This is a genomic window from Streptomyces endophytica (assembly GCF_026153355.1).
Classification (GTDB): Bacteria; Actinomycetota; Actinomycetes; order Streptomycetales; family Streptomycetaceae; genus Streptomyces; species Streptomyces endophytica.
Genome location: NZ_CP110636.1, coordinates 1 through 57,671, shown reverse-complemented (window position 1 = coordinate 57,671; position 57,671 = coordinate 1). Strand labels below are relative to the sequence as shown.

Sequence of the window (57,671 nt, the reverse complement as noted above, 5' to 3'; positions counted from 1 at the left end):
GAGAGTTCGGTGGACAAGCACGACGGCCGCTCGGCCGGTGAGCCCGGGGCCGTACGGCTCGACGACCCCTGGTATGACGCCCTCGCCCCCGGGTGGGCAGAGCCTGCCGGTGCGGTCGAAGCGGCGGGCCACGAAGGGGATACCGAGGAGCCGCTGACCGTAGGAGGGCCGCGGGACAGCGGGATTCCCCCGGGCGAGATCTATCTGGCGGTGCACCGAAGTGGGGCGTTCCAGGAGGTGCGCCGCCGTTACCGGAGCTTCGTCGTCCCGGCCACCCTTGCCTTCCTGATCTGGTACCTCGCCTATGTGGTGGCGGCGATCGCCGCGCCGGGGCTCATGGCCCGTCCGCTCGTCGGCGCCTTCAACGTGGCGATGGCCGCCGGGCTCGGCCAGTTCGCCACAACGTTTCTCCTCGCCTGGGCCTACATGCGGCACGCACGGCTGCGGCGGGACCGCGCGGCGCTGGAGATCCGCTGGGAAACCCAGGAACTGACCGGGGGGAACGCACGGTGACCGGCGGCCACGAGACCCTCGCCCTGACTCTGGTCAGCGCCTTCATCGCGCTCACTCTGGCGATCACCCTCTGGGCGGGACGCCGCAGACGTGGCTCCGCGGAGGAGTTCTACGCCGGCGGGAGGCTCTTCTCCCCCATGGAGAATGGTTTCGCCATCGCGGGTGACTACATGTCCGCCGCGTCCTTCCTCGGCATCACCGGGCTGATCGCCCTCTTCGGCTACGACGGGCTGCTGTATTCGGTCGGCTTCCTCGTCGCCTGGCTGCTCGTGCTCTTCCTGGTGGCCGAACTCGTCCGGAACTGCGGGCGGTTCACCGTTGCCGACGTCGTCGCGGCACGGATGCGGGAGCGCCCCGTGCGGATCGCGGTCGGCGCGGCCTCTGTCACCGTGTCCGTGCTCTATCTGGTGGCGCAGATGGTCGGTGCCGGCAGTCTGGTGGCGCTGCTGCTCGGCGGCGCCGGACCGCAGGCCCGTACCTGGATGGTGATCGGCGTGGGCGCCCTTATGGTGGTCTACGTCGCCTTCGGCGGAATGCGGGCCACCACCTGGATCCAGGTGGTCAAAGCGGTGCTCCTCCTGGGCGGGGCCGTGGCCCTGACCGTCCTGGTGGTGATCCGGTTCCACGGGGACCTCGGCGCACTGCTGACCACCGCCGCCGAACGCAGCGGCCACGGAAGGGCGTTCCTCGCGCCGGGTCTCAAATACGGCGGTGACTGGACCGCGCGGCTGGACTTCCTCAGCCTCGGACTGGCGCTCGTCCTGGGGACGGCGGGGCTGCCGCACATCCTGTCGCGGTTCTACACCGTGCCCACGGCGCGGGCCGCCCGCCGTTCCGTCGGCTGGTCCATCGGGCTGATCGGCGGCTTCTACCTGATGACCGTCGTGCTCGGCTTCGGGGCCGCCGCCGTGGTGGGCAGCGATGCGGTCCGGGCCTCCAACCCGGCGGGCAACACTGCCGTTCCACTGCTCGCCGTCGACCTGGGAGGCGGGGCTGGCTCCACCGGAGGAACAGTTCTCTTCGCCGTGGTGGCCGCGGTCGCCTTCGCCACCATCCTGGCCGTGGTCGCCGGCATCACCCTCGCCTCGTCGGCCTCCGTGGCCCACGACCTGTACGCCTCGCTGCGCCGCCCGCGCGGCACGGTACGGGACGCACAGCGACGCGAGGTGGCCGTGGCACGGCTCGCCGCGGTCGCGGTCGGAGCCGTCGCCATCGCCCTGGCGCTGCTCGCCCAGGACCTGAACATCGCCTTCCTGGTGGGCCTGGCCTTCGCGGTCGCCGCCTCGGCCAATGTGCCGGCCCTGCTCTACGCCCTGTTCTGGCGCCGTTTCACGACACGGGGTGCCGTCTGGTCCGTCTACGGCGGGCTGGTCCCCGCGCTCACCCTGGTGGTCCTCTCACCTGTGGTCTCCGGAGGCCCGGAATCCCTCTTCCCCCACCTGGACTTCGCCGTCTTCCCGCTGTCCAATCCGGGGGCGGTCTCGATCCCCTTGGGATTCCTGATGGGCTGGCTGGGCACCCTGCTCTCCCCGGAGGCCGCCGATCCGGCCCGGCACGCGGAGACGGAGGTACGGGCGCTCACCGGGGCGGGCGCGGTCTAGGGCCTGTCCGATGGGTCAGGGTCGGAAAGGCCCTAGCCTCCGCCAGGGGTCAGACCCATTCGTAGCGGTGTTCCGGGCGGCCCGTCTCGCCGTACCGGAGGGTGAGGCGGATCCGGCCGGCGCGTTCCAGGAGCTTCAGATAGCGCTGGGCGGTCTGCCGGCTCAGTCCGGCCCGGTGTGCGACGTCCTGGGCCGAGAGTGGCGTGTCCGCGGAGCGCAGCACCGTGCGCACGCGGTCGGCGGTGGCGGTGGAGTGCCCCTTGGGCAGCTCGGCGGGCCCGGCGTTGGCGGCGCCCAACGCACCGAAGAGCCGGTCCACTTCGGACTGCTCGGCCTGTCCGCCGCCGGCGAAGGTGCGGTGCAGCGCCGCATAGCCCTCCAGCTTGGAGCGCAGGCCCGCGAAGGTGAACGGCTTGACCAGGTACTGGAGCGCGCCGTGCCGCATCGCGGCCTGTACGGTCGCGATGTCGCGGGCCGCCGTCACCATGATCACGTCGGTGAAGAGGCCACGACGCCGTAGTTCGCCGACCAGTTGGAGGCCGGTCCGGTCGGGCAGGTAGTGGTCCAGCAGGATCAGTTCGACGGGGTGCGTCTCCAGGGCGACCAGGGCCTCCGCCGCCGTATGTGCGACACAACTGACCCGGAAACCCTGCACCTTGGCGACGTACGCGGCGTTGATCCGCGCGACCTGTGCATCGTCGTCCACGATCAGTACGTCGATCACCGGCCGGCCTCCGTGGCGTCCTCGGCGCAGTGCGCGCCCCCGGGGCCACCGGCCGCCCCGGGAAGCTCCTCGGAGAGAGCATCGGGCACCGTGACGGTGAACACGGCGCCGCCTCCTGGTCGTTCGTCCACCACGGCGCCACCCCCGTAGCGCTCGGCGAGCCGACGGACGAGTGCGAGTCCGATGCCGCGCTGCCCGTGGGCGGGCGGCTCCTTGGTGGTCCAGCCCTCGGTGAAGATCTCGTCCCGGCGCTCCTCGGGCACGCCCGGCCCGTTGTCGGCGACCCGCACGACGGCGGTCCGTCCCTCGGCCCGTACCTCCACCTCCACCTGGGCATCGGGCGCGCCGGCGGTGGCGTCCAGGGCGTTGTCGACGAGATTGCCGAGGACGGTGACCAGGCTGTGCGGGTCGATCAGGCGGTCGGGCAGCCGGGTGCCGGACGCGATCCGCAGGGACACGCCCCGTTCGGTGGCGACGGTGGCCTTGCCCACCAGAAGGGCGGCCAGCAACGGGTCGTGGATGCGCTCGGTGACCTGCTCCGCGGTGGCCCGGTGGACGCCCACCACGCGGGTCACGAATTCCACGGCCTCCTCGTGCAGACCCAGTTCGAGCAGGCCCAGGAGGGTGTGCAGCCGGTTGGCGTGCTCGTGGTCCTGCGCCCGGAGGGCGTCGATGAGACCGCGGGTGCCGTCGAGTTCGCGGCCCAGCCGCTCCAGCTCCGTGCGGTCGCGCAGGGTGACCACCGCGCCGCCGTCGTCGGTCGGCATACGGTTCGCCACCAGCACCCGGTGTCCGCTGACCGCCAGCAGGTCGGCGCCCGAGACGCGGCCGGCCAGCACATCGGTCGTCCGGCCCGGAGGAAGGGCGGCCTCCAGGGGGCGGCCGGTGTCCTCGGCGCGCAGATCGAGGAGGCGCTGCGCCTCGTCGTTCATCAGGCGGATCCGGCCCTGCCCGTCGAGCGCGAGGAAGCCCTCCCGGATGCCGTGCAGCATCGCCTCCCGCTCGGCGAGCAGCGCGGAGATGTCGGAGAAGGCCAGGTCATGGGTGCGGCGCTGGAGACGGCGGGAGACGAGATAGGCGGCCAGTGCGCCGACGGCCAGCGCCCCGCCCGCGTACGCGAGCAGTTGGGGCACGGTGGACAGCAGCCGCTCCCGCACGCTCTCGTACGCGATGCCGACCGAGACCGCGCCGACGACCTTGCCGTGCTCGTCCCGCAACGGGACCTTGCCGCGCGCGGAGCGGCCGAGGGTGCCCTCGTCGATCTGCATGACCTCACGGCCGGAGAGCGCGGCGCTCGGATCGGTGGAGACGTGGCGCCCGATCTCGTCCGGATCGGTGTGGGACCAGCGCACCCCACGCTTGTCCATGATCACGACGTACTCGGCGCCGGTGGCCGCGCGGATCCGTTCCGCCTCGTTCTGGACGGGGCCGTGGGGGCTCGGGCGGGACGTCTCCAGCGCGTCGTCGAGGCGCGGTTCGGCGGCGGTGGTCTGGGCGATCGCGAGCGCGCGGCGCATCGCCTGGTCGTCCAGCTGGGCGCTGAGCGGGGCGAGGAACAGGCCGGTCGCCAGCGCGGTGACCCCCGTGGCGATGGCCAGCTGCATCATCAGCACCTGGGAGAAGACGCGCCGCGGCCAGCCCAGCCGGGGGCGCGTCAGGCGCGGTCCGGCCGTGGTGCGTGCCTTGGCAGCGCCGAGCGGGGCGGTCGCTCTGCGCGGGGCGGAGGCGCCGGCGGGAAACGGTGCGGGGCCCGAGGGCTCTGCGGCGCTCGGGCGCGGAACCGACGCTTCCTTCTCGCCCATACGGACGAACAGTAAGCGGGCCGACCGCCGGGCCGGTAATCCCTGCGGCGAGGAATTCGGAGGGTGTCCGGGTGGCCACGCGCGGCGTGCCGGCGGGGCCGCGACGGGAGCGGCGGCGCGGGCTGTGGACGGCGAAGGACGGGTTCGGGGGAGTTATCCACAGGCCTTTCGGTCGCGGAGCGTGAGCACCTACTCTCGCAGAGTCGTCACGGTCCGTGGCGGTGTCGGAGTCGCCGCAGCCATGTCGTGGGCCGTGTCGGCGTCGGTGAAGCCGTGAAGGAGTCAGGCCAGATCTGCGGCGGTGAGCGAGGTGACCGCCATCCGCGACGGGGGAAGGAGGGGTGCCCCGCAGCTGGCCGGCGCGGGAGCGCCGTCGGTGCGTTGTTCGACGGTCACCCGCCAGGTCCGGCCGTCCGTGTGCGCGACCGTGACGGCCCAGGACGGTCCCGCACTGCCGGCAGGCGTGGCGGCGGGTGCGGGCGGCAGGGTCTCGACCCGTACGACGTCGAGGGCATCCGCGCGGTCCTCGTGGATCCGGGCACGGATCGCGAGGTCGGCCGCCTGGGCGGGGCGGTCCCAGGCCGAACGGCCACGGCAGTGGTCCAAGGCGATCCGTCCACTGCGCGCCGCCTCCACGGCGGACTTGACCAGATGCGCCGAGGCACGGCCGTAGGCGTAACCGTAAGGAAGGAGAAAAAGGGTGGGGGAGAAGCGATGGCCGCCCAGGTGGGTGACCTCCCAGGTGTCGATTCCGGCGGCGGAGAGTTCCGCGGCCAGGGGTCGGCCGAGCAGGGCGCAACAACGGTCCCGCTTGCCGTTGGTGCAGACGAGGACCAGCGGGTCGCCGGAGTGTGGTTCCCAGGTGCCGTGGTGTTCGCCCGCGCCGAGGGCGGCGAAGTCCAGGCCGAGGGCGGCGCCGGGATCGGTGACGGTGGTTGTGCGCACCCAGGAGCGCCCCGGCGCGGTGTGCGCGAGGAAGAGCCGGCGGCGGGAGACACCGTGGCAGTCGGCATGGCGGCCCGGGCGCCGAATCAGGGCGATGCGTACGTCGGTCCCGTCCGCCGCGGCGTTCAGGGCCCGGCCGAGTCCTGGATCGAGGTGGCTGTCCGTGAGCGCCTTGGCTCCCCAGGGGCCGGTCTGCTCGATGAGCAGCCAGGTGCGGGCGGTGGCCGAGGTCCCGGCGAGCGGTTCGGCCGCGTTACGGGAGGCGGTGGCGCAGGTACTCACGAAGGCGAGCCTAACCTCATGGTTCGGGCGTCGGGCACGCCGGATCGCTCATGGGCCTGCGCGGAAGGCGCGGGAAACAGGAATTGGCTTCGCGTCATTGCGGCGACGCGGGATCGCTCACGGACCACCGGCGAGGGAACGACCGGCCACTCGCTCCCCATCGCCGCAGGAACGCCGGACCGCCCAGGCCCGCTCGGGGCGGGTGGGCGAGAGGGCTCGGACCCACTCACGGCCGACGCGCAGGCCCGCTTGTGCCCGCTCATGGACGGAGCTCAAGGCGGCTTGGGCTTGCTCACGGCAGACGCACACGATGGCTTGGACCCACTCACGGCCGACGCGCGGGCCCGCTTGTGCTCGCTCATGGAGGGCGCCCAAGGCGGCTTGGGCTCGCTCACGGCAGCGGCTGCGGGGGGCGTGGGCCGTGGTACTGGCCGCTGGGGCGCATGCGCAGCGGGCGCTCGTCGAATTCCTCCAGGGCGTGCGCGACCCAGCCGGCGGTGCGCGCGAGGGCGAAGACCGTTTCACCCGCCTCGGGAGGCATGCCCGCAGCGACGGTCAGCACGGAGAGTGCCAGGTCGACGTTGGCGTGCAGCTCCGTGTGGCGTGCGGTGGTGGTGACGACCTCGCGGGCGGCCTGCAGAGCGGGGGCGGCCTGCGGTACGTCCGCCAGCAGCCGGAAGAGGACGCCGGCGCGCGGGTCCTCACCCGGGTAGAGGGGGTGGCCCAGGCCTGGTACCCGGCGACCGGCCCGCAGATGGTCGGCCACGACGGCGGCCGCGCTGCCCCGGTCCAGGACCTCCAGCAGCATCCTGTGCACCAGCCCGCTAGCGGCGCCGTGCAGCGGACCGTCCAGCGCCCCCAGACCCGCCGAGACGATCGCGTACGGATGGGCGCGGGCGGAGGCCGCGACCCGGACCGCGAGCGTGGAGGCGGCGAGGTCGTGGTCGATGAGCAGGACCAGCGCGGCGTCCAGGACGCGCAGCGATGCAACGTCGGCCGGCTCCGCGGTCAGCCGGGACCAGAGCCGGGGGGCGAGCGGTCCGCCGGTGGAGGGTTCGTCACCCAGCGCCGGGAGGGCGTCGACCAGGGTCGGGATGAGGCTGCGGGCGGTGCCGAGGACGGCGTCCTCGGAGAGGTCGAACCGCAGCGGATCGGCGGCCGCGGCGGCGATCACCGCGACCCGCAGCTGGTCCATCGGCCCGCTGTGCGGCGGCAGCGCCCGTACGGCGCGGCGGGCCGCGGTCCGGGCGTCCTGCGGGGCGGTGAAGCGGATGCCGTGGCGCAGCACGCCGGTCCACAGCCACTCCGCGACCTCCTCGTAGCTGTAGTGGGCGGCGAGCTCCGCGGTGTCCACGCCACGGAAGTAGCAGTGGTCGCGGTCGATCAGTGTGATGCCGGTGCGGATCCCCAACTCGGCGCCGGCGGCGGGCGGTTCGCGGCGGCCGCTGCGGCGGGCCAGCATGTCGACCTCCTTCGGGTCGAAGGTGCTGCCGCGGCTGCCCGGTTCCCGGTGGCTGGTCAGCTGACCGCGGCTGACATACGCATAGACCGTCTCGGGCTTCACGCCGAGCCGGTCGGCCGCCTCCCGCGTGCTCAGCCGTCGCTCACCGGTGTCCTGCGCCGTGTCGTGATCCGCCATGGGATCACCGTATCCAGCCCGTCCGTACCCGGACTCATCCATGTCCAGGACCCTCCTGCATTGACCCATACATTGATTCAATCAATATTGACGAGTATTGAGTCAAGCATAGATAGTCGAATCAATATTGGGGGAGGAAGAACGAGGAGAGCTGTCATGCCGATCGCCGAGGCGAACGCACCCATCGAGGCACCCCGCGGGCTCGCGGGCGTCATCGTCACCGAGACCCAACTCGGCGACGTCCGGGGGCGCGAGGGCTTCTACCACTACCGCCAGTACTCCGCCGTCGAACTGGCCCGGACCCGCACGTTCGAGGACGTCTGGTACCTGATGTTCCACGGCGCGCTGCCCGACGCGGCCCAGCTGGCGGCCTTCAAGGCCGAGACGGCCGCGCTCCGCCCGCTGCCCGCGGCGGTACGCGAGGCACTGCCCGCCCTGGCCCGGGCCGGAGCGCTCGCGGGCCCGCTCGCCGGGCTGCGCACCGCGCTGTCGCTGCTCGGCGCGAGTGCCGGATTCCGGCCGCTGTACGACATCGACGCCGACCGCCGGCGGGCCGACGCGCTCGCCACCGTCGCCGCCGTACCGACCCTGCTGACCGCGCTGCACCGGCTCGGCCAGGGGCAGCAGCCCGTGGAGCCGCGGCCGGATCTGGGGCACGCCGCCAACTACCTCTACATGCTCACCGGCGAAGAGCCGGATCCGCGCCGGGTCCGGGCGATAGAGGCCTATCTGATCTCCACGATCGACCACGGCTTCAACGCCTCGACGTTCACCGCCCGCGTCATCACCTCCACCGGTGCCGACCTCGCGGCCTGCCTCGTCGGAGCCGTCGGCGCGCTCTCCGGGCCGTTGCACGGCGGAGCGCCCAGCCGGGCGCTGGACACGCTCGACGCGATCGGCGCGCCGGACCGGATCGACTCCTGGATCCGCGAACGGGTCCTGCGCGGTGAGCGGATCATGGGGTTCGGGCATCCCGTCTACCGCACCGAAGATCCGCGCTCACGGATGCTGCGGGGGATCGCCGAGGAGTTCGGCGGCCCGCTGGTGGAGTTCGCCGTCCAGGTGGAGGCGCGGGCCGAGGCGCTCCTCGCCGAGCTCAAGCCGGGCCGCGAGCTGCACATCAACGTGGAGTTCTACGCGGGCGTCGTGATGGAGCTGTGCGGGCTGCCGCGTGAGATGTTCACGCCCACCTTCTGCGCGGCCAGGGTGGTCGGCTGGAGCGCCAACATCCTGGAACAGGCGGAGGATTCGAAGATCATCCGGCCGGCGGCCCGGTACGTCGGCCCGCCCCCGCCGCAGCCGCTGCCGGAGGTGGTGGCCGGCTAGCCAGTACCCCAGCACCCCAGCACCATGGGGTCCTAGCCGGCGGCCCCGTTCCAGGCCGGCACCGCACCACAGGCCTGGAGCGGGGCCGCCGGCACCGGATCCCGCACGGTGCCTCGGCATCGGACGCCGCACGGCACGGCGGCCCCGGACCCTGCACGGCGCCTCGGCGCGGATACAGGCACTGTGCATAGGCACTGCGCGGCAGCACGTGCTTCGGTGCCGGGCGGCAGCACGTGCTTCGGCACCGGGTGGGAGTACGTGCTTCGGCATCAGGCCGCGGTGCCAGGCCGCGGCGCCGGGCCTGGCTCCGAACCAGGCTCCTGCCTGGCACGGGACCGGGCTCCCGCCTGGCGCCTGACCAGACCCTGACAGGGCGGCCGACCAGGCCCCGGCAGGCCCTGTTCAGGCACCTGACCGGCCCTGGCCCGGCGCCGGCCGGGTCGGCCTCGCCCCGTGGTCCCGGACCGCCCGTGGGCCCGCCCCCCCCGTACCGGACGAGGCGCTCGGCCCGAGCGGTGTGCAGCCGGTGGTCCGTTACGATCGACAGCTCGTCCGCCGCCGGCCGTGCGGCCCGCCACCCGCACCATGGAGGCGCCTTCTGGCCACGCAACAGATCCCGGTCGTCGTACTCGCGGGGTTCCTCGGTTCGGGCAAGACGACCCTGCTCAACCACCTGCTCCGGGCCGGCGACGGACTCGTATCGGCGCGATCGTCAATGACTTCGGCAGCATCGAGATCGACGCCATGACCGTTGCCGGGCAGGTGGACTCGATGGTCTCGCTCGGCAACGGCTGTCTGTGCTGCGCGGTCGACACCAGCGAACTGGACACGTATCTGGAGCGGCTGGCCCGTCCGTCCGCCCGTATCGACGTCATCGTCATCGAGGCGAGCGGCCTGGCCGAGCCGCAGGAACTCATCCGGATGATCCTCGCCAGCGACAACGACCGGATCGTCTACGGCGGGCTGATCGAGGTCGTGGACGCCGCCGAGTTCGAGTCCACCCGGGCCCGACATCCTGAGCTGGACCGGCACGTCGGTATCGCTGACATCGTGGTGCTCAACAAGGCCGACCGGATCGACGACGCGGCGCTCCGGGCGCTCCGGGACACCCTGGCGGAGCTGGCGCCGGGCCGGCCGGTGATCTGTACGGCGTACGGCCGGATCGACCCCGAGCTGTTCTTCGACCGCGGGCCGGGGGAGGACCACGACGCGGCCGTGCGCCAGTTGTCCTTCGAGGACCTGCTGCGTGAGGCCGCGGCCGGTGGCGAGCACCATCGAGCCCACCGCGACGAGCACCCCCGAAACCACCGCGAGAACGACTACCGCGACTCCAAGCACCCCAACGGCCACCCCGGCCCCAGCGACCCCAACGGCTACCCCGGCCCCAGCGACCCGAACGACCCCAACAACCACCACAACCACCACGACCCCAACGACCCCAACGACCGCTCCGCGAACGGTCGTTGCGACCACGACGACTGTGGTGCAGACAGTGGCCACGACCACTCGGGGCACCTTCACGCCGCCTACCAGAGCGTGGAGTTCAGCTCGGCCGAGTCGATGCACCCGCGCCGGCTCATGGACTTCCTCGACAGTCGGCCGGCCGGGCTCTACCGCATCAAGGGCTTCGTCCACTTCGACGTCCCCGAGAACCGGCAGAAGTTCACCGTGCACGCCGTCGGCGACTTCCTGCGTTTCTACCCCGAGCCCTGGCCGAGGGGCGAGGAGCGGAGCACCCAGCTCGTCCTCATCGGCAGCGGAATCGACGCCCCGGCGCTCCGCAAGGAGCTGGACAACTGCCGGGAGACCGGGCCGCCGGAGGCCGATGTGAACAGCATGTGGGGCGTGCTGCGGTACGTGGCCTCCCGCGACGGAGACGAGTCGGGGGACGAGTAGGCAAGTGGACAGGTAGGCAAGTAGACAGGTGGACGGGTAGGGAGATGCGTAACGCCGCCGGGCCGGTTCCGCACCGGCCCGACGGCGTTCATTCTTCAGAGAAGGCCAGGCCCGCTCAGAGGCCCGCTCAGGGCCCGCTCACAGAGGCAGACGCTTGCTCACAGAGACCCGCTCACAGAGACCCGCTCTGAGGCCCCCTCACAGAGGCCCGCTCACACCGGTCCCGCCAGCGCGGCCACCGGCTTCGTCAGGGCCACTCCCGAGCCGTCCCGGCGCGGGTCCGGCTCCGGCAGCGGTACCGGCGCGCCCTTGGCGTCCGCCGCCCGCACCGGCGCCGTGCCGGCCCACGCCTGGATCAGGCAGTCCTCGCCCTTCAGGAACCGCTGGCAGCGCACGCCACCGGTGGCCCGGCCCTTGCGCGGGTACTGGTCGAACGGGGTGATCTTGGCCGTGGCGACCGAGTCGTCCAGGGTGCCGTGCGAACCGGCGACGGTGAAGACCATGGCGTCGGCCGCCGGATCGACCGCAGAGAACGAGATCACCTTCGCGCCCTCGCCCAGCTTGACCCCGGCCATACCGCCGCGGGCCGGCCCTGCGGCCGTACCTGCGACGCCGGATAGCGCAGCAGCTGCGCCTCGCTGGTGATGAAGACCAGGTCCTCCTCACCGGTGCGCAGCTCGGCCGCGCCCACGATGCGGTCGCCCTCCCTGAGGGTGATGACCTCCAACTCCTCCTTGTGGGCGGGTAGTCGGGCACCACCCGCTTGACCACGCCCTGTTCCGTACCGAGCGCGAGGCCCGGCGAGGACTCGTCCAGGGTGGTGAGGCAGACCAGCTCCTCGCCGTCCTGGAGCGTCAGGAACTCCGCGAGCGGTGCGCCGCCCGCGAGGCTCGGCGCCGCCGCGGTCTCCGGGAGCTGCGGCAGATCGATCACCGCGAGCCGGAGCAGCCGGCCCAGGGACGTCACCACGCCCACCTCGCCGCGGGTGGTCGCCGGCACCGCCGAGACGATCACGTCGTGCTTGACCCGCTTGGCGTCGACGTCGAACGGCACCTCGCCGGTGACCGTACGCGCCAGCAGGCCCGTCGAGGACAGCAGCACCCGGCACGGGTCGTCGGCGACCTCCAGCGGCACCGCGCCGACCGTGGTGCCCGCCGACTCCAGCAGGACCGTGCGCCGGTCCGTGCCGTACTTCTTGGCGACCGAGGCCAGCTCGCCGGAGACCAGCTTGCGCAGCTCGGCGTCCGACTCCAGGATCCGGGTCAGCTTCTCGATCTCGTCCTGCAGCCGGTCCCGCTCCGACTCCAGCTCGATCCGGTCGAACTTGGTCAGCCGGCGCAGCGGGGTGTCGAGGATGTACTGGGTCTGGACGTCGCTCAGCGAGAAGCGCTCGATCAGCCGCTCCTTGGCCTGCGCGCTGTTCTCGCTGGAGCGGATCAGGCGGATCACCTCGTCGATGTCCACCAGGGCCGTCAGCAGGCCCTCGACCAGGTGCAGCCGGTCGCGGCGCTTGCTGCGGCGGAACTCGCTGCGGCGGCGCACCACGTCGAAGCGGTGGTCGACGTAGACCTCCAGCAGCTCCTTCAGGCCCAGCGTCAGCGGCTGGCCGTCCACCAGCGCGACGTTGTTGATGCCGAAGGACTCCTCCATCGGCGTCAGCTTGTAGAGCTGCTCCAGGACGGCTTCGGGATTGAAGCCGTTCTTGACCTCGATCACCAGACGCAGGCCGTGCTCGCGGTCGGTGAGGTCCTTGACGTCCGCGATGCCCTGGAGCCTCTTCGAACCGACCAGGTCCTTGATCTTGGAGATGACCTTTTCCGGGCCGACCGTGAAGGGGAGTTCGGTGACGACCAGCCCTTGCGGCGCGCGGTGACGTTCTCCACCGTGACCGTGGCACGGATCTTGAACGTGCCGCGGCCCTTCTCGTAGGCGTCGCGGATGCCGCCGAGGCCCACGATCCGGCCGCCGGTCGGCAGGTCCGGGCCCGGGACGAAGCGCATCAGGGTGTCGAGGTCGGCGTTCGGGTGCTTGATCAGGTGGCGGGCCGCGGCGATGACCTCGCCGAGGTTGTGCGGCGGCATGTTCGTCGCCATACCGACGGCGATGCCGGAGGTGCCGTTGACGAGGAGGTTCGGATAAGCGGCGGGGAGGGCGACCGGCTCCCGCTCCTGGCCGTCGTAGTTCGGCGAGAAGTCGACGGTGTCCTCGTCGATCGACTCGGTCATCAGGGACGTCGCGGACGCCATCCGGCATTCCGTGTACCGCATCGCGGCCGGCGGGTCGTCGTTGCCGAGCGAACCGAAGTTGCCGTGGCCGTCGACCAGCGGCAGCCGCATGGAGAACGGCTGCGCCATGCGGACCAGCGCGTCGTAGATGGACGCGTCGCCGTGCGGGTGGAGCTTACCCATCACCTCGCCGACGACCCGGGCGCACTTCACATAGCCGCGGTCGGGGCGCAGGCCCATCTCGTTCATCTGGTAGAGGATGCGGCGGTGCACGGGCTTGAGGCCGTCGCGGGCGTCCGGCAGGGCGCGCGAGTAGATGACCGAATACGCGTACTCGAGGAAGGAACCCTGCATCTCGTCGACGACGTCGATGTCGAGGATCCTCTCCTCGAAGTCGTCCGGCGGCGGGTCTTCGTGCTGCGGCGGGCCATCGCGGCTGCGGCTCCTTCTGCTGCGTCTACTGCCGAGGTCGGGGACGGCGCCGGAGCGTCGTCGGTCAATCAGCCGGGTCGATCAGCTGGGGGATCAACCGGCGAGTATCTCTGAGTCTGACGCGGACCATTGTGGACCGCCCCACTGACAACGCCGACCGCGACTCCCCCTTCCGCCCCCGCGGCGGCCCGCGGGCGGCCCCCACGACGGCCGGCGGCGGCCCCACGACGGCCCGGCGCGGGCCCTCGTTCGGGGGCGGTCCTGCGGGAACTTCGCCAGATGCCGACGCGGTTTGCATACAGTGACAGAACTTCCTCGCAAGCGATCGAAGGGACGTACATGCCCATGGTCACACGGCCACAGAACAAGCCGGCTCCGGCGGCCTGACAGCGACCGAGCACCGGCTGGCCAACGGCCTGCGCGTGGTGCTCTCCGAAGACCACCTGACCCCGGTCGCAGCGGTCTGCCTCTGGTACGACGTCGGCTCCCGCCACGAGGTCAAGGCCGTACGGGCCTGGCTCACCTCTTCGAGCACCTGATGTTCCAGGGTTCCGCGCAGGTGAAGGGGAACGGCCACTTCGAGCTGGTGCAGGGCGCCGGCGGTTCGCTCAACGGCACCACGAGCTTCGAGCGCACCAACTACTTCGAGACCATGCCCGCCCACGAGCTGGAGCTCGCGCTCTGGCTGGAGGCGGACCGCATGGGCTCGCTGCTGACCGCGCTCGACGAGGAATCCCTGGAGAACCAGCGCGACGTCGTCAAGAACGAGCGCCGCCAGCGCTACGACAACGTCCCCTACGGCACGGCCTTCGAGAAGCTGACGGCCATGGCGTACCCCGAGGGCCACCCGTACCACCACACCCCCATCGGGTCGATGGCCGATCTGGACGCCGCCTCCCTGGAGGACGCCCGGGCGTTCTTCCGTACGTACTACGCGCCCAACAACGCCGTCCTGTCGGTCGTCGGCGACATCGACCCGGCCCGGACGCTCGCCTGGATCGAGAAGTACTTCGGCTCGATCCCCTCCCACGACGGCAAGCAGCCGCCCCGGGACGGCACCCTGCCCGACGTGGTCGGCACCGAGCTGCGCGAGGTCGTCGAGGAGGAGGTGCCCTCCCGCGCCCTGATGGCGGCCTACCGCCTGCCGCACGACGGCACCCGTGAGGCGGACGCCGCCGACCTCGCGCTGACCGTCCTGGGCGGCGGCGAGTCCTCCCGCCTGTACAACCGGCTGGTGCGCCGCGACCGCAGCGCCGTGGCCGCCGGCTTCGGCCTGCTGCGGCTGGCCGGTGCGCCCTCCCTGGCTGGCTGGACGTGAAGACGTCCGCCGGGGTGGAGGTGCCCGCCATCGAGCGCGCGGTCGACGACGAGCTGGCGCGGTTCGCCGCCGAGGGCCCACCCCGGAGGAGATGGAACGGGCGCAGGCCCAGCTGGAGCGCGAATGGCTGGACCGCCTGGCGACGGTCAGCGGCCGCGCCGACGAACTGTGCCGCTTCGCCGTCCTGTTCGGCGACCCGCAGCTCGCGCTGACCGCCGTGCAGCGGGTCCTGGACATCACCCCCGAGGAGGTGCAGGCGGTCGCCAAGGGCCCGGTTGCGCCCCGACAACCGCGCGGTGCTCGTCTACGAGCCCACCGAGCCGGCCGGCAACGCCGCCGAGGAAGGGAGACGGAGCAGTGAGCGACGCCACCCGTCAGGATTCCGCAGGAGCACCATGCAGTTCCACCCGCAGCCCCAGAGCGGCGCGCCCAAGCCGTGGGCCTTCCCGCCCCCGAGCGCAGCCAACTGCCCAACGGCCTCACGCTCCTGACCAGCCACCGCCCCGGCCAGCAGGTCGTCGCGGTCGAGATCAAACCTCGTCGCCCCGCTGGACGCCGAGCCCGAGGCCTGGACGGCGTCGCCACGATCATGGCGCGCGCCCTGTCCGAGGGCACCGACAAGTACGACGCGGAGGGCTTCGCCGCCGAGCTGGAGCGCTGCGGCGCCACCCTGGACGCGCACGCCGACCACCCCGGCGTACGCGTCTCCCTGGAGGTCCCGGCGTCCCGGCTGACCCGCGCGCTCGGCCTGCTCGCCGACGCGCTGCGCGCCCCCGCGTTCCCGGAGAGTGAGATCGAGCGGCTGGTCCGCAACCGCCTCGACGAGATCCCGCACGAGCTCGCCAACCCGCCCGGCGCGCGGCGATGGCGCTCTCCAAGGAGCTGTTCCCGGCCACCGCGCGGATCTCCCGCCCCCGTCAGGGCACCGAGGAGACCGTCGCGCGGATCGACGCCGCGGCCGTGCGCGCCTTCTACGACGCGCACGTCCGGCCCGCCACGGCCACCGCCGTGATCGTCGGTGACTTCACCGGCGTCGACCTGGCCGCGGCGCTCGCCGACACCCTCGGCGCCTGGAGCGGTTCGGCCGCCGAGCCGGTCAAGGCCACCCCGATCGCCCGGACGACACCGGCCGCGTGGTGATCGTGGACCGCCCCGGCGCCGTCCAGACCCAGCTGCTCCTCGGCCGGATCGGCGCCGACCGGCACGACCGCGTGTGCCGCCCAGGTGCTCGGCACGTACTGCCTGGGCGGCACCCTCACCTCCCGGCTGGACCGCGTCCTGCGCGAGGAGAAGGGCTACACCTACGGCGTGCGCGCCTTCGGCCAGGTGCTGCGCTCCACGCGCCCCCACCTTCCCGAGGGCACCACCGGCGCGGCGCTGCTCGCCATCAGCGGCTCGGTGGACACCGCCTCCACCGGGCCCGCGCTGGAGGACCTCTGGAAGGTGCTGCGGACCCTCGCGGCGGAGGGGCTGACGGACGAGGAGCGGGACGTCGCGGTGCAGAACCTCGTCGGGTGGCGCCGCTCAAGTACGAGACCGCGGCGGCCGTCGCGGGCACCCTCGCCGACCAGGTGGAGCAGCAGCTCCCGGACGACTTCCAGGCGCAGTTGTACCTCCGGCTCGCGGAGACCGGCACGGTGGAGGCGACCGCCGCCGCCGTCAACGCCTTCCCGGTGGACCGCCTGGTGACCGTCCTGGTGGGCGACGCCGCGCAGATCACCGAGCCCGTCAAGGCGCTGGGCATCGGAGAGGTGAAGGTCGTCAGCGGCTGATTCCCGCAGGGCGCATGACGATGCGTCACGACCGATCGGCTCCCGCGGTGTTCGCTCACCGCGGGAGCCGTCGCATGTCCGCCGCTTGTCCGCCGCTTGTCGGTCGGAGTCCGTGCTTGTCCGCCCGAGTCCGTCGGATGTCCGTCGTATGTCCGGTTTGTAAGGGCTCGTTGGGCGGAACTTGTGGGATCCCGCACAAAATCGCGGTTCCGTTTGGCTCCGCAAAGCGGCCCCGATTAGCGTCGGTCCGGCTGTTCGTCACAACTCCGCCACAACAGTGGCACCGGACAGTCATCGCCGAGTCCCCGTACGGCGCGAGCCAGGGGAGCCGGGGACCCACGTCCCTGGGGTGAATCGGGCCCCTCTCCGGAGGAGCCCGTAGGAGACCTTCCTGCTCCGAACCCGTCAGCTAACCCGGTAGGCGAGAAGGAAGGAAAGGACAAGCCAGCACATGGCGTTCACCCGTGCCACCGGGAAGCACCGCCGGGCCAGCCGCAGCGCCCGGACGACCCGCAAGCTCGCCGGCATAGCCACCCTCGCCACCTCCGGCGTCGTCGGCACGCTGGCCTCGCCGGCGCTGGCCGCCACCGACGCGGCGCGCACGCAGGACACCGGCCTCACCCAGGCCGTGGTGCTCGGTGACGAACTCGCCCACCGCCTGGAGGTCCAGGCCGACGCCCAGCAGGCCGCCGCCGAGACCGCCGCCGTGCAGGCGAAGGCCGAGGCCGAGGCCAAGAAGCGCGTGGCGGAGGCCGAGCGGCACGCCGAGGCGGCCAGGAAGAAGGCCAAGGCCGAGCGCGCGGCCAAGGAGCGGGCCGCCCGGGACGCCGAGCGCATGCGCCTGAACGCCTTCGTCGCCCCCGTCGCCGACTCCTACGTCTCCACCGGCTACAAGGCGTCCAGCAGCCTGTGGTCCTCCGGAAGCCACACCGGTATCGACTTCCACGCCGCCACCGGGACCTCCGTCCACGCGGTCGGCGCGGGCACCGTCGTCGAGGCCGGCTGGGGCGGCTCGTACGGCAACAACATCGTGATCAAGATGCACGACGGCACGTACACCCAGTACGGCCACCTGTCGTCGATCGGCGTCTCGGTCGGCCAGACCGTCACCCCCGGCCAGCAGATCGGCCTCTCCGGGGCCACCGGCAACGTCACCGGCCCGCATCTGCACTTCGAGGCCCGCACCGGCCCGGACTACGGCTCCGACATCGACCCGATCGCGTATCTGCGGTCGCACGGCGTCAACGTCTGAGCCGGCGTCCGGCCGCCCCGCCCACACCCCCGGCGCACGCCTCCACATCACCCGCGCCCGCTGGCCAAAAAATATCGCCGAATACGCGGAGTCCGTCGGAAAAACCGTGCCGGTCGAATAGAGTCTCGGAAAAGCCGCCGACCGGCGGCGTTTTCCGGGGATTACGGCGGAGGCACGATCGATGCGAGGCCATATTTCCGCGCATGCGGTGTGCACGGCGATTCGCGAGGACATCATCTCCGGTGCGCTGGCGCCGGGGAGCCGGCTGATCGAGGAGATCCTGGCGGCGCGCTACGGCGTCTCCAGAGTGCCGGTCCGCGAAGCGCTGCGCACCCTGCAGTCGGAGGGCTTCGTCACCACCCGCCACCACGCGGGCGCCTGTGTCGCCGAGCCCACCGAGCAGGAGGCCGCCGACCTGCTCGACATCCGCGCCCTGCTGGAGCCGCTGGGTGCGGCCCGCGCGGCCGCCCGGCGCACCCCCGCCCATCTGAAGGTGCTGCGCGGCCTGGTACGGCTCGGCCGCGAGCGGGCCCGCCACGGCAACCCCGCCGACCTGCGCCAACTCGACGGCTGGTTCCACGAGACGCTGGCCCAGGCGGCCGGCAGTCCCAGCCTGACCGCACTGCTGACCCAGCTGCGCCGCAAGATCGAGTGGATGTATGCGGTGGAGCCGCCGCCGCGGGCCGGTGAGGCGTGGGACGACCACGGCGCGGTGCTGGACGCGGTGGCCCGGGGCGACGCGGAACGGGCCCGCGCCCTGATGGCGGCGCACATCGAGCGGTCGCTCCCGGTGTACCGGTTGCGGCGCCCCGCCACACCCGACGTGAGCGACACGAAACGGCCCGTCAACACAGCGCGCGCCCGTTCTTAACAATCGGGCCGTATACAAAGGGGTGCGGAAATTCCGGGGCGGCGATTGCGTCGCGTCCGGCTTTGATTTCGAATATCGGCGCGCTTTCGCATGTCCTTGCGCGCGTGCGTTCCGGTCCGCATATCCCACGGCGCGTTTCCCCGTGCCGGCCTCCCCGCATATTGGTCCCAGGCCGCGAAAATTCCGCGGCAGCGGGCGTGACATTTGCGCGGGGAGGGGGCGGTCATTCCCCCGGAACGGCATTTCTCCGGCACGCAAAACGGCCCCGCCGCGGCGCCTTTTCAGGTCACCGTTGCGGGGCCGCCGTGCGAAGGGGTGTCCGGGGGACTCAGACGGTCTCGGGCAGCTCTTCGAGACCCTCGGCGACGAGCTTGGCCAGACGGTCGAGGGCCACCTCGGCGCCCTCGGCGTCCGAGGCCAGCACGATCTCCTCGCCGCCCTGGGCGCCCAGGCCCAGGACCGCGAGCATGGAGGCCGCGTTGACCGGGTTGCCATCGGCCTTGGCGATCGTCATCGGGACACCGGAGGCGGTGGCCGCCCGGACGAAGATCGACGCGGGGCGGGCGTGCAGGCCCTCGGCCCAACCGACATTGACGCGGCGCTCAGCCATGGTGTTGCCCTTCAAAGTCGTGACTGTTGTCTAGACCATTCTCTCACGCTGCCGGGAGTGCTCCCAGCTGCTCCCCCTGACCCCGAGATTACGCGCGCCGGGCCGGTTGTCGGTGGCCGGTCGTACGCTGTCCGCATGCAGAAGCCGTCGGACCACGCATACCCGGCCCACTGGGAAGCCGACGTGGTGCTGCGCGACGGCGGCACGGCGCGGATCCGCCCCATCACCCCCGACGACGCCGAGCGGCTGGTCTCCTTCTACGAACAGGTCTCGGACGAGTCCAAGTACTACCGCTTCTTCGCGCCCTACCCGCGCCTGTCCGACCGCGATGTGCACCGCTTCACCCACCACGATTACGTCGACCGGGTCGGGCTCGCGGCCACGGTGGGCGGCGAGTTCATCGCCACCGTCCGCTACGACCGGATCAACGACCAGGGGCTGCCCGCCAAGAGCCCCGAGGACGACCAGGCCGAGGTCGCCTTCCTGGTGCAGGACGCCCATCAGGGGCGCGGAGTGGCCTCCGCCCTTCTGGAGCACGTCGCGGCCGTCGCCCGCGAGCGCGGCATCCGGCGGTTCGCCGCCGAGGTGCTGCCCGCCAACACCAAGATGATCAAGGTGTTCACGGACGCCGGGTACACCCAGAAGCGCACCTTCGAAGACGGCGTGGTGCGGCTGGAGTTCGACCTCGAACCGACCGAGCAGTCCATGGCCGTGATGCGCAGCCGCGAGCAGCGCGCCGAGGCCCGCTCCGTCCAGCGGCTGCTCGCCCCCGGCTCGGTCGCCGTCATCGGTACCGGCCGCGCCCCCGGTGGCATCGGCCGCACGGCCCTGCGCCACATCCTCGACGCCGGCTTCACCGGCCGGCTGCACGCCGTCAACCACGCCTTCCCCGACGACCTGCGGCGGCTCGACCCCGAAGGCGTACCGGCGGTCCGCGCGCTCCGGGAGATCCCCGACCCGGTCGACCTCGCGGTCGTCGCCGTCCCCGCGGAGCGCGTCCCCGAAGTGATCCGCGACTGCGGCGAACACGGCGTCCAGGGCGTGCTGATCCTCTCCTCCGGTTACGCCGAGGCGGGCCCCGAGGGCAGGGAGCGCCAGCGCGCCGTGCTCCACCAGGCCCGCTCGTACGGCATGCGGATCATCGGGCCGAACGCCTTCGGCCTGATCAACACCGCCGCCGACGTCCGGCTGAACGCCTCCCTCGCCCCGCAGATGCCCGGCACCGGCCACATCGGACTGTTCACCCAGTCCGGAGCCATCGGCATCGCCCTGCTCAGCGGACTGCACGCCCGCGGCCCGGGACGGCGGGATCGCCGGCATCTCCGCCTTCGTCTCGGCCGGCAACCGCGCCGACGTCTCCGGCAACGACCTCCTCCAGTACTGGTACGAGGACCCGGACACGGACGTCGTGATCCTCTACCTGGAGTCGATCGGCAACCCCCGCAAGTTCGCCCGCCTGGCCCGCCGCACCGCCGCCGTCAAACCGGTCGTGGTCGCCCGGGGCGCCCGGCACAACGGCACCGCCCCGCCGGGCCACGCCGTGCCCACCGTCCGCGTCCCCGACAGCACGGTCGCCGCCCTGATGCGCCAGGCCGGCGTGATCCGCGTCGACACCGTCACCGAGCTGATCGACGCCGGGCTGCTGCTGGCCTCCCAGCCGCTGCCGGCCGGCCCGCGCATCGCCATCCTCGGCAACTCCGAGTCCCTGGCCCTGCTCGCCTACGACGCCTGTCTGACCGAGCGGCTGCGGCCGCTGCGCCCCCGGGTGCTGCCCTCCGCCGCGACACCGGACGACTTCCGCGCCGCGCTCGACGAGACGCTCTCCGCCGACGGCTGCGACGCGGTGATCGTCACGGCCATCCCCTGGGTGGGGGAGGAGGACGGCGCCTCCCCGGGCGCGAGCGAGGGCGCCGCGCTCGCCGCGGCACTGCGCACGGCCGCGGCGGCCCACCCGGAGAAGCCGGTCACGGTCGTCCACCTCGCCATGGACGCCCTGGCCGAGACCCTCGCCGCCCCGTCGCCCACCCCCGACTCCCCGGCCGCGGATCGGCCCGTCCCGCCGGCCCCCGCCCAACCCGACCCGCCGGCCAGCGCCGCCCCCACCTCACCGACGGCGGCGGCCCCGCCCGCCACCCCGGCCCCCGTACCCGCCGCCCGTCCGCCGTTCCCGCCGGGCCCGCCCCGGGGGCCCGCGCCGCGGCCCAGACGCCCCCGCTCCGTGCCACCGAGGCCGCCGCCCGCCCCGCCGCGCCGCCCCGCTGCGCATCCCCGCCTACCCCGCCGCCGAGCGGGCCGTACGGGCGCTCGCCGAGGCCGTCCGCTACGCCGCCTGGCGCCGGGAGGCGGCCGACCCCGGCCGGGTGCCCGAGTACGACGACATCCAGGAGCCCGCGGCCGGTGCCGACATCGAGCGGCTCCTCGACCGGTTCGGCGCCGACGTCCCCGACGGCCGCTCGGTGCGGGTGCCGGACGACGACGCCGCGGCCCTGCTCGCCCGCTACGGCATCCACACCCGCCCCGTGCTGCCCGCCCCCGACCCCGACGCCGCCGTGCGCGCCGCCGCCCGCCTCGGCTACCCGGTGGCCCTCAAGACCACCGCGCCCCACCTCCGGCACCGCGCCGACCTCGGCGGAGTCCGCCTGGACATCGCCGGCGAGGCCGAACTCCGCCGGGTCTACGCCGAATTGACCGATTTCCTCGGCTCGCCCGAAGAACTCCGGCCGGTCGTCCAGTCCATGGTGCCGCGCGGTGTCGACACGGTCATCCGCGCCGCCATCGACCCGGCCGCCGGCGCCGTGCTCTCCTTCGGCCTGGCCGGTGCCCCCTCCCAGCTGCTCGGCGACGTCGCCCACCGTCTCATCCCCGCCACCGACCGTGAGGTCGCCGAGCAGATCCGGTCGATCCGCGCGGCCCCGCTGCTCTTCGGCTGGCGCGGCTCCCAGCCGGTGGACACCGCCGCCCTCGCCGAGCTGCTGCTCCGGGTCTCCCGGCTCGTCGACGACCACCCCGAGGTGGTGGGGTGGACCTCGAACCGGTCGTCGTCGCCCCGCGCGGTCTGTCCGTCCTGGGCGCCGCCGTCCGCCTGGCCCGGCCGCCGGCCACCACCGACCTGGGCCCCGCCGCCTGCCCTCCTACTGAGCCGCCCGGACCGCACGCACCCCGCCCCACGGGGGCTCTGGTGCCTGCTGCGCCCCGTAGGATGGACCCCATGGCTAAGACCGGTACGACGACCCAGGGGCTGCGCGCGGCGATCGAGCGCAGTGGCTATTACCCGACGCTCGTGGCCGAGGCGGTGCAGGCCGCGGTCGGTGGTGAGCCGGTGGTGTCGTACCTCGTCCACCAGGAGACGACCTTCGACGCCAACGAGGTCCGCCGCCACGTCACCGTCCTCGTCCTGACCGGCACCCGCTTCATCGTCAGCCACACCGACGAGCAGGCCGCCGACGCCACCTCCCCGTCGCCGTACGCCACCACCTCCACCGAGTCCGTCAAGCTCGGCCGGATCTCCTCCGTGGTGCTCAGCCGCGTGGTCGCCAACCCGGAGTCGTACACCCCCGGCCAGCTGCCCCGCGAGGTCGTCCTGACCATCGGATGGGGCGCGGTGGCCCGGCTGGACCTGGAGCCCGCCGCCTGCGGCGACCCCAACTGCGAGGCGGACCACGGCTACACCGGCTCCTCCACCGCCGACGACCTCTCGCTGCGGGTCAGTGAGGCCGGCGACGGCCCCGACTCGGTGCGCGAGACGCTCGCCTTCGCCCAGGCGCTCTCCGAGGCCACCGCGGCCACCACCACCCCCCGCTGATGTCGACGTCGCCCCCGCCTGGCCGGAACCCGAACCGCTCGACCCGCTGGGCGCCCCGGTCCCGCAGTACGGCACCGGCTCGCTCGCCGATCTGCTGCCGACCCTCCCGCCGGCCTCGGCATGACCGAGCTCGCCACCGGCATGGACCTCGCGCCCGCCGACGGGCCTGTGTCTTCCTGATCGACGGCCTCGGCTGGGACCTGCTCCGCGCGCACCCGGAGGAGCACCGTTCCTCACCTCCCTCCTGGGGACGTCGTTCAACGGCAGCGGCCGTCCGCTCACCGCCGTTTCCCCTCGACCACCGCGACCCTCGCTCGCCTCGGTGGGCACGGGCCTGCCGCCCGGCGTCCACGGCCTGCCGGGCTACACCTGCCAGGACCCGGCCACCGGTGAGCTGATGAACCAGCTGCGCTGGTACCCGTGGACCGACCCGTACACCTGGCAGCCGTACCCGACGGTCTTCCAGCTCGCGGACGCCGCGGGCATCCACACCTGCCAGGTCTCCGCGCCGGACTTCCAGCACACCCCGCTCACCAAGATCGCGCTCAGCGGCGGCTCCTTCCACGGCCGTTCTCCGGCGAGGAGCGGATGGACCTGGCCGCCGAGCAGCTGGCGCCGCCGACCGCTCGCTGGTCTACACGTACTACTCCGAGGTCGACGGCAAGGGCCACCGCTACGGCGTCAACTCCGACGCCTGGCGCGGGCAGTTGATGTACGTCGACCGGCTGGCCCAGCGACTGGCCGAGCAACTTCCGCCACGCAGCGCGCTCTACATCACCGCCGACCACGGCATGATCGACATCCCGTTCGGCCCGGAGTCCCGGATCGACTTCGACGAGGACTGGGAACTCCGCGCCGGTGTCCGCCTGTTGGCGGCGAGGGCCGGGCCCGGCACGTCTACGCCCATCCGGGCGCGGCCGCCGATGTGCTCGCCGTCTGGCGCGAGGTGGTCGGCGACCAGATGTGGTCGCCAGTCGCGAAGAGGCCATCGCCGCCGGGTGGTTCGGGCCGTACGTCGACGACCGGGTGCGCGACCGGATCGGCGACGTGGTCGCGCCGCGCACGCCGACATGGTGATCATCGCGACCGAACGGGAGCCCCGGGAGTCGGAGATGGTCGGATGCACGGTCGATGACCTCCATGGAGCAGCTGGTGCCGCTCCTGGAAGTCCGCACCTGACCGCAGCCCGCCCGCGACCCCGCCCGTCACCTCCCCCCTGCCCTCCGCCCGTTGGCCCCGCGCGGGCCGTGCCCTCCCCGGGCGGGCGACGACTCCGACCCGAAAGGCCCTCCCCCGACCCATGTCCGAATTGGTTTTTTTTCTCCGGAACGATGGATTGCGGGAAGAGCACCCTGGCGCTGCAGATCGGGCACAACCGCGCCGCGCGGGGCCTGGAAGGGGTCATCTTCACCCGTGACGACCGGCCGGCGAGGGTCGGCTCTCCTCGCGGCTGGGCCTGGTCACCGACGCCGTCGAGGTCGAAGAGGGCATGGACCTGTACGCCTACCTCGTCGCGCACATCTCCCGCGGCGCCGGCGGACTACGTGATCGTGGACGAGGCCCAGTCCTCGCCCCGGCCAGATCGACCAGTTGGCCCGGGTCGTCGACGACCTCGACCTGGACGTCTTCGCGTTCGGCATCACCACCGACTTCCGCACCCGGCTGTTCCCCGGCTCCCAGCGCTGATCGAACTCGCCGACCGCATCGAGGCGTTGCAGGTCGAGGCGCTGTGCTGGTGCGGCGCCCGGGCCACGCACAACGCCCGCACGGTGACGGCGCGATGGTCGTCGAGGGCGCCCAGGTCGTGGTCGGCGACGTCCGCCAGACGACCGCGGAAGTGGTTACGAGGTGCTCTGCCGCCGCCACCACCTGCGCCGGATGACCAGCGCCACGGCCCGTGCGGCGCGCTCTCCCCGGACGTCCTGCCGGTCGCCCCGACGCCCCAGGACGTGACGGGCTGATCCCTCGCCCGGGGCGGCCCCTGCCAGACTCCTCCCATGAACAGCGATCTTCTCTCGGGCAAACTTCTCTCCGGCAAAATCGTCCTGGTCACGGGGGCGAGCAGTGGGATCGGCGCCGCGCGGCGCGGGTGTTCTCCGCCGAGGGGGCGACGGTCGTCCTGGTCGCCCGCCGCGAAGAACGGCTCGCCGAACTGGCGGGCGCCCTGCGGGCCGAGGGCGCCGAGGCCGCGTACGTTGCCGCCGACGTGTCCGTGCCGAGGACGCCGCCCGGGCGGTGGACTTCGCCGTCTCGACGTACGGGCGGCTGGACGCGGCGTTCAACAACGCCGGCATCGGCGCGAACCGCACCCCGCTCCACCTGATGTCCGACGACGTGTACGACGCCATCATGGACACCAATGTGCGCGGCGTCTGGAACTGCCTGCGCCACGAGATAGCCGCGATGCTCCCGCAGGGCGCCGGCACCATCGTCAACAACAGCAGTGTGGCCGGTCTGATCGCGATCCCCCGCCGCCCCCTACATCGCCTCCAAGCACGCGGTGGTGGGGCTCACCCGGGCCGCGGCGGACGAGTACGCCCGCCAGGCATCAGGGTGAACGCGGTGGCGCCCGGCACCACCCGCAGCGAGATCACCACCGACTGGTTCGCCCGCAACCCCGGCCTGGAGGAGATGGCCAACTCCGCGACGCCGCAAGGCCGTACCGCGGCCCCGGAGGAGATCGCGGCGGCCGCGGCATGGCTGCTCAGCGACCGCTGCCCGTTCCTGACCGGACGGTGCTGCCGGTGGACGGCGGACTGGTCAACCAGTGAGCCGTCCCGCCCCGAGCCCTGGCAGGCCGCTCCGCTCAGCCCCGCGCGGAAGACGGTCCGGCCGCCCTGGGTGCCGGTGACGAGGACGGTGAGGCGGCCTGAGGGGGTGCGGGGCAGCAATTGCGCCTCGATCCAGCACGGTTCGTCGAACTCGACATAGCGTGCGTAGGAGCTGATGACCGTCTCCGGGTGAAGCGGGCCGGTGCGGCGGTGGCGTGAGCGGCCTGATAGGCGGCTTCGAGCAGGGCGAGGCCCGGGACATGATCGACGGGATGGTCGAACAGCAGCGTGTTGCCGGTGTCGTTGCGCAGTTGCCAGCGCGCGGGCGGCCGCCGGGGCGAGCATCACCTCGGCCGCACTGGACCGGCCCACCAGCTCCGGGGCGACCGGGGCGGGGAGCGGCCAGGAGCCCCAGCCGACGCCGAGGTGCTCGCCGCGCAGGCGTCGGTACACCGCGGGCGAGGACCAGACGAACTCCGACTCCGCCCTGCGCGACGGTGACGTCGTCCTGATGGATCCGGACGACCATGCCGAGGGCGCTGGCGCAGCGGCCGGTGCGGCGGGTCTGGGTGACGGCGACCTCGATGCCGAGTTCCGTGGGCCCACTGGCCGAAACGCGGAATTTCGGATTCGCCGTGAAACTCAGGTCGTGCAGAATCATGTGGTGAGAAAGTGGGACGCCATATTCCGCGTGAGCGATCGTCAGTCCGCTCTGCCGGAAGGTTTGCGCCAGCACTCTCGGGTCGCATCGCCCGTCGCCGTGGCGGCCGGCCATCGCCCGGTGAGCGAGAATGCGCCGGGGCCGCAACGGTTCCAGCCAGTGATGAATACCCGCCCTGAGTCCTGGAGATGGGCATATTCACGTGGAACTCCGGTGGGCTCGACGGCGCTTGCACCGCTCTGAGCATCGAGAACGCGGAGTGCGGGCCCGGAGACCCTCGGTCGTGGGGCAACGGGCGTATGCGGATGGCGGCTTCGGGCATGGGGGTCCCCTGTATGCGACGCATGTGAAGGAAGTTGCGCGCTGATAAAATACCGGGTCCGCGGTCTTTTTCTGTGCTGCGGTAAAGACTGCGGCAAACACCTGGGTCACGGAGACGCGAGTTGGCGAAACAGGAGCGGGCGATCCGCACACGCAAGGCCTCCTGGTGGCCGCCGCGGAGATCTTCAATGAGTACGGCTACGAAGCCGCCACCATTGCCGCCATCATCGAGCGGGCCAAGCTCACCCGTGGTGCGCTGTACTTCCACTTCACCTCCAAGAGGAGCTCGCCCGCGGTGTCCTCGGCGAGGCGGTGACCACCGAGGGGCTGGTGCCGCAGGCGCTCAAGCTCCAGGAATGGACATCTCACTGCTGCTGCTCACCGCCTGCCCGGGAGCCCCTGTTGAGTGCTTCGATCCGGCTGTCCGTCGACTCCAAGGCGCGCAGCCTCTTCGGCACCCGCTGGCCCGACTGGATCATGCTGGGCGCGAACTGCTCATCGACCGGGGAGGGGGGAACTGCTGCCGCACGTCGATCCGACCGACACGGCCGGCTGTTCGTCGGCGCCTGGACCGGCGTGCAGCTCGTCGCGGAGGCCATGCCGCACGGTCCCGACCTCTCCACCGAGTCTCCCGGCTCCTGGAGCTCTTCCTGCCCAACGTCGCCGTTCCCGGGTGCTGGCGAGGCTGGACACCTCACCGTTCCGCGCCGAGCGGCTCTTCGAGGCGGGGAAGGCCACGGCGGTCTCCTGAGCCGGGCGGACGCCTGGGCGAGACGCAGGGGTGGCGCAATTAAAAAGACCGCACGGTACTTTTTGGTCTGCCCGCTCAGCGCTGCTGGACGATCGTAAAGACCGCGCCCTCGCTGTCGGCGACCGTTGCCGCGCGGCCGTGGCGGACTCGTGGGCCGGCTCCAGTACGTGGCCGCCCAGTTCGGTGACGCGGCGGGCCGCGGCGTCCGTGTCGGGGACCGCGAAGTACGTCATCCAATGGGGGCCGCGGTCGCGGAGCGGCGCGTTGCCCACGCGTGGATGCCGGCCACCGGACGGCCCTTGAGGCGCAGGGTCAGATAGTCGGCGCCCGAGCCGGTGCCGTCGGCGGGAGCCGGCTCGGCCTCGAAGCCGAAGACGTGCTCGTAGAACGGGCTGACGGTGCCGGTCTCCTGGGTGACCAGCTCGTTCCACACCGGGGTGCCGGGCTCGCCGGTGACCGCGGTGCCCATCATCGTCCGGCCCTGCCAGATCCCGAAGATCGCCCCCTGCGGGTCGGAGGCGATCGCCATCCGGCCCGCGTCATGGTCCGCGTCCAGCGGGCCGACGCCCACCGTCCCGCCGCAGCAACGGACCTGCTCGGCGGTCACATCGGCGTCGTCGGTGGCGAGGTAGGTGGTCCAGGCGACCGGCAGATGACGGTCGGGCGCCAGCTCGCCGACCCCGGCGACCTCCCGGCCGTCGAGGAAGGCCCGCGCGTACGGACCGAAGTGCTGCGGCCCCGGCGGAACTCCCAGCCGAACAGCGCGCCGTAGAACTCCTGCGTCGCGTAAGACTGTGGGCCAGGAGGCTCACCCAGCAGGGCGCGCCGGGCATCCGCCGAGTCGCTGCCTCGGTCGTCATCGTCACTCTCCTCGGAGCATCGGGGGCTGACCATGGGGGTACGGGCGCGGGTCCCGAGCAGATGCTCGCACCCTGTGTCCTGGTGTGCGCCCCGGCCGCGCCGTCCACGGCGCGTTCGCAAAGGAGAATGCCCGTTTTGATGTTTCGAGTCCGTTTCGGAGCCGTTACTGCAGAGCGTAACTCCGTCATACGGAGGGTGCGCACCCGCCTTCTGTACGTAGTCGCCGCTACGCAAGGATGAGTCCCATGAATGTCATCATCACCGCTACCGAACTCGCGAGCGAGCTGGCGCAGTCCGCTCCTCCGGTGGTCCTGGACGTCCGCTACCAGCTCGGGGGTCCGCCCGGCCGCCCCGAGTACGAGGCCGGCCATGTGCCCGGCGCGGTCTACGTCGACCTCGACGCCGAGCTGGCTGCGCCGCCCGGCCCGGCCGGCCGGCACCCGCTCCCCGATCTCGGCGTCTTCGCCAAGGCGATGCAGGCCGCCGGGTCCGCGCGGACCGCCCGGTGGTCGTCTACGACGGCGGACAGGGCTGGGCGGCCGCCCGCGCCTGGTGGCTGCTGCGCTGGAGCGGCCACCAGGACGTACGGGTACTGGACGGCGGGCTGGCCGCCTGGCGGGCCGCGGCGGCGAGCTGAGCACCGCCCAACCGGCTCCGAACCGGGCGACTTCACGCCGGTGCCGGGCGCGCTGCCGCTGCTGACCGCGGACGAGGCGGCCGCCCTGGCCCGCCGCGGCGTCCTGCTGGACGCCCGGGCCGGCGAGCGCTACCGGGGCGAGGTGGAGCCGCTCGACCGGGTCGCCGGCCACATCCCCGGTGCGGTGTCCGCGCCGACGACCGAGAACGTCGCCGAGGGCGGCACGGTCTTCCGGGACCGCGCCGAGCTGGCCGAGCGGTTCGCGGCGCTGGGCGCCACCCCGGACGCGGAGGTCGGCGTCTACTGCGGCTCCGGGTCTCCGCGGCCCACACAGTGCTGGCGCTGGCGCACGCGGGTATCCCCGCGGCTCTGTACGGTTCCTGGAGCGAATGGTCCGCCGACCCGCCCGGCCGGTCGCCACCGGCCCGCAGCCCGGCTGAGCCCCGCCACGGGCCGTACCCGGCCCCGTACGCGGCCGTCCGCCCGGCCCCTGAGCGGGACCGGGCGGACGGACGGGGTCACAAGGCGGCGGCCGCTACTCCGGCTTCTTCCGCCGGGTGCCGAAGACGATCTCGTCCCAGCTGGGCACCGCGGCCCGGCGGCCGGGCCGGACGCCGTCCGCCTCGGCCTGCCGGTCCGTCGTCCCGGTCAGCCGGTCGCGGTGGCCGGCCACCGCCCGCGGCATCAGCACATCGGCGTACGCGGAACCCGCGCCCGCGCTCGCCGCCGGGGCCGGCGGCTCCTCGACCTCGGCCTCGGACTCCTCGTCGGCCTGCGGCGCCTTGGCGCTCTCCGGTACGACCATGTCGCCGCGGAAGCTCGGCACCGCCTCCAGCAGGCTGGTCAGCGAATCCCGCTCCCGCTCGCCGGTGGCCTCCTCCGCGCCCCGGGCGTCGTCCTCGGTGCCGGCCTGCGCACCGCGCTCACCGCGCTCGGGGTGCCGGTCCAGCGTGCGGTCCAGCGGTCGGTCGCGCGGCAGCCGGGCGATCCGCGGCACGAACGGGAAGCTGGGCTCGGGCGTGTCGTCGGCTTCGCCGATCAGTGCCCGGGCCTCGTCGTCCACGGCCTGGACGAGCCGGCGCGCGGGTCGTAGGTCCAGCTCGCCGAGTGCGGTTCGGCGGCGACCCGGTAGACCAGCAGCACCTCCCAGGTGCCGTCGTCCCGGCGCCAGGAGTCCCACTGGACGCTGTCCTTGTCGGCGCCGCGCAGCAGCAGCCGCTCCGCGACCGCCTCGCCGAGCTGCGGGCCGGTGTTCTCACCGGGCCGGCGCACCGGCGTCTTGCGGGCCCGCTCGGCCATGAAGGCGCGCTCGGCCAGCACCGGGCCCTCGAAGCGGCGCACCCGGTCGACGGGGATGCCGGCCAGCTGCGCGACCTCTTCGGCGGAGGCACCGGCTCTTATCCGGGCCTGGATGTCCCGCGGCCGCAGGTGGCTCTCGACCTCGATCTCGATCTGGCCCAGCCGCGCGCGGTCGTTGCGGACGGCGGCGCGCAGCCGCTCGTCGATCGGAAGCGTGTACTCGGTGCTGTCCGCAGCTTTGAGCACCAGCCGTGTGCCGTCGTTGGAGACGGCCACGACACGCAGTTCGGGCATGGGGACCTCCCGGGTGGTGCCTGCCGACGTCACGTGCGTCGCTGCTTCCGCTAGTCGAGTGTGGCCTGCCCGGGTGCAGCCTGCCACAACATTGCCGAGTTGCCCGGCGTGTCGAGGCTTGGCCCTCGAACGCCGTTATGACACGGTTACCAGTTCGCAACGCTCAGTGACCATGCCGCTTGCCCTGTCGCCGATCACCCGTGCCGAGCGGCGGCGCCCCGGGGTGAGTGCCGCCATCTGGCCCCTCCCATGGGTTCCGGGCAGCCGGACGGGAACCGGGCCAGGGTTCGTCACAGTACTCCATTCGGACCACCGAGGTGGACCGCCGCGCCGCCGAACTTTGGGGGAACAGCGGTGGTCGGTCACCTTGTCGATCTCTCGACCTGACGCACGGGTGGCGAGTTTCACATATTCCCCAGATTCGGAACCTTTGACTCCGCCAATTGGTCACTTCTCCGTGCAAGATGGATCGAAGGGGCTATCAAAGGTTGGAGATGGACGAAGAAACCGAAACAGGCACGAAGAAGAAGGAGAAGCGGATAGACCTGAGCGTCGCTCAGGTGTCCGGCAGTGCACTCGCCGCGGCCGTCGCCGCGTATCTCGCCGGTCAACTCGGTGTGTACGGAACCATCATCGGCGCGGGTCTGGTCAGTGTCGTGGCCACGACCGGCGGGTCGATATTCCAGCACCTCTTCCGGCGTACCGGCGAGCAGATCAAGGAAGCTTCGGTCAGCACCCGGCCGAGGCCGCGCCGCTCCTCCTCCCGCACTCGATCCACCACCCGGCAGACAGGGCGGCCCGACCCCACGATGGTGCTGCCCACCTTCGACAAGCAGGGCACGGAGGACCACATCACCTCCGTCGCCGCCGAGCCCGCCGGGCCCGACGCGGCCCGTACGCAGGTGATCCCCCGGGCCGTGCAGGCCCTCCGGCGCGATCCCGCGAACGCCCACCCCCTGGACCGGACCCAAATGGTGCCGCGCCTCGACGAGCGCGCCATGGCACCGGTGGGGCCGCCCGCCCGCCCGGATGCCGTCCCGCGCCCGGCCGGGTCGCGCGTCGGCCGGCCCGAGGAGGTCAGCGCCACCACGTACGGCACGCGGCTGCGCGGCTGGAAGCGGCCGGCGCTCGGCGCGCTCGCGGTGTTCGCCCTCGCCATGGGCGGGGTGACCGCCACCGAGATGCTGACCGGGCAGACCCCGAGCGGCCAGCAGGGCACCACGCTCGGCAACCTCACCGAGACCGGGAGCACCGGCCGGCACCAGCCCGTCACCCCGCAGTCGCCCGGCCCGGGCCACACCCCGGGGACGGCGGCCGGCACGGCAACGGCGGTGCGACCCCGGACCCGGGCAGGTCCGGCGACACCGACAACGGCCGGGGCACCGACCACGGCACCCCGTCGCCGAGCCCCAGCCCGTCCGACGGCGGCAAGACCTCGCCGGACCCGGAGGACTCGCCGTCCACGAACCCGTCCCCGAGCGGTTCGGCGGACAGCGGCGGCACCGGCAGCGACGACGCGACCGGCGGGCACCAGGGGGGTCAGCAGAGCGGGCCGGAGCCCGAGGCCGAGGCGCCCGCACCGGGAGCCTCCTGAACCGGCCGCGCCCCGCGTCGGGTGCTCCGGGTCAGTCCCCGAGCACCCGGCGCAGGTACGCGTTGCCGAACCGGCGGTCCGGGTCCAGCCGGTCCCGGACGGCGGTGAACTCGCCGAACCGCGGATAGGCGTCGGCGAGGTACGCCGCGTCGCGGGTGTGCAGCTTGCCCCAGTGCGGGCGGCCCTCGTGCGCGGTCATGATCCGCTCGGCGGCCGCGAAGTACGCCTCGTGGGGCGTGCCGCGGTACATGTGCACGGCGACGTAGACGGTGTCCCGGCCGGAGGCGGTGGACAGCGGGAGGTCGTCGGCCGGCGCGGTGCGCACCTCCACCGGGAAGCTGATCTTGAACTCCGAGCGCTCCACCAGCGCCTTCAGCTCGCCCAGCGCCGCGACCGCGGCCGCCCGGGGCAGTGCGTACTCCATCTCCACGAACCGCACCCGGCGCGGTGAGGTGAACACCTTGTAGGGATGTCGGTGTACGTACGGGCCGACAGGGCGCGGCTGGAGATCCTGGCGATGCCCGGTATGGCGGCCGGCAGCGCGCGCCCGACGGCGCAGGCGACCTGGAAGACGCCGTTGGACAGCAGCTCGTCCTCGACCCAGCCGCTGATCCGGCCGGGCGGGGCCGCGGGACCCTGGCTGCGGTTGTTGCGCTTGGTGTTGCAGTTGCCGGTGTGCGGGAACCAGTAGAACTCGAAGTGCTCGTTCTCGGCGACCAGTTCGTCGAACCGTCCGGTCACCTCGTCGAACGGCATCGGCTCCTCACGGGCGGTCAGCAGGAACTCCGGCTCCACGGCGAAGGTGAGCTCGGTGATCACGCCGAGCGCGCCCAGGCCCAGCCGGGCCGCGGCGAAGACGTCGGGGTTCTCCTTGGCGGAACAGGTCAGCACCGAGCCGTCGGCGGTGACCAGCTCCAGGCCGGTGATCTGGGCGGCCAGCGACGCCGAGTCCCGGCCGGTGCCGTGGGTGCCGGTGCTGACCGCCCCGGAGACGGTCTGTTCCATGATGTCGCCCATGTTGGTCAGCGACAGCCCGTGCGCGGACAGCGTCTCGTTGAGGCGCTTGAGGGGCGTTCCGGCGGCCACCGTGACCGTGCCGGCCGCGCGGTCCACCGCGCGCACGCCGGTCAGCCGCTCGGGACGGACCAGCAGCCCGTCGGTGGCGGCCGCCGGGGTGAAGGAGTGGCCCGTACCGGCCGCCTTGACCGTCAGCCCGTCCGCGGCGGCGGCGCGGACCGCGGCCGCCAGCTCCTCGGTGCTCGCCGGGGCCACCGTCCGGGCGGGGCGGGCGGTGACGTTGCCCGCCCAGTTGCGCCACGGGGCGGCGGTGGAGCCGCGCCCTCCCGAGCCGTCGACGGCGTTGCTGACTGCCATGGTGACGTCCCCTCCCTCACGCGGGCCGGCCGGTCGGCCGCCGTTGGTGTGAGCGCATGATGTCAGTCACCCCGGGGTCCTCCACAGGGGGTGAGCGGAATTACGCGATCAAGGAATCGGCCGTAATCACCCGGCTCCGGGACATCTCGTACCGCCGGTAACCCCCGGGGTCGCGCGACTCACGCGACGGGCTGCCCACCCTGCCGTTCCGCGGCCGCGGTGCCGCCCTCCGGCAGACCCGCCGCGACCGGGGCTGCCGTGGCCGCCGGCTGCCGCGGACGGAGCCGGCGGTAACCCGCGAACGCCACCAGCGCGGCCAGTACGCCCGACGCGCCCGGCACCAGATAGCCGCGCTCCGCACCGGCGGCGTCCACCACCCAGCCGGCCGCCGACGAACCCAGCGCCACCCCCACGGCCAGACCGGTGCTGGTCCACGTCATGCCCTCGGTCAGCTTCGACTGCGGGACGTGCTCCTCGACCAGAGCCATCGTCGTCACCATCGTCGGCGCGATGGACAGCCCCGCCACGAACAGCGCGACCGCCAGCAGCGGCAGCGAACCCACCAGCTGCAGCGGCACCATGCTCACCGCCATCGCGCACACCCCGATCACCCAGCGGCGCGACGGATGGCCCTTGAGGTGCAGCAGCCCGAAGACGGCACCGGCCACACACGAACCGAGCGCATACACGGCCAGCACCAGACTGGCCGCCGTCTTGTGCCCGTCCTGCTCCGCGAAGGCCACCGTCACCACGTCGATCGCCCCGAAGATCGCGCCGGTCGCCACGAACGTCCCCACCAGCACCTGCAGCCCCGGCGAACGCAGCGCCGAGCCGCTGGCCTGCTGCCCCCGCGGATGCGGCACCGGCTCCGTCGCCCGCTGCGCCGTCAGCCAGAACACCCCCGCCGCCAGGAAGCCGCCCGCGAGCAGCGGTCCGGCCTCCGGGAACCACGCGGTGGACAGCCCGATCGACAGGATCGGCCCGACGATGAAGCACATCTCGTCGACGATCGACTCCCACGAGTACGCGGTGTGCAGCTCCCGCGGGGAACCCCGGTACAGCTCCGCCCAGCGCGCCCGGACCATCGACCCGACGCTCGGCACGCACCCCGCACACGCCGCGAAGACGAACAGCACCCAGTCCGGCCAGCGCTGCTGGGCACTGAGCAGCAGACCCGCGACCGCGGCGAGCGACACCAGCGTCGCCGGGCGCAGCACCCGGCGCTGGCCGTGCCGGTCCACCAGCCGGGAGATCTGCGGACCGAGCACCGCCGCGGACAGCGCGAGGGTCGCCGACAGCGCGCCCGCCAGGCCGTACCGCCCGGTCAGCTGGGAGACCATCGTGACGACACCGATGCTCAGCATCGACAGCGGCATCCGGCCCAGCAGCCCGGCGGCGGAGAAGGACTTGGTGCCGGGGCGGCCGAAGATGGCGCGGTAGGACTGGGCAACGGGGGCGCTCCGCCGGATGAGGACCGAAGATCGGTAAGGAATGTATGTGGCCGATACAGCTTACGGGCGGTGCGGAGCCCGACGCCTCCGGTTTTTCGGACCGATCCCGCCGCGCTCGCCGGCCGTCCGCGTACCGGGACCTGCCCGCCGCACCCCGGGCGAGGGTGGCAGGATCGATGCCATGCCCGAACAGCGTGATCCCCGCCCCTACGACGCCCTGCTGCTGCTCTCCTTCGGCGGCCCCGAAGGCCCCGACGACGTCGTCCCGTTCCTGGAGAACGTCACCCGCGGCCGCGGCATCCCCCGCGAGCGCCTCAAGGAGGTGGGGCAGCACTACTTCCTGTTCGGCGGCGTCAGCCCGATCAACGCCCAGAACCGCGAGCTGCTCGACGCACTGCGCAAGGACTTCGCCGAGAACGGCCTGGAACTGCCGGTCTACTGGGGCAACCGCAACTGGGCGCCCTACCTGACCGACACCCTGCGCCAGATGGTGGGCGACGGCCACCGCCGCATCGCCGTCCTGGCGACCAGCGCCTACGCCTCGTACTCGGGCTGCCGCCAGTACCGCGAGAACCTCGCCGACGCGCTCGCCGCCCTCCAGGCCGAGGGGCTGCCGGTCCCGCAGGTCGACAAGCTGCGGCACTACTTCAACCACCCCGGCTTCGTCCGGCCGATGGTCGACGGGGTGCTGGCGTCCCTCGCCGCGCTGCCGGACGACGTCCGCGACGGCGCCCACCTCGCGTTCACCACGCACTCCATCCCCACCGCCGCCGCCGACACCTCCGGCACTCCGGACGACCACACCGAGGACGGTGCGGGCGGCGCCTACGTGGCCCAGCACCTCGACGTGGCACGGGTGATCGCCGACGCGGTCCGCGCGGAGACCGGCGTGGACCACCCCTGGCAGCTCGTCTACCAGTCCCGCAGCGGCGCCCCGCACATCCCCTGGCTGGAGCCCGACATCTGCGACCACCTGGAGGAGCGGCACGCCGCCGGCGTCCCGGCCGTGGTCATGGCCCCCATCGGCTTCGTCTCGGACCACATGGAGGTCAAGTACGACCTCGACACCGAGGCCACCGCCAAGGCCGCCGAACTGGGACTGCCCGTCGCCCGGTCCGCGACCGTGGGCGCCGACCCCCGGTTCGCCGCCGCCGTCCGCGAGCTCCTCCTGGAGCGCGCCGCCACCGAACGCGGCCGCACGCCCGAGCGCTGCGCCCTCGGTGCCCTCGGCCCCTCCCACGACCTGTGCCCGGTCGGCTGCTGCCCGGCCCGCGCCCCGCGCCCGGCCGCGGCCGGCGCCGACTGGCCGGGCCCGGTCGCCCAGGCCCCCGCGTAAACCCGAACACCGCGGCGGCGTACGCCCGGCGGTCCGCCCCGATTGCCGTACGCCGCCCGCCGCCGCCCGACCGCCGCTCGTCCGAGCAAGGAGCACCGTGCCCGACCCGACGCAGACCGACGCGCTGTACGACGACCTTCTGGAGCTGGCCCTGGAGGCCGCCCGCCGCGCCGGGGCGCTGCTGCGCGACGGCCGGCCCGCCGATCTCGGTGTGGCCGCCACGAAGACCAGCCCGATCGACGTCGTCACCGAGATGGACCTCGCCTCCGAGAAGCTGATCACCGGCTTCCTCGGGGAGCACCGCCCCGACGACGGCTTCCTGGGGAGGAGGGCGCCAGTACCGAGGGGACCAGCGGCATCCGCTGGGTCATCGACCCCGTCGACGGCACCGTCAACTACCTCTACGACCTGCCCTCCTGGGCGGTGTCCATCGCCGCCGAGAAGGACGGCGAGGTGGTCGTCGGGGTCGTCGCCGCCCCGATGCGCGGCGAGACCTGTCACGCCGTCCTGGGCCGGGGCGCGTACAACAACGGCGAGCCGATCCGGCACCGGCCCGCGCCGCAGCTCTCCCAGGCGCTGCTCGGCACCGGCTTCGGCTACCTGGCCGACCGCCGCGCCGCCCAGGCCGAGGTGGTGCGCACCCTGTTGCCGCAGGTCCGCGACATCCGGCGGGGCGGATCGGCCGCCATCGACCTGTGCGATGTGGCCTGCGGCCGGCTGGACGCCTACTACGAGCGCGGGCTGAACCCCTGGGACCTGGCGGCCGGTGTGCTGATCGCCCGTGAGGCCGGGGCCCGCACCGGTGGCCGCCCCGGACAGCCGGCCTCCCACGAGCTGACCCTCGCCGCCTCGCCGGAGCTCTTCGCGCAGCTCCAGCCGCTGCTGGACGAGCTCGGCGCCTGGCACGACTGACCCGCGCCGCGCCACCGCCCGGGCACGACCGCGCCCCGGCACCCTGTCCCGGGTGCCGGGGCGCGATCCCCGTACGCCGTCGCGGTCAGGCGGTGCTGACCGCTCCATAACGCACACCGTGCTCGTTCGCCAGCCGCTGGAGGTCCTCGAGCTCGGCCTGCTCGACCTCGACGAGGAAGTCATCGCCCGCGCGGCGGGCCCGGTCCAGATCGGCTTCGGTGTTCTCTATGCGCTGCAAAATGCCTGCGGTGAACGCGTCCATGTGCGCCCCCTCGTCGTGGGTCGGTGGCACGGGGGTGTGCCGACGGTGGGTCGATCACGGCGTGGTCCCTGCGGAATGGATCAGTTCATGGCACGTGGATCGCCAGAGTAAAAACAGGGCGTGATCGCGGGTGTGCAGTCGTCCTCCCCACCCGCAACCTCAGGGAAACCTCAACCCGCCCAGGAATCCTGCCGATCGGGCGCAGCGGCCCCGGGCCCCAGCCCCCGCCCTCCCGCCTTACTGCCGGTTTATGGCTCTTCGGGGCAGGATGGAAGGGCTCAGAGTGATTGTTGTGCCCGCCCGAAAGGGCCATGAGGAAGGACTAGCGACGTGCGTGTTCTCGTCGTCGAGGACGAGCAGCTGCTCGCCGATGCGGTGGCCACCGGACTACGCCGGGAGGCCATGGCCGTCGACGTGGTCTACGACGGCGCCGCCGCCCTCGAACGGATCGCGGTCAACGACTACGACGTCGTCGTGCTCGACCGTGACCTCCCGGTCGTCCACGGCGACGACGTCTGCCGCAAGATCGTCGAGCTGGGGATGCCCACCCGCGTCCTGATGCTCACCGCCTCCGGGGACGTCAGCGACCGCGTCGAGGGCCTGGAGATCGGCGCGGACGACTACCTCCCCAAGCCGTTCGCCTTCACCGAGCTGACCGCCCGGGTGCGCGCCCTGGGCCGCCGTACGACCGTCGCGCTGCCGCCCGTCCTGGAGCGGGCCGGGATCAAGCTCGACCCGAACCGCCGCGAGGTCTTCCGCGACGGCAAGGAGGTCCAGCTCGCCCCGAAGGAGTTCGCGGTGCTGGAGGTGCTGATGCGCAGCGAGGGCACCGTGGTCTCGGCCGAGCAGCTCCTGGAGAAGGCCTGGGACGAGAACACCGACCCGTTCACCAACGTCGTGCGGGTCACGGTCATGACGCTGCGCCGCAAGCTCGGCGAGCCCGCGGTGATCGTCACCGTCCCCGGCTCGGGATACCGGATCTGACCGGCGATGCCTTCCCTGCCCTCGTTCTCCAAGCCGGCCGCCCCACCGCAGCCCATCCCGCCCAAACCCGCCTGGGACCCCCGCCCGCCGGTCAACGTCCGGCCCTTCCCGTGGCTCCGGCCGACGATCCGGATACGGCTGACGCTGCTGTACGGCGGGATGTTCCTGATGGCCGGCATCGTGCTGCTGACCATCATCTACATGCTCGCCGCGGACGCCCTGCACAGCGGCAGCGCGCTGCCGCTGAAGATCCTCGGCGGCAAGTTCGAGTCCACCAGCGACATCTGTGACCTGCCCACCCAGACCTCCGGACCGCTGCTCCAGCAGGCCGTCGAGCAGTGCCTCCAGCAGCAGCGCGCACTGGCGCTCAACAGCCTGCTGAACCGTTCGTTGCTGGCGTTGCTGGGGTTGACGGTGGTGGCGTTCGCGTTCGGTTATGCGATGGCGGGGCGGGTGCTGTCGCCGTTGGGGCGGATCACGCGGACCGCGCAGCGGGTGGCGGGGTCGGATCTGCACCGGCGGATCGAGTTGGGGGGTCCGGACGACGAGCTCAAGGAGCTGGCGGACACCTTCGACGAGATGCTGGACCGGCTGGACCGTGCGTTCGAGTCGCAGCGGCGGTTCGTGGCCAATGCCTCGCACGAGCTGCGGACGCCGTTGGCGATCAACCGGACACTGCTGGAGGTGCAGCTGGCCGATCCGGACGCCTCGCCGGAGCTGGCGCAGCTGGGCAAGACGCTGCTGGCCACCAATGAGCGCAGTGAGCAGTTGGTGGAGGGGTTGTTGCTGCTGGCGCGCAGTGAGAACAAGGTCGTGGACAAGAAGCCGGTGGATCTGTCGGAGGTCGCCGCGCAGGCCGTGGACCAGATCCGTGAGGAGGCGCAGGCCAAGGGTGTGGTGCTGCGGGGGGTGCGGCAGCAGGTCTTCGTGCAGGGCAATGGTGTGCTGCTGGAGCGGATCGCGCTGAATCTGGTGCAGAACGCGGTGCGCTACAACGTGCCCGAGGGGTGGGTGGAGGTGAGTACGGAGCCGCAGCCGGGGTGTGCGGTGCTGGTGGTCACCAACACCGGGCCGGTGGTCCCCGCCTATGAGGTGGAGAATCTCTTCGAGCCGTTCCGCCGGCTGCGCACCGAGCGCACCGGCAGCGACAAGGGCGTCGGCCTGGGCCTGTCCATCGTCCGCTCGGTCGTCCGCGCGCACGACGGCACCATCACGGCGGAACCCCGCGAGGGCGGCGGTCTCGTGATGCGGGTGGTGCTGCCGCTGTGAGGCCCTCGAAAAGGCGGCTGTGCGGCCGCTGGAGCCGTCCGCCACCGCCCTGACCAGCAGCAGGGCCCCGGTGGGTAGGATCGCCCGTCTCGCGGCCGTACACCGCGGAGGTCCGCCGGCGGGGCCGGTTTGACGAAAAGGGGGGCGGGGAGCGATCCTTCGCCACGTTCGCTTTGCGCGGAATTGGACCGGTCCACCCATCGGTCATCGCGTGTGTGATCGCTCACAGACGCGAATTTCCAGCCATCTACGCTCCGTGATCAAAAGCCCTGGTGGAATGCCGGGGAAGTCCGGGTTTCCCGGGCCCCGAATCACGGGAAGTACAGGTGATGGGCTGCGCGAGGTGCGACATTCGGACCGTGTACGGTCCTGATCGCCATCCAAACCGATCACCTCTTCAGGGGTGCGGTTGGGTGTCGATTGAGTAACAGACCTTGATGTGAGGCAAAATCTCCGCCTCAGGTCGGGCACAAGTCCGGCCTCTCACGCGTTACGAGCGCTGAGACACCGCAGACACCCAGAGGGGAGAGCGAAAATGGCTACGGATTACGACACTCCACGCAAGACCGATGACGACCTCAACGAGGACAGCATCGAGGAGCTGAAGTCGCGGCGGAACGACAAGTCCGCCTCGGCCGTCGACGTCGACGAGTTCGAGCAGGCCGAGGGCCTGGAGCTCCCCGGCGCCGACCTGTCCAACGAAGAGCTCGCGGTGCGCGTGCTGCCCAAGCAGCAGGACGAGTTCACCTGCATGAGCTGCTTCCTGGTGCACCACCGCAGCCAGCTCGCCGCGGAGGACAAGAACGGCAACCCGATCTGCCGCGACTGCGCGGCCTGAGCCGGTCTACGCCGTGGCTGGCGTGAACCCGTTCCGCAAGCGTCCCGAGGGCGGCCAAGGTCCGGCGGCCGGCGCACGATCACGCGACGAAACCGCGCCCGTGCCCGCCGACCCGACCGCCCCGGTATGGCGCGGCCGGGCACGGGCGACGATCGCCGCCATCGCCGACCGGATCATCGAGCTCGCCCCGCGGATCCAGGTCCGCGACCTCGCCACCCTGCGCGCCCAGTTCCCCGGACTGACCCCCGAGGAACTCGCCGACAAGCTCGTCGCGGGCGCCTGTGCGGGGACCGCCACCGTCGGAGCGGGCGTGGGCGCGGCAGCCATGCTGCCCGTGCCGCCCGCCATGCCGGCCGAGCTGGCCACCGAGATCACCGGCGTCGCCGTGATCGAGCTCAAGCTCATCGCCGAGCTGCACGAGGTCTACGGCCTGCGGCCGGCCGGGAACCTCCGCCAGCGCGGGATGGCCTGCCTGACGTCGTGGACGGAGGAGCGGGGCATCGACATCGCGAGACCGGCCTCGCTGAACGCCGCGCTCGGCGGGCAGATGAAGCGCGAGCTGCGCCAGCAGATCATGAAGCGCACGCTGCGCAACCTCCCCAGCCTCACCCCGTTCATGGTGGGCGCCGCCGTCGGCGGGTTCATGAACCGCCGCGACACCAGAAAAGTTGCGGAAAAAATCCGTAAGGACCTGCGGGCCAGGCAGGTGCCCTGGGACGCGCTGCCCGACGCCCTCCCGGCGTCCCCGCCGCCCGGACCGGCCCCGCTCCCGCCCGGCGACTGAGGCGGACCGCTGAAGGGGACCGGAAGCCCTCGGCCCGGTGAGCCGGGCCCGCCGGTCAGGTGCGTACGGCCGTCAGTGCCGCCACCAGACGCTCCGGGTCCCGCGTCGACAGATAGGCGTACGGCGTCGGGTCGTCCGGGTCCGTGATCTCCACCCGCACCGCGGTCGGCACATAGCTGCGCAGCAGCATGAACGCCCGCGCATCGGCCTTGTGCGTCCGCCAGGCCAGCGCCTCCGGCGCGTCCAGCGCCACCGCCTCGCCCAGCGCCGACGCCGGGATCTTCGCGTCACCGGCGATCAGCGCACCGCCCACCACCCGGATCCGCACCGACCCGTACGCGCTCACCGCCACGGCGGACAGCGCCGCCCCGCCGATCAGCCCGCCGAGCATCGGCAGCGTTCCCACCGGGAGCAGCATCAGGGCACAGGCGACGCCGATCAGCCCGGCGATCACCCACCAGGAGCGGGGCGCGGTGAGACGTTCTTCGTACGACTGCATGGCCCCAGCTTGGCACGGCGGCGCGGGCCCCTTATCCGCGCGGGTAGGGTCTGCACTCGTGAGTGGAACTGACGAACCCAGGGCGGGCCGGCTGACGCCACCGACGGACGCCGTCGCTCCGGTCCGGCACGCCGAGGCGCCGGCACCCGGAGAGCTCCTCGGCGCGCACTACGACCGTTGCTTCGGCTGTGGCACCGGCCAGCCGCACGGTCTGCACCTGGAGGCGCGGGCCGGCGAGGGCGTGAGCGTCCAGGCCGAGTTCACGGTCAAGGAGGCCCACCAGGGCGCCCCGGGCCTGGCCCACGGCGGGGTGCTGGCCACCGCGCTCGACGAGACGCTCGGCTCGCTGAACTGGCTGCTGCGGGTGATCGCGGTGACCGGCCGGCTGGAGACCGACTTCGTGCGGCCGGTGCCGCTCGGCACGGTGCTGCACCTGGACGCGCAGGTCACCGCGGTGCACGGGCGGAAGATCTACTCGACGGCGGTGGGACGCATAGACGGCCCGGACGGCCCGGTCGCGGTGCGCGCCGACGCCGTCTTCATCGAGGTGAAGGTCGACCACTTCATCGAGAACGGAAGGACCGAGGAGATCCAGGCGGCGATGGCCGACCCGGACCAGGTCAAGCGCGCGCGAGCCTTCGAGGTGAACCCGTGAGTGAGGTACGCAACCCCGTCGACGTACTGCTGCGGCGGCTCGACCCGGAGGTGCCCGTCCCGGCGTACGGGCATCCGGGCGACGCCGGCGTCGATCTGGTGACCACCGAGGCGGCCGAGCTGGCGCCGGGGGAGCGCACGGTGCTGCCCACCGGCGTGGCGATCGCGCTGCCCGACGGCTACGCGGCGTTCGTGCACCCGCGCTCCGGGCTCGCCGCGCGCTGCGGACTGGCGCTCGTGAATGCCCCCGGGACGGTGGATGCCGGGTACCGTGGAGAGATCAAGGTGATCGTGGTCAATCTGGACCCTCGGGAGACCGTGCGGTTCGAGAGGTTCGACCGGATCGCCCAACTTGTCGTCCAGCAGGTCGAGAAGGTGCGCTTCCACGAGGTGGCGGAACTTCCCGGCTCGGCGCGGGCCGAGGGGGGATTCGGTTCCACCGGCGGTCATGCGGCGGTGGGCGGCTCCACGGGCGGGAATGAATACGCAGCGGTCGGTGCCGACCGGGAAGGACAGTGACGTGTTCGGACGTCGCAAGAAGAACAAGACTCCTGAGGAGTCGGCAGCGGGACTCGTCGAGGAGACGGTGACCGGCGCGTCGGCCGAGGAGGAGAGCGACGAGGGGCAGAGCCGGGTCAATCTTCCGCCCGCGCCGCGCCCCGACGGGCCGTGGGACTCCTCCGAGGTCACCAACCCCGGCGAGGGCCGGGTCGACCTCGGCGGGCTGTTCGTGCCCGGGGTCGAGGGCATGGAGCTGCGGGTGGAGGTCGCCGGTGACGCGATCGTCGCCGCGACGGTGGTGCTGCAGGACAGCGCCGTACAGCTGCAGGCGTTCGCCGCTCCCCGCAACGAGGGCATCTGGGGCGAGGTCCGCGAGGAGATCGCGGCCGGCATCACCCAGCAGGGCGGGGTCATCGACGAGGTCGAGGGCCCGCTGGGCTGGGAGCTGCGCGCTCAGGTGCCGGTCCAGCTGCCGGACGGCACGAACGGCGTGCAGGTCGTGCGGTTCGTGGGCGTGGACGGCCCGCGGTGGTTCCTGCGCGGCGTGATCTCCGGCCAGGGCGCGGTGCAGCCGCAGGCCGCGGGCGTGCTGGAGCACATCTTCCGGGACACCGTGATCGTCCGCGGCGAAGGCCCGATGGCGCCGCGCGACCCGATCGTCCTGAAGCTGCCGGACGACGCCCAGATGGTGCCGGACGGCGTGCAGCAGGAGCAGGTCGAGCAGTCCCGCTTCGGCGGCGGCGTGGAGCGCCTGGAGCGCGGACCGGAGATCACCGAGATCCGCTGACCCACGATCCGGCCGACGGAGCCCGCAAGGGCACCCGGACCGGCCGGATCACGACGGTCATACGGGCCCGCACCCCTGGGAGGGGGTGCGGGCCCTCCGCGTTTGTGCAGGTCAGGACGAGCGGCGTATGAGATCCGTCAACGGGGCGCTAATGGCCGTAAGGGAGGCGTCAACGCCGGTCAGGAGCGGTCATGCGGGCGGTTTGCTCTAGGGGTCCGAACTCCCCTCTCCTCTAGGAGCACACGATGGCCGACGTGGCCTTCGTCGTCGTCACGCTCGCGGTCTTCGCGCTGGTGGCCCTCGTCGCCAAGGGGGTGGCGAAGCTGTGACCGTCGAGAACACTGTCGGCCTGATCGTCGCCGTCGCCCTGCTGGGATACCTCGTCCTCGCCCTCGTCTTCCCGGAGAGGTTCTGAGGTGATCACCGCTGCCCCCGTGACGGGCTCGATGAGCCCCGTCCTCGCCGGCGTGCTCCAGCTGACGGCGCTCGTCGCGGCGCTGGCCCTGGCGTACCGCCCCCTCGGTGACCACATGGCCGCCGTCTACAGCTCCCCGCGGCACCTCCGCGCCGAGAAGATCCTCTACCGCTGCATCGGTGCCAACCCGGACGCCCAGATGCGCTGGCCCGCCTACCTGCGCGGGGTCCTGGCCTTCTCCGCGGTGGGGGTGCTCTTCCTCTACCTCCTGCAGCGCCTCCAGGGCGGTCTGCCGCTGTCCCTCGGGTTCGCGTCGATCAGTCCCGACCAGGCGTTCAACACCGCCGCGTCGTTCGTCGCCAACACCAACTGGCAGTCCTACAGCGGCGAGCAGGCCATGGGCCACGTCGTGCAGACCGTCGGCCTCGCGGTGCAGAACTTCGTGTCCGCGGCCACCGGCATGGCCGTCGCGATCGCCCTGGTCCGCGGCTTCGCCAGGTCCCGCACCGGCGAACTCGGAAACTTCTGGGCCGACCTGGTCCGCGGCACCGTCCGCGTCCTCATACCGATCTCCGTCATCGGCGCCGTCGTCCTGGTCGCCTGCGGCGCGATCCAGAACTTCTCCGGCATCCACGAGGTCGGGCAGTTCTTGGGCGGCGGGCACCAGCAGACCAACGGCGGAGCGGTCGCCTCCCAGGAGGTCATCAAGGAACTGGGCACCAACGGGGGCGGCTACTTCAACGCCAACTCCGCCCACCCCTTCGAGAACCCCGACGCCTTCACCAACCTCTTCGAGATCTTCCTGATCCTGGTCATCCCGTTCGCGCTGACCCGGACCTTCGGCAAGCTCGTCGGCAACGTGTGGCAGGGGTACGCCGTCCTCGCCACGATGGGCGTCATCTGGCTCGGCTTCACCGCCCTGATGATGTGGACCGAGTTCGCGCACGGCGGTCCGGCCCTGCAGGCCGCGGGCGCCGCCATGGAGGGCAAGGAGACCCGCTTCGGCGTCGGCGCCTCGTCGATCTTCTCGGTGGCCACCACCCTCACCTCCACCGGAGCGGTCGACTCCTTCCACTCCTCCTTCACCGCCTTCGGCGGCGGCCTCCAACTGCTGGGCATGATGCTGGGCGAGATCGCCCCCGGCGGCGTCGGCTCCGGTCTCTACGGCATGCTGATCATGGCCGTCATCGCGGTGTTCATCGCCGGCCTGATGGTGGGCCGCACGCCCGAGTACCTCGGCAAGAAGATCGGCACCCGCGAGATCAAGCTCGCCGCCTGCTACATCCTCGTCACCCCGACGCTGGTCCTCGGCTTCACCGCCGCCTCGATGGTGCTGCCCGACGCACTGGGCTCGATGCTCAACACCAAGGCCCTGGGCGCCGGCTCGCACGGCTTCTCCGAGGTCCTGTACGCCTTCACCTCCGGCGCCAACAACAACGGCTCCGCCTTCGCCGGCCTGAACGCCAACACGCCCTGGTACAACACCACGATCGGGCTGGCCATGCTGCTCGGCCGCTTCCTGCCGATGGTGTTCGTCCTCGCGCTGGCCGGCTCGCTCGCCGAGCAGAAGCCCGTCCCGGAGACCGCCGGGACCCTGCGCACCGAGAAGCCGCTCTTCGCCGGGCTGCTCGTCGGCACCATCCTGATCATCACCGGTCTGACCTACTTCCCGGCGCTGGCACTCGGCCCGCTGGCGGAGGGCCTGTCATGACCGCCCCCGCCAAGCCTGAGGAGCCCGGCTCCATGACCACCACCCCGACAGCCACCCCGACCCGCGCCCCGCACCAGGACCTCCCCGGCGGGCACCAGCCCGGCGGCGGCCGCGTCGGCGGCGGCCTCTTCGACCCCAAGCAGCTGGTCAAGTCCCTGCCGGACGCGCTGCGCAAGCTCGATCCGCGGGTGATGGTCAAGTCCCCCGTGATGTTCGTGGTCGAGGTCGGCTCCGTCCTCACCACGCTCTTCGCCTGTCTGTCCCCCGGGGACTGGTTCGGCTGGGCGATCGCCGTCTGGCTGTGGCTGACCGTGATCTTCGCCAATCTGGCCGAGGCGGTCGCCGAGGGCCGCGGCAAGGCGCAGGCCGACACCCTGCGCAAGGCCAAGACCGACACCGTGGCGCGTCGGCTGAGCGGCGGCGTGGAGGAGCAGGTCGCCGGCACCGAGCTGCGCATCGGCGACCTCGTCGTCTGCGAGGCCGGCGACATCATCCCCGGTGACGGCGATGTCGTCGAAGGCGTCGCGTCCGTCGACGAGTCCGCCATCACCGGCGAATCGGCCCCGGTCATCCGCGAGTCCGGCGGTGACCGGTCGGCCGTCACCGGCGGGACGAAGGTGCTCTCCGACCGCATCGTCATCAAGATCACCACAAAGCCCGGTGAGACCTTCATCGACCGGATGATCAACCTCGTCGAGGGCGCCGCACGGCAGAAGACCCCCAACGAGATCGCGCTGAACATCCTGCTCGCCTCGCTGACCATCGTCTTCCTGCTGGCCGTCGTCACCCTCCAGCCGTTCGCGATCTACGCGGGCGCCGAACAGCCCATGATCGTGCTGCTCGCGCTGCTGGTCTGCCTGATCCCGACGACCATCGGCGCCCTGCTGTCCGCGATCGGCATCGCGGGCATGGACCGGCTGGTGCAGCGCAACGTCCTGGCGATGTCCGGACGGGCCGTCGAGGCCGCGGGGGACGTCTCGACGCTGCTGCTCGACAAGACCGGCACCATCACCCTCGGCAACCGCCAGGCCGCCGAGTTCGTGCCCGTACGCGGCACGACGGAGGCCGAGGTCGCGGACGCCGCCCAGCTCTCCTCGCTGGCCGACGAGACCCCCGAGGGCCGCTCGATCGTCGTCCTCGCCAAGGAGAAGTACGGGCTGCGCGAACGTCACCAGGGTGAGCTGGAACGCGCCGAGTGGATCGCCTTCACCGCGCAGACCCGCATGTCCGGGGTGGACGTGGACGGGCGCAAGATCCGCAAGGGCGCGACCGGTTCGGTCCTCGCCTGGGTCAAGGAGCGCGGCGGCGAGGTCGCCGAGGACGCCCAGCAGCTCACCGACGCGATCTCCCAGGCCGGCGGCACCCCACTGCTGGTGGCCCTGGAGGACGAGCGCGGGCCGCGCGTCCTGGGCGTCATCCACCTCAAGGACGTCGTCAAGGAGGGCATGCGGGAGCGGTTCGACGAGCTGCGCCGCATGGGCATCAAGACTGTCATGATCACGGGCGACAACCCGCTGACGGCCAAGGCCATCGCCGACGAGGCCGGCGTGGACGACTTCCTCGCCGAGGCCACGCCCGAGGACAAGATGGCGCTCATCAAGCGCGAACAGGCGGGCGGCAAGCTCGTCGCGATGACCGGTGACGGCACCAACGACGCCCCGGCGCTGGCCCAGGCGGACGTCGGCGTGGCGATGAACACCGGTACGTCGGCCGCCAAGGAGGCCGGCAACATGGTCGACCTCGACTCCAACCCGACCAAGCTCATCGAGATCGTCGAGATCGGCAAACAGCTCCTGATCACCCGGGGCGCGCTGACCACCTTCTCGATCGCCAACGACGTCGCCAAGTACTTCGCCATCATCCCGGCGATGTTCGCGGTGGCCTACCCGGGCCTGGACACCCTCAACATCATGCGGCTGTCCAGCCCCAACTCCGCCATCCTGTCGGCGATCATCTTCAACGCGCTGATCATCATCGCGCTGGTGCCGCTCGCCCTCAAGGGCGTGCAGTACCGCCCGGTCAGCGCCGACCGGATGCTCCGCCGCAACCTGACCGTCTACGGCCTCGGCGGCCTGATCGCCCCCTTCCTCGGCATCAAACTCATCGACCTGCTCATCTCCCTCATCCCCGGTCTGCACTGATGCGGAAAGCGTGGTAACCGCCATGAACAACTCGGTACGCAACACCGCCCGGTTGATCGGCGCCGGCCTGCGCGCCCTGCTCGTCCTGACCGTGGTGTGCGGCGTCATCTATCCGCTTGTGGTCACCGGCGTGGCCCAGGCGGCCTTCTCCGACCAGGCCAACGGGTCAGAGGTCCGTTCGCACGGCAAGGCCGTCGGCTCCTCGCTCCTCGGCCAGCGCTACGACAAGGGCACCGACAAACAGGGCAACCCGATCCCCGACCTGCGGTTCTTTCAGCCGCGTCCCTCCGCGGGACTCGGCAGCAACCGGGCCAACGGCGTCAACACCCAGTACGACCTGCAGGTCTCCGGCGCCTCCAACCTGGGCGCCAACAACACCGACCTGCTCAAGGCGGTCCGGGAACGCAAGAAGTGGGTCGCCGAGACCTACGGCGTCCCCGAGTCGAAGGTCCCCGCGGACGCGGTCACCTCGTCCGGCTCGGGCCTCGACCCGGACATCTCCCCGGCGTACGCACAACTCCAGGCCGCCCGCGTCGCCAAGGAGAACCACCTCCCGGCAACCACGGTGCGCCGGCTCGTCACCCGGCACACGGAGGGCCGCACCCTCGGCTTCCTCGGCGAACCGCGGGTGAACGTACTGGAATTGAACGTCGCACTGCGGGACCTGGCGCGGGGGCAGGGGGAGAAGGGCTGAACAGGGGCTGAGCGGAACGACGGCGGCGCCGAACGAGGGCCTTGCCGAACGACGGATGGCGGGCGGCCTCCGGGGAGCTTCTCCCCGGGGGCCGCTTTCTGTTTTCAGGTAGTTGAACGTGCCCTGCACGCCGGGCAGTTGTGACGCACGGCGGACCCGCCGCACCTCTGCGTCGGCTTCCTGTCGCACGCCTTGACGAGGCATCGGCTTGGTTCTACCTTCCCCAGCCATGACACGCGTTCACATCAACGCCTGTCATTCATGTACGAGAACAGCTCCTCGTTCCTCCCCTTGAGCATCTCGGCAGGAAGGCACCCACCCCCCATGCGCAGAACGTTCACCCTCGTCGCCGGCGCGCTGGCCGGCGCCCTGACCGTGAGCCTCCTCATGGGCGCCCCGTCCACCGCGGCCCCGGCGGCCCCGAAACCGTCCGCGGCGGCACCGGCCACCTTCACCCACCCCGGCGTCCTCGTCGGCACGCGCCAACTCGACTACGTCCGCAGCAAGGTCAACTCCGGCGCTCAGCCCTGGAAGAGTGCCTTCGACGCGATGATGGCGAGCCCCTACGCCTCGCTCTCCCGCGCCCCCAAGCCCCGCGCCACCGTCGAATGCGGCCCGTACTCCAAGCCCAACCACGGCTGCACCGACGAACGAGAGGACGCCCTCGCCGCCTACACCCTCTCGCTGGCCTGGTACCTCACCCGCGACGGCAGGTACGCCGACAAGGCGATCCAGATCATGGACGCCTGGTCCGCCACCCTCAAGGAGCACACCAACAGCAACGCCCCACTACAGACCGGCTGGGCGGGCTCCTCCTGGCCGCGCGCCGCCGAGATCATCCGTTACACCTACGACGGCTGGCCCAAGAACCGCATCGACCGCTTCGCCGGAATGCTGCGCACCGTCTACCTCCCCGAGGTCATCAACGGCTCGCACAGCAACGGGAACTGGGAACTGAGCATGATGGAGGCCGCCGTCGGCATCTCCGTCTTCCTGGAGGACAAGACCTCGTACGACAAGGCCCTCGCCACCTTCCGCGCCCGCGTGCCCGCGTACATCTACCTCAGGTCCGACGGCGAGCTGCCCAGGACCACACCGGGCAGCGGCCTGAACACCCGCGACAAGATCATCAAGTACTGGCAGGGCCAGTCCACCTTCGTCGACGGCCTCACCCAGGAAACCTGCCGCGACTTCACCCACACCGGATACGGCCTGTCGGCCATCTCCCACATCGCCGAGACCACCCGTTTGCAGGGCCAGGACCTCTACCCCGAGGTCGCCGAACGGCTGCGCCAGGCGCTCGGCTTCCAGGCCACCTACGAACTCGGCACCACCCCGCCGTCCTGGCTGTGCGGCGGCACCGTCAAACGTGGCCTGGGGCCCGTCACCGAGGTCGGCTACAACGCCCTGCACAACCGCCTGCACCACGCCATGCCGAACACGCAGAAGCTCACCGAACAGCAGCGCCCGGCAGGCTCCAACAACCTCTTCGTGGCCTGGGAGACCTTGACCCACGCCGAGAACCCGAACTGACCGTATTTGTTTGGGCGTTGGCGCCTGCGGCCTCGTCCGGGGCCCCGCCCGAGGTCCCGTCCGAGGCCCCGTCCGAGAGTTATCCACAGGCGTTGCCTGCCGAACTGCGCGGTACGCATACTGACGCCATCGGCAGGCACCGCCGAGGGTGCCCGGCCGGCGCGGCGGACCGATGCCGCAAGGGGACTGGGGGAACGGATCATGCACAGCGGGGAAGCACATCGCGACCGGACACGGGTGGCGCTGCGGACACATCGGCTACGTCGGGCACATCCCACGCGCCCGGGGGAGGTGAGGCGAGCGGTGACGCCACGTCGATGGTCATCGTCGAGGACCTGCACCGCAGTTACGGCAGTGCGGGCAGCGACGCCGGTGCCGTGCACGCGCTCCGCGGGGTGTCCTGCCGCGTCCCGCGCGGCGAACTGGTGGCCCTGCGCGGCCGTTCCGGATCCGGCAAGACGACGCTCCTCAATCTCATCGGCGGCCTGGACACTCCGGACGCCGGACGCATCACCGTCGACGGCACCCCGCTCGCCGAGCTCGGTGAGACCGGACTGCTGGAAATGCGTCGCGACCGCATCGGCTTCGTCTTCCAGTCGTTCGGGCTGATACCGATCCTGAGCGCCGCCGAGAACGTCGGAGTGCCCTTGCGGCTCCGCGAGGTCCCGGCACGTGAGCGAGAAGAACGGGTCGCGCTGCTGCTGTCACTGGTCGGCCTCGCCGACCACGCCCGGCAGCGCCCGGGCGAACTCTCCGGCGGCCAGCAACAACGCGTCGCGATAGCCCGCGCGCTGGCCAATCGCCCGGCCCTGCTCATAGCCGACGAGCCCACCGGCCAACTCGACGCGGAAACCGGCCTGGAGGTGATGGAACTGCTGCGCGCCGTCGTCCGCAGCGAGGGCGTCACGGCCCTGGTCGCCACCCACGACAACACCCTCCTGGGCCTGGCCGACCGCGTCCTCACGCTCAACGACGGACTGATCACGGAAGAGGGCGCGCCCAGCCGAGAGGGCGAGCCGAGCCAGGCGGGCCGGCGCGGCTAGGCGGTTCGTCGGGATCGCGAGGGCGTAGTGGAAGGACTGGTCATGGCCCGCCCCCGCGCACCCAGCCGGACGCGCGCATGGCCGCCCCTTCCCGACCGACGCGCGCATGGCCGCCCCTTCCCGAGTCGCTTCGGGCTGGGCGGCCACTACGGACGGCTCGGGGCGCCACGGTGAACAGCGGCAGGTCCGGGCGGCTTCAGGGGTCCGCAGTACACGGCCTGGTGGGGCGTCAGATCAGCGCGACCGTGAACAGTACGAACGCGAGCACGATGATGGCTACGCGGACGTAGTGGAAGCGGTCCCAACGGCCCACCTGCTGCTTCCAGTCGGCGGGTACGCCCTCCTTCGACCAGGTCGCGACGCGTGAGTTGATCGGGACGAGCAGCAGGATCGACATCACCACGCTCAGTACGAGCAGCACCGTGCCCACGGCGATGAGTGAGGTGCCCCGGTCGCCCCAGGTCAGTGCGGACCACGCCGCGCCGAGGACGACCGAGCCGATATACCAGAACGGCATGACCCGGCCGAGGACGCGCGCCCCGTCGCTCCGGGCGTCGAGTCCGCCGTCGTTCGGGAGCCGGTCGAGGATCTGGTTGACGAAGACCGCCACCGCGAACTCCACAGGTTCCGAGTTCGATGCTGGAGATGTCGTTGCTCTTTTGTCTAGCGACGCTAGCATCACGTCATGTCGGTACGTGAACGCAAGGAACGCGAGCGGGTCCACCGCCACAGGCTGATCGTCTCCACGGCCCGCGAGCTGGCCGAGGCGCACGAATGGGATGCCGTCACCACGCGGCGCCTCGCCGAGCAGATCGAGTACAGCCAGCCCGTGCTCTACAGCCACTTCCGGGGCAAGAATCCCGCCCTGTACGACGCGATGTTCCGCCTCGACAACGGTCTCCCGTTCGCCGACGAGGCCACGCCCGCGCCGCTGCGTGAGGCGTTCCAGGCCCTGGTGGATCCGCTCGTCCACCATGCGCACCCCGACGAACCGGGCTGTTCGTCGCGACGTTCTGGGCCGCGCTGCACGGACTGGTCACGCTCACCCGCGCCGGGCGCCTGCCCGCCGACCGGGCCCCCGACCGCCTCACCCTCCTGGTCGACCGCTTCGTCCCGCGGTGACGGCGATACGGCGATACCGCGATACGGCGGAACCTGGCCGGCCTCCGCCCTTGCCCTCCGGCAACGGCGGTGCGTCGGCCCGGCCCCGCACGCCGTTGCCGGAAGTTGTCGCTACCAGACGTCGCCGTCGCGCCAGTCGCAGGTGAGGTCGGAGCCGAGGTCCAAGGCGGTGGCGGGGGTCGGCAGGACGTAGAGGAAGTCGTCCTCGTCGGCGGTGCGCTGGATGCCGGACGGGGTGAGGGTCCAGGAGCGGCCGCGCCACTGCTGCCAGCCCGGGCGGCGTAGAAGGCGGCGGCCTCGTCGGAGGCGCCGAGCGCGCCGAGGTCGTAGGCCGCGCGGATGACTCGTTCCAGCGCGGCCATCATGGCCGCCCCGTGGCCCCGGCCGCGCCGGTCCGCGCGTACGCCGACCCCCTCGACGTACCCGCAGCGCAGGGCTCGGCCGCCGTGCAGCAGCCGGCGCTGGATGACGGAGGCGTGGCCGACGAGTTCGCCGTCCTCGTAGGCCAGGGCGTGCAGACCGCCGAGCGCGTGGTCCCAGTCCTCCTCGGTCATGTCGTCGAAGACGCCGTAGAGGAGGGCGCGTACCGCCTTGAGCGTGGCGGCGTCCAGGTCGGCGTGTGTGCGACCCGCACCGCGGGCATGCGGCCCGCCGTCAGATCTTCTGCCGGTGCGGGGGAGTGGCCGGTGCTGGTGCCGGTGGTGGGCTCGGGTGCGGGCGCGGCGTCCGTCATGAGGGGCATCGTCGCAGTCGGTCGGGACGTCCGGCGAGGTGTTTTCGCCGTCCGGAAGCACTGCGCCGGAAGCACCGGTCGGAAGCACCGGTCCGGAAGCACCGGGCCGGGTGCCCAGCCCCCTGCTGGACCGGTTACGGGCGCCCGTATCAGAGTCGCGTCAAGACCGGGGGTGAAGTCGTCAACTGCGGCTTTTGTTCCCTTGTGGGGTCGATAGGGTCGCAGCAGGCCAGCCCGGTGGGGGCGGCCTTCACGTAAGACAATGGGGCCATGGCACGCGGCAAGCTACGGATCTATCTCGGGGCGGCGCCCGGCGTCGGCAAGACCTACGCGATGCTGTCCGAGGCGCACCGGCGCGTGGAGCGGGGCACGGACGTCGCGGTGGCGTTCGTCGAGCACCACGGGCGGCCCCGTACGGAGGTCATGCTGCACGGCCTGGAGCAGATCCAGCGCCGCGAGCTGACGTACCGCGGCTCGGTCTTCACCGAAATGGACGTGGACGCGGCGCTGGAACGCAAGCCCGCCGTGGCCGTGGTCGACGAGTTGGCCCACACCAACGTGCCCGGTTCGCGCAACGCCAAGCGCTGGCAGGACATCGAGGAGCTGCTGGAAGCCGGCATCGATGTCATCTCGACGGTGAACATCCAGCACCTGGAGTCGCTCGGGGACGTCGTCGAGTCCATAACGGGCGTCCGGCAGCGCGAGACCGTGCCCGACGAGGTGGTGCGGCGGGCCGACCAGATCGAACTGGTCGACATGTCGCCCCAGGCGATCCGGCGCCGGATGGCGCACGGGAACATCTACCAGCCCGACAAGGTGGACGCCGCCCTGTCGAACTACTTCCGGCCGGGCAACCTCACGGCGCTGCGCGAGCTGGCGCTCCTCTGGGTCGCCGACCGCGTCGACGAGTACCTCCAGGAGTACCGCGCGGAGCACTCGATCCGGTCGACCTGGCAGGCCCGCGAGCGGATCGTGGTCGGCCTGACCGGGGCCCCGAGGGCCGTACGCTCATCCGCCGCGCCGCCCGGATGGCGGCCAAGGGCTCGGGCAGCGAGGTGCTCGCCGTCTACATAGCCCGCAGCGACGGGCTGACCTCCGCCTCGCCCAAGGAACTCGCCGTCCAGCGGACCCTGGTGGAGGACCTCGGCGGCACGTTCCACCACGTCATCGGGGACGACATACCGAGTGCGCTGCTGGGTTGCGTTCGCGCGCGGGGTGAACGCCACGCAGATCGTGCTGGGATCGAGCCGCCGCAAGACCTGGCAGTACGTCTTCGGGCCCGGGGTGGGGGCGACCGTCGCCCGTGAATCGGGGCCGGACCTCGACGTGCACATCGTCACCCACGAGGAGGTCGCCAAGGGCCGTGGGCTGCCGGTGGCGCGCGGTGCGCGGCTGGGGCGGGCCCGGATCATCGCCGGCTGGCTGGTCGGCGTGGTCGGCCCGGCGCTGCTCTCGCTGCTGCTGTCCGGCCTCGCCAACGGCCCCGGGCTGGCCAACGACGTCCTGCTGTTCCTCTTCCTGACCGTCGTCGCGGCGCTGCTCGGCGGGCAGCTGCCGGCGCTGGCGTCCGCGGCGGTCGGCTCGCTGCTGCTGAACTTCTACTTCACGCCCCCGACCCACACCCTCACCATCAGCGACCCGCAGAACATCGTCGCCATCGCGATCTTCTTCGCGGTCGCGGTGTCGGTCGCCTCGGTGGTGGACCTCGCGGCCCGCCGCACCCACCAGGCGGCCCGGCTGCGTGCCGAGTCGGAGATCCTGTCCTTCCTCGCCGGCAGCGTGCTGCGCGGCGGACGACGCTGAACGCCCTGCTGGAGCGGGTCCGGGAGACCTTCGGCATGGACACCGTGGCGCTGCTGGAGCGGCGCAGCGACGTCGACCCGTGGACCTGCGCGGGCCGGGCCGGCGGCTCCGACAAGGGCGAGCCGCTGCAGCGCCCGGAGGACGCGGACGTCGACATGCCGGTGGGGGACCACATGGCGCTGGCGCTGACCGGGCGGGTGCTGCCCGCCGAGGACCGCCGGGTGCTGGCCGCCTTCGCCGCCCAGGCCGCCGTCGTCCTCGACCGGCAGCGGCTGGTCGGCGAGGCGGAACGGGCCCGGGAGCTGGCCGAGGGCAATCGCATCCGGACGGCGCTGCTGGCCGCGGTCAGCCACGACCTGCGGACGCCGCTGGCGAGCATCAAGGCCTCGGTCACCTCCCTGCGCTCGGACGACGTGGCCTGGTCGCCGGAGGACGAGGCGGAGCTGCTGGCGGGCATCGAGGCGGGCGCGGACCGGCTGGACCACCTGGTGGGCAACCCTCCTGGACATGTCCCGGCTGCAGACCGGCACGGTCACCCCGCTGATCCGCGAGCTCGACCTCGACGAGGTCGTGCCGATGGCGCTCGGCGGCGTGCCGGAGAGCAGCGTCACCCTGGACATCCCGGAAGAGCTGCCGATGGTCGCGGTCGACCCCGGACTGCTGGAACGTTCGGTCGCCAATCTCGTCGAGAACGCCGTGAAGTACAGCCCGGACGGCGAGGCGGTGCTGGTCGCGGCCAGCGCGCTCGGCGACCGGGTGGAGCTGCGGATCGCCGACCGCGGTCCGGGCGTGCCGGACAGCGCCAAGGACCGGATCTTCGAGCCGTTCCAGCGCTACGGCGACGTCCCGCGCGGCGCCGGCGTGGGGCTGGGGCTCGCCGTGGCCCGGGGCTTCGCGGAGGCGATGGGCGGCACGCTGGCCGCGGAGGACACCCCGGGAGGCGGTATGACGATGGTCCTCACGCTCCGGGCCGCGGGCGGCCGGCCGCCGGTCCGGCCCGACCTCCCGGCCCAGGCCACGACATGAGCCGGACCCCACCGCTGCTCCCCACCCCACGTCCCGCGGGCCGCCCCGCGGGGAAACGCCCCGACCCCGCCCCGCCGGGACACGACACCACACCACGAGGAGATCGCCAGTGAACCGGTGCTTGTGGTCGATGACGAGCCGCAGATCGTCCGCGCCCTCGTGATCAACCTGAAGGCGCGCAAGTACGAGGTCGACGCCGCCCCCGACGGGGGCCACCGCCCTCAAGCTCGCCGCCGCCCGCCACCCCGACGTCATCGTCCTGGACCTCGGCCTGCCCGACATGGACGGCGTCGAAGTGATCAGGGGCTGCGGGGCTGGACCCGGGTACCGATCCTGGTGCTCTCCGCCCGGCAGACCTCCGACGAGAAGGTGGAGGCGCTGGACGCGGGCGCGGACGACTACGTCACCAAGCCCTTCGGTATGGACGAGTTGCTGGCCCGGCTGCGGGCGGCGGTGCGCCGGGCCGAGCCGACCGGGCCGGCCGACACCGCCGTGGTCGTGGAGACCCAGGGCTTTCACCGTCGACCTCGCCGCGAAGAAGGTCAACCGCGGCGGCCGGGACATCCGGCTGACCCCCACCGAATGGCACCTCCTGGAGGTCCTGGTCCGCAACGCGGGCCGGCTGGTCAGCCAGAAGCAGCTGCTCCAGGAGGTCTGGGGCCCGTCCTACGGCACCGAGACGAACTACCTGCGGGTCTACATGGCCCAGCTCCGCCGCAAGCTGGAGAGCGACCCCTCGCACCCGAAGCACTTCATCACCGAGCCGGGGATGGGGTACCGCTTCGAGCAGTGAGCCGGGCGGGGCGGACGGGGCCGGGCGCCCGCGGTGGGATCTCCCTGTGGACGCCGTGATCCGCGGACCCGGGCACCGGTACGCTGGCGTTATGAGTGCTGGGACCCGACCCGAGAAGCCGGCCGGTCGCTTTCGCCGGATGCTCGACAGGCTGTCCTCCTCCGAGGAGGAGCTGCAGTCCGCCGAGTTGCAGCAGGACGCCGAGGACGCGGGGTGCACCCGCATCTGCGACTGCGACGACCGCCAGATAGTCAAGGTCACCGGCACCCTGCGGCATGTCACGCTGCGACCGCGCGCCGGTGTGCCCGCGCTGGAGGCGGAGCTGTTCGACGGCTCCGCCGCGCTCGACGTGGTGTGGCTCGGCCGCCGCTCCATCGTCGGGATCGAGCCGGCCGTAAGCTCATCGCCTCGGGCCGGATCTCGCTGAGTCACGGACGCCGGGTGCTCTTCAATCCGAAGTACGAACTCCGACCGCTCGGACAGGAGTAGCCGGTGACGTCTTACGACCGACCGACCACCGATCCGCACGCCGCCGCCGGCGCCACCCCCGGCGCCGACCCCGCCCCCACCGCCCCGGCCCCGCCGGACGACGGGCGGAGCCGGCCGGGAGGTGACCGAGGCGGCGCTGTTCGAGGCGTTCGGCGGTGTGCGGGGCCTGGTGGAGACGGTGCTCCCCGGCCTGCTCTTCGTCGCGATCTTCACGGTCAACAAGGACCTGCACGTCTCGGCGATCGCCGCGCTGGCCGTCTCGCTGGTGCTGGCGGCCGTCCGCCTGGCCCGCAGGGACACCGTCAAGCACGCCTTCGG

The 57,671-nt window shown here is 72.1% G+C and carries 35 protein-coding genes, 18 pseudogenes and 1 riboswitch; of the genes and pseudogenes, 37 read left to right on the top strand and 16 right to left on the bottom strand.

What is annotated here, in order from left to right; all coding sequences use genetic code 11:
- The first annotated feature begins 9 nt into the window (after nt 1-9).
- Both OJ254_RS00265 and OJ254_RS00260 read left to right on the top strand, forming a co-directional pair.
- Complete coding sequence (locus OJ254_RS00265) at nt 10-513, top strand: DUF485 domain-containing protein (RefSeq protein WP_265360782.1); 504 nt, start codon at nt 10-12, stop codon at nt 511-513.
- The gene (locus OJ254_RS00260; protein ID WP_265360781.1) at nt 510-2,114 is read left to right on the top strand and encodes a solute symporter family protein; all 1,605 of its coding nucleotides are present in this window, start codon (nt 510-512) and stop codon (nt 2,112-2,114) included. The genes OJ254_RS00265 and OJ254_RS00260 overlap by 4 nt, the downstream gene beginning before the upstream one ends.
- Before the next feature lie 49 nt (nt 2,115-2,163).
- On the opposite strand, the gene OJ254_RS00255 is transcribed toward OJ254_RS00260, so the two are convergent.
- From OJ254_RS00255 to OJ254_RS00240, 4 genes are all read right to left on the bottom strand, one after another.
- Nucleotides 2,164-2,838 carry a DUF7342 family protein gene (locus OJ254_RS00255; protein ID WP_265360780.1) on the bottom strand — a complete coding sequence of 225 codons (675 nt, stop codon included), beginning with the start codon at nt 2,836-2,838 and terminating at the stop codon, nt 2,164-2,166.
- Nucleotides 2,835-4,445 carry an ATP-binding protein gene (locus tag OJ254_RS00250; protein WP_265364995.1) on the bottom strand — a complete coding sequence of 537 codons (1,611 nt, stop codon included), beginning with the start codon at nt 4,443-4,445 and terminating at the stop codon, nt 2,835-2,837. The genes OJ254_RS00255 and OJ254_RS00250 overlap by 4 nt, the downstream gene beginning before the upstream one ends.
- A gap of 477 nt (nt 4,446-4,922) precedes the next feature.
- Entirely contained in the window at nt 4,923-5,867 is a 945-nt protein-coding gene (locus tag OJ254_RS00245; RefSeq protein ID WP_265360779.1) for a sucrase ferredoxin, read from the bottom strand.
- A 391-nt stretch (nt 5,868-6,258) separates the two neighbouring features.
- Nucleotides 6,259-7,506: a citrate synthase gene (locus OJ254_RS00240; RefSeq protein WP_265360778.1), complete on the bottom strand. Its 1,248-nt coding sequence runs from the start codon at nt 7,504-7,506 to the stop codon at nt 6,259-6,261.
- 156 nt (nt 7,507-7,662) lie between these two features.
- On the opposite strand from OJ254_RS00240, the gene OJ254_RS00235 reads away from it, so the two are divergent.
- On the top strand, nt 7,663-8,832 hold the full coding sequence (locus OJ254_RS00235; protein WP_265360777.1) for a citrate synthase/methylcitrate synthase: 1,170 nt from the start codon (nt 7,663-7,665) through the stop codon (nt 8,830-8,832).
- A 598-nt stretch (nt 8,833-9,430) separates the two neighbouring features.
- Nucleotides 9,431-10,728, top strand: a pseudogene (locus OJ254_RS00230) (CobW family GTP-binding protein).
- Between the two features lie 212 nt (nt 10,729-10,940).
- On the opposite strand, the pseudogene OJ254_RS00225 reads toward OJ254_RS00230, so the two are convergent.
- Nucleotides 10,941-13,384, bottom strand: a pseudogene (locus tag OJ254_RS00225) (DNA gyrase/topoisomerase IV subunit A).
- Between the two features lie 384 nt (nt 13,385-13,768).
- Here OJ254_RS00225 and OJ254_RS00220 point away from each other — a divergent pair.
- The 6 genes and pseudogenes from OJ254_RS00220 to OJ254_RS00195 all read left to right on the top strand — a co-directional run.
- Nucleotides 13,769-15,050 (top strand): annotated as a pseudogene (locus OJ254_RS00220) (M16 family metallopeptidase); the annotation flags it as partial.
- Between the two features lie 89 nt (nt 15,051-15,139).
- The gene (locus OJ254_RS00215) at nt 15,140-15,715 is read left to right on the top strand and encodes a M16 family metallopeptidase (protein ID WP_265360775.1); all 576 of its coding nucleotides are present in this window, start codon (nt 15,140-15,142) and stop codon (nt 15,713-15,715) included.
- Nucleotides 15,664-16,152 (top strand): annotated as a pseudogene (locus OJ254_RS00210) (M16 family metallopeptidase); the annotation flags it as partial. The gene OJ254_RS00215 and the pseudogene OJ254_RS00210, both read left to right, overlap by 52 nt.
- 65 nt (nt 16,153-16,217) lie before the next feature.
- Complete coding sequence (locus OJ254_RS00205) at nt 16,218-16,475, top strand: hypothetical protein (protein WP_265365382.1); 258 nt, start codon at nt 16,218-16,220, stop codon at nt 16,473-16,475.
- A gap of 285 nt (nt 16,476-16,760) precedes the next feature.
- A riboswitch (cyclic di-AMP (ydaO/yuaA leader) is annotated at nt 16,761-16,913 on the top strand.
- 13 nt (nt 16,914-16,926) lie between these two features.
- Entirely contained in the window at nt 16,927-17,727 is an 801-nt protein-coding gene (locus OJ254_RS30720; protein ID WP_279349383.1) for a M23 family metallopeptidase, read from the top strand.
- Nucleotides 17,728-17,908: 181 nt separating this feature from the next.
- The gene (locus OJ254_RS00195) at nt 17,909-18,598 is read left to right on the top strand and encodes a GntR family transcriptional regulator (RefSeq protein ID WP_261955281.1); all 690 of its coding nucleotides are present in this window, start codon (nt 17,909-17,911) and stop codon (nt 18,596-18,598) included.
- Nucleotides 18,599-18,926: 328 nt separating this feature from the next.
- On the opposite strand, the gene OJ254_RS00190 is transcribed toward OJ254_RS00195, so the two are convergent.
- On the bottom strand, nt 18,927-19,208 hold the full coding sequence (locus OJ254_RS00190) for an HPr family phosphocarrier protein (protein WP_033267424.1): 282 nt from the start codon (nt 19,206-19,208) through the stop codon (nt 18,927-18,929).
- Between the two features lie 135 nt (nt 19,209-19,343).
- Between OJ254_RS00190 and OJ254_RS00185 the strand changes: the two are divergent.
- From OJ254_RS00185 to OJ254_RS00165, 5 genes and pseudogenes are all read left to right on the top strand, one after another.
- Nucleotides 19,344-22,338: pseudogene (locus OJ254_RS00185) on the top strand (bifunctional acetate--CoA ligase family protein/GNAT family N-acetyltransferase); the annotation flags it as partial.
- Between the two features lie 78 nt (nt 22,339-22,416).
- Entirely contained in the window at nt 22,417-23,010 is a 594-nt protein-coding gene (locus OJ254_RS00180; RefSeq protein ID WP_030417303.1) for a DUF5998 family protein, read from the top strand.
- A gap of 46 nt (nt 23,011-23,056) precedes the next feature.
- Nucleotides 23,057-24,189, top strand: a pseudogene (locus OJ254_RS00175) (alkaline phosphatase family protein).
- 152 nt (nt 24,190-24,341) lie between these two features.
- Nucleotides 24,342-24,971 (top strand): annotated as a pseudogene (locus OJ254_RS00170) (thymidine kinase).
- A 274-nt stretch (nt 24,972-25,245) separates the two neighbouring features.
- The gene (locus OJ254_RS00165) at nt 25,246-25,941 is read left to right on the top strand and encodes an SDR family oxidoreductase (RefSeq protein WP_265360774.1); all 696 of its coding nucleotides are present in this window, start codon (nt 25,246-25,248) and stop codon (nt 25,939-25,941) included.
- A 381-nt stretch (nt 25,942-26,322) separates the two neighbouring features.
- On the opposite strand, the pseudogene OJ254_RS00160 reads toward OJ254_RS00165, so the two are convergent.
- A pseudogene (locus tag OJ254_RS00160) lies at nt 26,323-26,556 on the bottom strand (AfsA-related hotdog domain-containing protein); the annotation flags it as partial.
- A gap of 373 nt (nt 26,557-26,929) precedes the next feature.
- On the opposite strand from OJ254_RS00160, the gene OJ254_RS00155 reads away from it, so the two are divergent.
- On the top strand, nt 26,930-27,079 hold the full coding sequence (locus OJ254_RS00155; RefSeq protein WP_265360773.1) for a TetR family transcriptional regulator: 150 nt from the start codon (nt 26,930-26,932) through the stop codon (nt 27,077-27,079).
- Nucleotides 27,080-27,589: 510 nt separating this feature from the next.
- Here the strand turns inward: OJ254_RS00155 and OJ254_RS00150 are convergent.
- Nucleotides 27,590-28,374, bottom strand: a pseudogene (locus OJ254_RS00150) (VOC family protein).
- A gap of 246 nt (nt 28,375-28,620) precedes the next feature.
- Between OJ254_RS00150 and OJ254_RS00145 the strand changes: the two are divergent.
- Nucleotides 28,621-29,452 (top strand): annotated as a pseudogene (locus tag OJ254_RS00145) (sulfurtransferase).
- Nucleotides 29,453-29,547: 95 nt separating this feature from the next.
- Here OJ254_RS00145 and sepH read toward each other — a convergent pair.
- From sepH to OJ254_RS00125, 4 genes and pseudogenes are all read right to left on the bottom strand, one after another.
- Nucleotides 29,548-30,605: pseudogene (gene sepH / locus OJ254_RS00140) on the bottom strand (septation protein SepH).
- A 404-nt stretch (nt 30,606-31,009) separates the two neighbouring features.
- Nucleotides 31,010-31,294 (bottom strand): hypothetical protein, encoded by a 285-nt coding sequence (locus tag OJ254_RS00135; protein ID WP_265360772.1) that lies wholly within the window; start codon nt 31,292-31,294, stop codon nt 31,010-31,012.
- A 936-nt stretch (nt 31,295-32,230) separates the two neighbouring features.
- Nucleotides 32,231-33,573: pseudogene (locus OJ254_RS00130) on the bottom strand (D-arabinono-1,4-lactone oxidase).
- A gap of 179 nt (nt 33,574-33,752) precedes the next feature.
- On the bottom strand, nt 33,753-34,949 hold the full coding sequence (locus tag OJ254_RS00125) for an MFS transporter (protein ID WP_265360771.1): 1,197 nt from the start codon (nt 34,947-34,949) through the stop codon (nt 33,753-33,755).
- Between the two features lie 256 nt (nt 34,950-35,205).
- Here OJ254_RS00125 and OJ254_RS00120 point away from each other — a divergent pair, with 256 nt between their 5' ends.
- Complete coding sequence (locus OJ254_RS00120) at nt 35,206-36,360, top strand: ferrochelatase (RefSeq protein WP_265360770.1); 1,155 nt, start codon at nt 35,206-35,208, stop codon at nt 36,358-36,360.
- 97 nt (nt 36,361-36,457) lie between these two features.
- Nucleotides 36,458-37,272 (top strand): annotated as a pseudogene (locus OJ254_RS00115) (inositol monophosphatase family protein).
- 85 nt (nt 37,273-37,357) lie between these two features.
- On the opposite strand, the gene OJ254_RS00110 reads toward OJ254_RS00115, so the two are convergent.
- On the bottom strand, nt 37,358-37,534 hold the full coding sequence (locus OJ254_RS00110) for a hypothetical protein (protein ID WP_265360769.1): 177 nt from the start codon (nt 37,532-37,534) through the stop codon (nt 37,358-37,360).
- A gap of 330 nt (nt 37,535-37,864) precedes the next feature.
- Between OJ254_RS00110 and OJ254_RS00105 the strand changes: the two genes are divergently transcribed.
- The 4 genes from OJ254_RS00105 (at nt 37,865) to OJ254_RS00090 (ending at nt 41,409) form a co-directional block, all read left to right on the top strand.
- Entirely contained in the window at nt 37,865-38,518 is a 654-nt protein-coding gene (locus OJ254_RS00105) for a response regulator transcription factor (protein WP_006602630.1), read from the top strand.
- A 6-nt stretch (nt 38,519-38,524) separates the two neighbouring features.
- Nucleotides 38,525-39,787, top strand: a complete 1,263-nt coding sequence (locus tag OJ254_RS00100) for a sensor histidine kinase (protein WP_265360768.1) — start codon at nt 38,525-38,527, stop codon at nt 39,785-39,787.
- Between the two features lie 535 nt (nt 39,788-40,322).
- The gene (locus OJ254_RS00095; protein WP_016575747.1) at nt 40,323-40,625 is read left to right on the top strand and encodes a DUF4193 domain-containing protein; all 303 of its coding nucleotides are present in this window, start codon (nt 40,323-40,325) and stop codon (nt 40,623-40,625) included.
- Between the two features lie 13 nt (nt 40,626-40,638).
- Nucleotides 40,639-41,409 (top strand): hypothetical protein, encoded by a 771-nt coding sequence (locus OJ254_RS00090; protein ID WP_265360767.1) that lies wholly within the window; start codon nt 40,639-40,641, stop codon nt 41,407-41,409.
- A 55-nt stretch (nt 41,410-41,464) separates the two neighbouring features.
- Here the strand turns inward: OJ254_RS00090 and OJ254_RS00085 are convergent, their stop codons facing one another.
- Nucleotides 41,465-41,908 (bottom strand): DUF3093 domain-containing protein, encoded by a 444-nt coding sequence (locus OJ254_RS00085; protein WP_265360766.1) that lies wholly within the window; start codon nt 41,906-41,908, stop codon nt 41,465-41,467.
- Nucleotides 41,909-41,966: 58 nt separating this feature from the next.
- On the opposite strand from OJ254_RS00085, the gene OJ254_RS00080 reads away from it, so the two are divergent.
- From OJ254_RS00080 to OJ254_RS00040, 9 genes are all read left to right on the top strand, one after another.
- Nucleotides 41,967-42,563 (top strand): PaaI family thioesterase, encoded by a 597-nt coding sequence (locus tag OJ254_RS00080; protein ID WP_265360765.1) that lies wholly within the window; start codon nt 41,967-41,969, stop codon nt 42,561-42,563.
- On the top strand, nt 42,560-43,081 hold the full coding sequence (gene dut / locus OJ254_RS00075; RefSeq protein ID WP_030808268.1) for a dUTP diphosphatase: 522 nt from the start codon (nt 42,560-42,562) through the stop codon (nt 43,079-43,081). The genes OJ254_RS00080 and dut overlap by 4 nt, the downstream gene beginning before the upstream one ends.
- A 1-nt stretch (nt 43,082) precedes the next feature.
- Nucleotides 43,083-43,850 (top strand): DUF3710 domain-containing protein, encoded by a 768-nt coding sequence (locus tag OJ254_RS00070; protein ID WP_265360764.1) that lies wholly within the window; start codon nt 43,083-43,085, stop codon nt 43,848-43,850.
- Nucleotides 43,851-44,175: 325 nt separating this feature from the next.
- The gene (kdpF, locus tag OJ254_RS00065) at nt 44,176-44,265 is read left to right on the top strand and encodes a K(+)-transporting ATPase subunit F (RefSeq protein WP_096212427.1); all 90 of its coding nucleotides are present in this window, start codon (nt 44,176-44,178) and stop codon (nt 44,263-44,265) included.
- Nucleotides 44,266-44,296: 31 nt separating this feature from the next.
- Nucleotides 44,297-45,976 (top strand): potassium-transporting ATPase subunit KdpA, encoded by a 1,680-nt coding sequence (kdpA, locus tag OJ254_RS00060; RefSeq protein ID WP_265364993.1) that lies wholly within the window; start codon nt 44,297-44,299, stop codon nt 45,974-45,976.
- A 32-nt stretch (nt 45,977-46,008) separates the two neighbouring features.
- A complete protein-coding gene (kdpB, locus tag OJ254_RS00055) occupies nt 46,009-48,117 on the top strand; it encodes a potassium-transporting ATPase subunit KdpB (protein WP_265360763.1) in 2,109 nt (702 codons plus the stop codon).
- A gap of 22 nt (nt 48,118-48,139) precedes the next feature.
- On the top strand, nt 48,140-48,811 hold the full coding sequence (kdpC, locus tag OJ254_RS00050) for a potassium-transporting ATPase subunit KdpC (RefSeq protein ID WP_265360762.1): 672 nt from the start codon (nt 48,140-48,142) through the stop codon (nt 48,809-48,811).
- 324 nt (nt 48,812-49,135) lie between these two features.
- A complete protein-coding gene (locus tag OJ254_RS00045; RefSeq protein ID WP_265360761.1) occupies nt 49,136-50,344 on the top strand; it encodes an alginate lyase family protein in 1,209 nt (402 codons plus the stop codon).
- 317 nt (nt 50,345-50,661) lie between these two features.
- Nucleotides 50,662-51,387, top strand: a complete 726-nt coding sequence (locus OJ254_RS00040) for an ABC transporter ATP-binding protein (protein ID WP_265360760.1) — start codon at nt 50,662-50,664, stop codon at nt 51,385-51,387.
- Nucleotides 51,388-51,616: 229 nt separating this feature from the next.
- Here the strand turns inward: OJ254_RS00040 and OJ254_RS00035 are convergent, their stop codons facing one another.
- Entirely contained in the window at nt 51,617-52,066 is a 450-nt protein-coding gene (locus OJ254_RS00035; protein WP_265360758.1) for a DUF1772 domain-containing protein, read from the bottom strand.
- Between the two features lie 6 nt (nt 52,067-52,072).
- On the opposite strand from OJ254_RS00035, the pseudogene OJ254_RS00030 reads away from it, so the two are divergent.
- A pseudogene (locus tag OJ254_RS00030) lies at nt 52,073-52,509 on the top strand (TetR/AcrR family transcriptional regulator).
- A 111-nt stretch (nt 52,510-52,620) separates the two neighbouring features.
- Here OJ254_RS00030 and OJ254_RS31305 read toward each other — a convergent pair.
- Nucleotides 52,621-53,152 (bottom strand): annotated as a pseudogene (locus OJ254_RS31305) (GNAT family N-acetyltransferase).
- A 360-nt stretch (nt 53,153-53,512) separates the two neighbouring features.
- On the opposite strand from OJ254_RS31305, the pseudogene OJ254_RS00020 reads away from it, so the two are divergent.
- The 4 genes and pseudogenes from OJ254_RS00020 to OJ254_RS00005 all read left to right on the top strand — a co-directional run.
- Nucleotides 53,513-56,071, top strand: a pseudogene (locus OJ254_RS00020) (DUF4118 domain-containing protein).
- Between the two features lie 117 nt (nt 56,072-56,188).
- Nucleotides 56,189-56,864: pseudogene (locus OJ254_RS00015) on the top strand (response regulator).
- Between the two features lie 139 nt (nt 56,865-57,003).
- Nucleotides 57,004-57,353, top strand: a pseudogene (locus tag OJ254_RS00010) (OB-fold nucleic acid binding domain-containing protein).
- Nucleotides 57,354-57,474: 121 nt separating this feature from the next.
- Nucleotides 57,475-57,671, top strand: a 197-nt coding sequence (locus OJ254_RS00005) for a DUF3159 domain-containing protein (RefSeq protein ID WP_265360756.1), incomplete at its 3' end; no start/stop codon positions are given.

Coding starts and splice junctions, on each gene's coding strand:
- OJ254_RS00040 (WP_265360760.1), top strand. CDS start 50,662: ATGGTCATCGTCGAGGACCTGCACCGCAGTTACGGCAGTGCGGGCAGC.
- OJ254_RS00190 (WP_033267424.1), bottom strand. CDS start 19,208: ATGGCTGAGCGCCGCGTCAATGTCGGTTGGGCCGAGGGCCTGCACGCC.
- OJ254_RS00180 (WP_030417303.1), top strand. CDS start 22,417: ATGGCTAAGACCGGTACGACGACCCAGGGGCTGCGCGCGGCGATCGAG.
- OJ254_RS00195 (WP_261955281.1), top strand. CDS start 17,909: ATGCGAGGCCATATTTCCGCGCATGCGGTGTGCACGGCGATTCGCGAG.
- kdpA (WP_265364993.1), top strand. CDS start 44,297: ATGAGCCCCGTCCTCGCCGGCGTGCTCCAGCTGACGGCGCTCGTCGCG.
- OJ254_RS00120 (WP_265360770.1), top strand. CDS start 35,206: ATGCCCGAACAGCGTGATCCCCGCCCCTACGACGCCCTGCTGCTGCTC.
- OJ254_RS00035 (WP_265360758.1), bottom strand. CDS start 52,066: ATGCTAGCGTCGCTAGACAAAAGAGCAACGACATCTCCAGCATCGAAC.
- kdpB (WP_265360763.1), top strand. CDS start 46,009: ATGACCACCACCCCGACAGCCACCCCGACCCGCGCCCCGCACCAGGAC.
- kdpC (WP_265360762.1), top strand. CDS start 48,140: ATGAACAACTCGGTACGCAACACCGCCCGGTTGATCGGCGCCGGCCTG.
- OJ254_RS00240 (WP_265360778.1), bottom strand. CDS start 7,506: ATGGCGGATCACGACACGGCGCAGGACACCGGTGAGCGACGGCTGAGC.
- OJ254_RS00235 (WP_265360777.1), top strand. CDS start 7,663: ATGCCGATCGCCGAGGCGAACGCACCCATCGAGGCACCCCGCGGGCTC.
- OJ254_RS00125 (WP_265360771.1), bottom strand. CDS start 34,949: ATGCCGCTGTCGATGCTGAGCATCGGTGTCGTCACGATGGTCTCCCAG.
- OJ254_RS30720 (WP_279349383.1), top strand. CDS start 16,927: ATGGCGTTCACCCGTGCCACCGGGAAGCACCGCCGGGCCAGCCGCAGC.
- OJ254_RS00085 (WP_265360766.1), bottom strand. CDS start 41,908: ATGCAGTCGTACGAAGAACGTCTCACCGCGCCCCGCTCCTGGTGGGTG.
- OJ254_RS00250 (WP_265364995.1), bottom strand. CDS start 4,445: ATGATGCAGCTGGCCATCGCCACGGGGGTCACCGCGCTGGCGACCGGC.
- OJ254_RS00045 (WP_265360761.1), top strand. CDS start 49,136: ATGCGCAGAACGTTCACCCTCGTCGCCGGCGCGCTGGCCGGCGCCCTG.
- OJ254_RS00100 (WP_265360768.1), top strand. CDS start 38,525: ATGCCTTCCCTGCCCTCGTTCTCCAAGCCGGCCGCCCCACCGCAGCCC.
- OJ254_RS00095 (WP_016575747.1), top strand. CDS start 40,323: ATGGCTACGGATTACGACACTCCACGCAAGACCGATGACGACCTCAAC.
- OJ254_RS00110 (WP_265360769.1), bottom strand. CDS start 37,534: ATGGACGCGTTCACCGCAGGCATTTTGCAGCGCATAGAGAACACCGAA.